Source organism: Clostridia bacterium (assembly GCA_035561135.1).
In the GTDB taxonomy this organism is placed as follows: domain Bacteria; phylum Acidobacteriota; class Terriglobia; order Terriglobales; family Acidobacteriaceae; genus DATMYA01.
The window spans coordinates 1-49,356 of the sequence record DATMYA010000046.1; the positions used below are offsets into that span (position 1 = coordinate 1).

Here is a 49,356-nt window from a genome sequence, read left to right on the forward strand (position 1 = left end):
AGGTGCTTGCGCATCATGGCGCGGGCACGGTGCAGGCGAATCTTAACGATGTCCGGTGTGAGGTCGAGCGCGGTCGCGGTGTCTTCCGTGCTGAGTTGTTCAACCATTCGGAGAACGAACACGGTGCGGTAGTGGGCTGGAAGCGCGTCGATGGATTCTTCCAATAGTTTGTGCAGTTCGGCGCTTGACGCTTGTTCTTCAGGGCCGGTTGCGGGATTGGTCGTCATCTGGATGTCGCCTCGGTCTTCGCCGGGGAGGGCAACGGAGCGGTTCTGCTTGTGCAGGCGAGAGAGCGCCTCATGCACGGCGATGCGCGTCAGCCATGTGCTGAACTTGGCGCGTCCTGCAAATTGCGCGAGATGAGTGTAGGCGCGGACGTAGCTGTCCTGCATGACGTCCTCTGCCTCGTGATCGTTGCGCAGGATGCTACGTGCAGTGCGATACAGGCGCTGGTTGTAGCGGCGCATCAGGATTTCGAAAAGTCCCGTTTCGCCTGCGAGAACGCGCACAACCACCTGCTCATCGTTCAGTTCCGTGCTGATGGACGAATTTACCGCCGTTGAGTTCATGGTTACCAATTCCCCTGCATACATAGAGTCGCGAGTTTGCGATCGGTTGCAAACGTGAGAGAAAAACTTTCAGCGATCTGATTGCGGAAGGCGACATGGATATGTCAACGCAAGAAAGTTGTTACCAATCTGTCCCTCCCCGCTCTATTTGACAGGAGGTCATTCATGCAGAGGGATAGCAGATTGAATGTCGTTTGGTGGACGTTGAGAGTGGGGTTGGGCCTGGGGCCATTCCTGGCCGGGGCGGACAAGTTTACGAACCTGCTGGTGAACTGGCCGATGTACCTGAACCCGCTGGCGACAAGGATCGTGCCAGTTTCGCCACAAACCTTTATGCACATGGTTGGTGTAGTGGAGATGGTTGTGGGACTGGCAATCCTTGCGGGATGGACGCGTTGGGGCGGATATATCGCGATGATCTGGCTGCTTGCGATTGCGGGGAACCTCGTAGTGATGGGCAGGTTCTTCGACGTTGCCGTGCGCGATGTGGAGATTGCACTGTCGGCGTTCGCGCTGGCGCGAATCAGCGAAGTGCTCGACGCGGCTGGCGCGAAAGAGCGCCGGGATCGCGCCCCGGTCGTCGCGTCGCCCCGAGTGGCATAGCCGAAAGCTGTCAACGAGAACACCCTCCAAGTGGAGGGTGTTCTCGTTTGCTGACGTGCAATCGTAGCCGAATGTAATATTCGCTTCGCCTACTCGATTTGGACAAGTTCGCCCACGTTGACCTCTTTAGGGTCAGGCTGGCGGGTTTGCGGCGCGCGCCAAAAATCCATGTAGCTAACCTGGTGCACGCAAGAGACGGTGCAATGGGGGGCGCAACCCTTTTCGGTAACGAACTCGCGGCGAATGTCATCGACCGTGTACTCGGCAAGGGGCTTGCCGGGGTATCCGCGCTGCTGTGAGCAGTAGTGAACCAATCCTTCTTCGCAAATGTAGAGATAGCGCGCGCCAGCACGGCATCGCCAGTTGTTGGACTTGCCGTCGGCTATGTTGTCCTGAAAGTAGTTGAGGCGCGAGTAGTTGCGGCGCTCAAGCTTCTTCATCTTCAGGAAGACTTCGCGCTCCTGTGGACGCAAGGGGCGGAGCTGGCCGTCGCCATCATGAATAATTCCGACAGTGGAAGTGAAGCCCAGTGCGCGGGCGCGGCGCCCTACTACGAGAGCGTCGTGCGGATTCTTCAGCCCGGCACCAACCACGCTGTTGATGTTGACGTGAAAGTCCGCATGATCGGCTAAGAGTTGCAGCTTCTTGTCGAGAACCTTCAGGCTCTTCTTGGAGACATCGTCGGGCATCACGTTATCGATGCTGATCTGCATATGGTCGAGGCCGGCGTCGTTGAGGCGCTTGATGCGGTCCGCCGTTAGCAGGTAGCCGTTGGTGATGAGGCCGGTGATGATGCCGCGGCGACGCATGTAACGGATGATGTCGTCGAGTTCGGGGTGCAGCAGAGGTTCGCCGCCACTGATGGTGACGATGGTTGTCCCCAGGCGCGCAAGGTGATCGACGCGTTCGCGCATGACATCCATTGCGACCGGCTTGGATACGTTGTCGTACTCATTACAATATGCGCAAGCGAGATTGCAGCGGCGCATGGGGACGATGTGCGCCATAACGGGGTGATCTGTAGAGAGCACTCCCTTGACGATCATCATCAACTCACGACTGCGCCTGTGGATAGCTCGAACTGTGCGGCGGAACCCTTGCTTCTTCCGTGACATACGAATCGTGTCACTATTACATCACAGATTTTCTCAGATCACAGAAGTGGTTCACTCTTCAGCAAGTTTTCGGGGCCGATTGGGGCATTTTGAGGAGCGGACTGAGTACGGACGAATCTGTCCGCGTGACGAATCCGCGGGGATGATCTTTGATAATCTGTTCTCAGCGGTTCGATCCCTTGTTCTCCTTCGAATAAATAATGCTTAATCAGCGTTCCTCCGGAATCTTATTGCACCCGAGTTCGTTGCCGTCTCATGGTGGCATCGGCGACCTTGGCCCGGCCGCGTACGAATTCATCGACTTCCTGGCGTCGGCGCGCCAGACGCTTTGGCAGGTATTGCCACTGGCGCCGTTGGGTTTGGGGAACTCTCCATATTCCTCTACGTCGGCCTTTGCCGGGAACGTGTTCCTCATCAGCCTGGAAAGGCTAGCGGAGCGTGGATGGATCGACAAAGCCGGTGTTGCGGCCTTGCCCGACTCGAATTCGCCGATCGATTACGAGCGCGTGATGGCGACGAAGCTGCCGCTATTGCACGCGGCGGCGGAGAACTTCTTGCGCAATGCACGGGGCAATGACCGCGTGCGCTTTGAGCAATTCGTTCAAGAAAATTCTTGGTGGCTGGAGGATTTCGTAGTCTTCGATGCACTGCGCCGGCGGTACAAAGGCGAGAGCTGGAACCGGTGGCCGCGCGAGTTTTCGCATCGGCAGCCGGAGGCAATGCAGCAACTTCGCCAGGAATTGAGTGCGGAACTGGACGTTGCGCGCTACCTCCAATTCGCGTTCTTTGAGCAGTGGCGCGCGCTACGGCAGTACTGCGAAATCCGCAACATAAGGATTATCGGAGATGTTGCAATCTTCGTGAGCTACGACTCTGCCGACGTGTGGATGGCTCCCGAGATATTTCGCCTCAACGGGGAATTGGAGCCCGAGGTGGTTGCGGGAGTACCTCCAGATGCTTTCTCCGTTACGGGGCAACGCTGGGGCAATCCGCTTTATAACTGGGATGTGCTGAAGCAGCGCGGATACGACTGGTGGGTGCAGCGCATTAAGTGGGCGCTGGCAACGTGCGACATCATCCGGTTGGATCACTTCCGGGGCTTCGAACAGTACTGGGAAATTCCTGCCAGCGAGCCCACGGCTGTGCACGGCCGGTGGGTAGATGGTCCGAAGGACGACCTGTTCGATGTACTGAGAAAGACCTTGGGCGACCTGCCGTTCATAGCCGAGGACCTGGGCATGATCACGCCCGAGGTACACGCGATGCGCGAGCGACTCGACATTCCCGGTATGCGGGTCATGCAGTTCGGATTCGGCGACCCCGGAGCGCACATCTATCTGCCGCACAAGTTTGAACGCAAAACCGTTGTGTATACGGGTACGCATGACAACGATACGACGGTGGGGTGGTGGGGGTCGCTTGGCGAACATGAACGCCGCCAAGTCACCGCGTACCTCGGGGAAGCCTGCGATGGCATGCAGTGGGCGATGATGCGTGCTGCCCAGGGCTCGATTGCGAATTTGTGCGTGACCCCCCTGCAGGATGTATTGGGTCTCGACAGCAGCGCACGCATGAATACTCCAAGCCGCAGCGATGGGAACTGGGGTTGGCGTTATGAGTGTGGAGCGATTACGCAAGAACTGGCGCAGAAGCTTGCGACCATGGCAGAGGTAAGCGATCGATTGCCGAGCGGCAGAGGCACAATCGTCGAGCAACACGACTTTGCGGCGTAGATGTCAACGTCGAATAAAGCAACGATACAGTCTTCGGTTGTTTGGGTCAGTTGCAGTGTGTTCACCTTCGTTGCGCTATTCGGAATCGCGCAGTGCAGGGCGCAACGATGGGAAGACTTCACGGCTCCGATACCGATACCACGCAACGACACACTCGTACTCGGCTTCCACGGCGGACGTGACCGTTGGGACGACGAACGCGTAGGCGTGGGCCGCATGGCTGCCCGCTTGCGCTCGCTTCATCTTCCAGGTGTGCACGTCCAGACTGTCGAGAACACGAAGCGGCACTGGGCCTTACGGTTCGTGCGAGCAGCTTTCGACCGAAACAGGAATGGCGTACTCGACCCGGATGAACGCGCTTCCGCTCGCATCATCCTCTACGGCCAGAGCTTTGGCGGAGCCGCAATCGTCAAGTTTGCACGACAACTCGAGCGCATTGGTCTACCAGTGTTGCTGACCGTGCAGGTCGATAGCATCGGCCTGAACGATGAGATGATCCCGTCCAACGTCCATTCGGCCGCAAACCTGTACCAGCGTAATGGCCGGTTCATTCGAGGTCCGCAGCGAATTCGTGCCGCCGACGCATCCCGCACAGAAATCCTCGGCAATTGGCGCTTCGACTACCGCGACTCACGGATCGATATCCGCGATCTTCCCTGGCACAAAACGATCCTTCGACGAGATCACGCGAAGATGGACCGCGATCCCCGTGTCTGGCAGAAGGTGGAAGAGTTGATCCTCAGGCAATTACACGCGTGACGAGTGCCCAATGCACGGGATCATTTTCCATTGCTAATCAATAGCGCGACAGGGAAGTGCCGGAAGATGTCTCGGCATAGCAGAGTGTGCTCGCGACTGGCGCGCAGGAGTTCGCCGGTGAAGAGGTTTGTGAATTGCGCGTTGTTTGCGTTGGGCGGCAGTTCGAGTTCGGCATCGCCCCACACATCTCCGAGCGGTACGCGCTGCTCCCCATGCAGGAGCGTATAGGCGAAGCGTGGAGTTGCCGCGATAACCATATCGCGCTCATGCACACGTGCGAAGGAGACGACATGGTTGCGGTTCTGCACCGCGCCGTGTAGCGGGACGTAATCGCCCTGCTGGAAAAGTTGGCCATGTTCGCGACGGAACTGCAATGTGCGATTCGTCACCCATAGCTTGATACGTCCATCCTGCCAGCTACGAATGAGTTCATCACAGATCGCGATCAGGTCGCCGCTCGCGGCACGTTGGGAGAGTTCGTCAAGATATTGGCGCCTCAGGTCGAAGTCTACGGGGCGGCGATTATCGGGATCGACGAGGCTGAAATCCCAGAGTTCCTGGCCCTGGTAAATGTCCGGCACGCCGGGCGCGGTGAGCTTGATGAGCACCTGGGAAAGCGAGTTGATAGCGCCAAACAGGGCGACGCGGGGAACAAAGTGTTCGATCTGTTCGAGGAACGTGTTGGGCTTCGCTTCGGTTCCAGTTCTGAGAATGCGCGCGATAAATTTCTGGAGGAGCTCGACGTACTCGGGGTTCTGATTCACCCAGCTCAAGTTGACCTTGGCTTCATGCACGGCCTTGGTCATGTAGCCCTGAATGCGTTTGACGAACTGCTCGCGTTGTTCCGGGCTGAGCGGCAACGACTCTGGTGCGGTGGAACTCTCGCCGGAAGCGCGCAAATCCCGGACTTCAACCGATTCACTCTGAAGCGAGTCACCCTGACCCGATTCACTTGAAGCCGCCTGAGATCTCAGCGGCCAAGCGCCGATGAGCGTTTGATAGAGCAGGTACTCTTCGTTGGCGTCGGGGACGATGCGCCCGTCGGAGAGAGCACGCTTCCGGCTGCGATTGCTGCGCCGCCATCGCAAGACTTGTGCCGACCAGAGGCGCGGCATCTCCGAGAGTACGTCAAGACGCATTCGCACATCTTCGCTGCGCTTCATGTCGTGCGTCGAAGTCGTCAGCATGGAATGGGGCCAGTTTTCGGCGCGAAGCTGGTTGCGCCTGTGAAAGTGATCCAGTTCGACTCCGAACTGTTTGGGCGAACCGCCGACCTCATTCACCGATACAAAGCGGTTGTAAACGTAGCAGGCAGTGTCTTCCAATCCCTTCGCCATGACCGGGCCAGTGAGTTGTTGGAATTTGAGCGAAAAGTAGAGTTGCTTGCGGTAGCCGTAAATAGGTGCGCCTGAGTCGCCGCCACGCAACAGTAGTATGTCGCGAAGGAAGTCAAAGACCTGGAAGGCCATCGTGCCGTTGCGCCGCTTGGCTCGCGCGATGGCTTCGTCGATATAGCCGCGATCTCGATCGGTAATGTTTCCGCGCTCGTCGATGTACGTGCGGTACACGGGGAAGCACGCGATGGTTTCGCTGATTGCATCGCGCAGCGTCTTACGGGTGAAGTCACGCGCTCGGCGATCGAGACTGGATATCTCGTCGAGCATGTGGCCGAGCACGTTCACTTCGCTGGACAGAGCGGAGTTCATGATGAGTTTCTTGCTTTCATAGATCAGCGTATCGACATCAACGGTATCGCCAACGAAGCGTTGGTAGAGATTGCTGAAAGCACGGCGATTTTGGGTGTCGATGAAGATGCCGTTGACGAGGTTGGCGAAGTCATAACCAACGGTACCGTCGACTGACCACTCGGGCGGCAGCTCCTCACCGGGTTCAAGAATTTTCTCAACGATGACGTAGAGCGGCGGCTGATTCTGCGCCCAGTTGTGTTTACCGAAAACGGTTTGAACATCAACCTCGATCCCATTTTCGGCGAGCGGAGGCTTGGGAATCGGCCCGCAACACTGGCTTGCGGCGTAGAGCATCTGCATGCGCGTGAAGTACTGCGGCGGATTGAACAAGCCATCAGGGTGATCGATGCGCAGGCCCATAACGCTTCCGTCGGCAAGCAGGCGACGTATGAGTTCCTGTGTGGCAGCGAACACCTGCGGGTCTTCCATGCGCAGGCCCACAAGATCATTAACGTCGAAAAAGCGTCGATAATTGATTTCTTCCGCGGATACGCGCCAGTGTGCCAGCCGATATGCTTGCTCCTCGAGTAGTCTGTGGAGTGCGTCAAAGCTGCGAGGATCACCCGGCGTTCCGTTGAGGCGCTGTAGCGCGCGATCGACGATGGCGCGTATCTCCGGTGAACGCTCTGCAAGCTCGCGAAGGCGTTGCAGCAAGTACGGCATTTCGCGCTGCCGCATGGCGCGATCGACCTCGCCTGTGCTGTGTGGCGGTAACTCGCTGAAAGCGACGAGCAGAGTTCGAAGCTCGTTAACCACTCCTTCGAACCCGGCATAGTCGCGTGGGTTGATGTCACCCATCGGAGCGAAGATAAGCGGAATGGTGCGCGGATCAATGGGGAGCGGCTTGTCATAATACTGCACGACGAAGCGGCCCTCGTCGAACGTGACCGGGAGACGTCCGGACTCCAGTTCTTCTCCGTACTGGTTTCCGAGGATGGGCAGGAGGATCTTATCTCGCAGCTCGGGTTTGAGCGGCGTCCAGTCGATGTCGAAGAAGTGGGCGAACTTGGAGGAGCGGCCATTTTGCAAAACATCCAGCCACCAGGGATTACTGTCGTACCCAACACCCATGTGATTGGGAACGACATCGAGCAGCAGATCGAGGCCATGCGCTTTCAGCGCGGAGACCAGGTCGCGGAACTCTTCTTCACTTCCGATCTCGGAATTGAGCTTATTGTGGTTCGTGATGTCGTAACCGTGCATGCTGCCGGAACGCGCCTCCAGCAGCGGCGACGAGTAGCAGGTGCTGACGCCAAGCTTGGCGAGGTACGGCACGAGAGCGCGGGCATCTTCAAATCGGAAGTTCCGGTTGAACTGAAGGCGATAGGTAGACAGCGGGCGGGTATCGTCCTTGCGAGAGGCAAGACGGTCGAGACACTCCGAGATGCCGCTGCTTTCGTCCAGGAGCGGTGCAGACTGATTACGCATTCGGTTCGCTTACTTCGCGTTCGGCAAAGGTGTTTTCTTCATGAACCTGTCCGTGAGCAACAGATGGGCTGCTCCCGAGGCTTAGATGCGCGGCGGTTGCATGCTGTCGGCCTGCGAGAAACGAGAGCGCTGACGTGCGTCATAGGAGCTGGCCTTTACTATTTTCGCGTCAACGCTGAAAATAGCTCATCGCCCGTACACGCGGGGCGCATCCGTGCGGATTGCGATTTGCACCCGAAACGCGGGATCCCGAGGGTGGCATCTGAGTCCGCGACTCTGTTCCAGTCCGCGTAGAAAAACTTTTGTGCCGCATAGGCATAAGGCATAGACCGTTACCGATTCAGACTTGGAGGCTTTCATGGCATCGAGTGGTGAACTCATTCGCATGATGAACTACGTTGACGACATTTCTGCAACGCTGCGACGAATCGTTGCGAGCTCTCCGTTTATTGTGCCGGAAGAGAAGAAGCGCCTCGCCGAATACATGCGCCAAGCAAATCCAAACTTCATCAAGATCCTGGAAGAACTGGAGCGCGGCTAATGGCAGAGATTTCTACGATTGCTGTGATCGGCGCCGGGATTATGGGACGCGGCATTGCGCATGTCGCGGCACTGGGCGGCTATCGCACGATCCTGGAAGACATCTTGCCAACATCGCTGCGCCGGGCGGAGAGCGAGATTCGAAGCAACCTCGATCGCGCGGTGGAGCTTGGCAAGGTTTCGAAAGAGGTTGCGGAGGGTGCGCTGTCGCGGCTGGAGTACGCGACGTCGCTGGACGAGGCTGCGCGGCAAGCCGATATGGTCATTGAGGCGGTTCCGGAGGAGTTCGACTCGAAAGAGGAGATATTCCGGCTTCTCGATCGCATCTGCCGTCCGAACACCATCCTGGCTTCGAACACTTCGTCGTTGTCCATCACCGACATTGCAGCAGTAACGGAGCGTCCGGAAAAGGTTGTTGGTATGCACTTCTTCAATCCCGTGCACAAGATGAAGCTCATCGAGATCATCCGGGCAGAGAAGACGGACGATGTGGCCGTAGCCGCCGCTGTCGAAGTCGGCAATCGGATGTGCAAGGAAACCGTTGTCATCAACGAAGCGCCTGGTTTCATCACCAGCCGCATCAATGCAATGATCGGGAACGAAGCGTTCTACATGCTGGAAGCGGGCATCGCGTCCGCCGAAGATATCGACCGAGCGCTCAAACTAGGGCTCAACCATCCGATGGGTCCCTTCGAAATGGTGGACCTGGTCGGGCTCGACACGCGTCTCAACATCCTTCGCTATCTACACCAAACGCTGGGCGAAAAGTTTCGACCGGCACCGCTGCTCGAGAAATATGTCGCGGAGGGCCGCCTGGGCCGCAAAACCGGCCGCGGTGTGTTTGAGTACCCCGACAAGAAAGCAGTCGCTAAGACCAAGGCGGGCGGCGAGTCGAAGTAGAGATTTTGTCGTGTACCCGAGAGGCATGGCAGCAGCCATGCCTCAAACTGTTTCAAAGCCATCATCAAAGACAGTGTGTCATCCTGACGCCGCCCGCTGCTGGCACTGTCGAAGATCTGCTCTGTTCTAAGCAGCGGCGAAAAGCAGATCCTTCGCTTCGCTCAAGATGACTCATCTCTCTTTGCCGCATCTTTAAAGTTTGACGGGCGACGACGACCAGCGACTCACTCGGCGACTCTCGACTGACGACTCGCGACCCTCGTCCCGCGACCCCGCGCCAACGCGCGAGATACAATCGAAGTCATGGTTGAAAACGGCGACTCCCGCCTGGCGCGCGTGCTGGAGCAATTGAGCCAGTATGAGCATCCATTGCTGACGTTCGACGCGAGAGCTAAGGCGGATACCGTCGAGGTAGTCATCAACTTCAAGGTTCCGCCCGTGCCGGTGCACACTTACGTTTTCGAACTGCATCCGCGTGACTTGGATAATCCTCAATTCACGTGGGCTTTCCAGCGACAGCTCTACGACTGCCTGCACGACTACTTCATCGAGATGTTCACCCGCACGCCGCAATCACGAGAATCCGAAGATCAGAAGCTCGGGGATGATAAAAGGGAAGTTCCGAATGGCTGCTGATAACGATTCCTTGCGAAGCAAGATTGCGGAGACGATCCGGCGCGAAGGGCCTATTCCGTTTTCACGCTACATGGCGATGTGTTTGTACGAGCCTGAGATCGGCTACTACACTCGGCCCCGCGAACAGTTTGGGAAGGCTGGGGATTTCTATACATCGTCTGACGTTCATGCAGTTTACGGTCGCCTGATGTGCCGGCAGTTCGAACAGATGTGGCGCGTGCTGGGATCGCCGCCGCGAGTGGACATCCTTGAACTAGGCCCGGGACGCGGCTTTTTCGCGGCAGATGTCCTGGACTGGGCCCAGAAGAAGTTTCCCGGGTTCGCTACGTCGCTGCGCTATCGGTTGGTGGAAACGTCGGAGTATCTGCGTAAGCGCCAGAAGGAGAGACTGGCGTCGCAGGTAGAGCGAAAAATTGTCGGGGTCTTCGCTACCATCGAAGAAGCAGCGAAGAAATTAGGCGACAACGTGATCGTTTTCGGCAACGAGTTCTTCGATGCCTTGCCGGTCGAGGTCGTGACGTCCGAGGGCCAGATTTATATCGACGTGAACCAGCGCGGGCAGTTCGTGGAAACGACAAGGCCGGTGGCGAATCATCTGCTGGAGTTCATCGACCGCTACAGTGTCCAACCAGAGGACGGTGCGCGTGTGGAAGCTGCGCCGGGCGTTGTGGAATGGATGAAGCGAATCAGCGGAGTGCTGGCGCAACGGCGCGGATTTTCCGTCTTCGTTGATTACGGGTACACGCGCGAGGAGCAGGTAGCCGGGCGGCATCTCGACACGATCATGACATACCGTCAGCACACGGCCAGTCCGAATGTTTTCGCTGCGCCTGGCGAGCAGGACATAACGGCGCACGTAAACTTCACGGCGCTTCGCGCGGTCGCCAGGAACTCTGGGCTGGAGGAGTTGGGGCTGCTGACGCAATCCTCATTCCTGATCGGAGTAGGCGAGGCGAACGAGTTCGCCGACGCCTTCGAAGATGCCCGTTTGCCCCAGGAGCGCGCGAAAGTGGCGTTGCAGCTGAAGCATCTGGTCACGCCCGACGGCATAGGGGAGACCTTCCAGGTGCTGGTGTTGGGGAAGGGCGTCGGGCGGAACGAAGCGAAAAAGTTGAGCGGCCTGAAGTTCGCGCACTAGTTCAGAACACGCGTCATGGTGAGCGCAGCGCAGTCTTTGGCGCGTAGTCGAACCACCTTGCGTTTGCGCCATGAAGCAAGTCTCCACTTCGCGCTAGTGTCATCCCGAGCGAAGTGAGGGATCTGCTTGTGGCGCTGCGGATCGCAAAGCAGATCCTTCGGCCGCGCCAACAGCGGGCGCAACCTCAGGATGACGCATTGATCTTGGATGGGTTCTTGTCAGAAATATGAGCCGCACGCTTAGCGTGCGGCTCATGTCTTGCGTCGCAGAAGCTAGCTGCCGCTGGCGTCTTTGTTTGTCTCGCGCTGGAAGGGAGCCTGCATATATTTGCGTGCTTCTTCCAATGCACCCTGCGTGTCGTCGTTCGTCTGCAAGGCTTGGCGATATTCGTTCACTGCGCGTTCACGCTGTCCGGTAACGTCGAAAATCTTGCCTAGTTGGATGTGGCTCCACACTTCTGTCCAGCGTGGTTCGCCATCGCCGTTGAGCGATTCGCGATAGGAGTTCGCCGCAGCCTGATAATTGCGCTGCATGTAGAAGACCTCCGCGATGCGATAGTGTGCGAGCGAACTGTTCTTGTTGACCTCGAGAGCCTTCTGGAATTCGCGAAGAGATTCCGCCAGGTTGCCCTGTTGTATGAGTTGCTGTCCGCGCATGATGGCCGTCCGCAAGCGCAGGTCGGGCGAGTTCTTGAGCACGCGGCTGTTGGGATCGATGGTGATGCGCCGCGGCTTGCCAAAGGTTTCGACCGCGTAGCTGGAATTCGTGCCGACGACTTCGATGCGCTTGGTCTCGGTCTGTCCGTCTGTGTCGATCTTCAGTTCCACGGGCATACGGAACAGGTCGAGGTCCTGCGATATCTCCCCAACCACGCGGAAGCCCTTCGGAACGCGATAGATCGTGTACTTGTTCTTGAACTCAGGCGCGCCCGTTGAGTCCAGCCACTGCGAGAAGAACCAAGTTAGTTGTTCGCCGGACGCCTGCTCGGCAATCTGCCGAAAATCCTCTACGCTTGCGGGCTTGCCCGCGAATTGCTGGGCGAAAGAACGCATGGTCTTGTCGTACGCGGTATCGCCCAGAACCCAGCGAAGCATGTGGAACACCATGCCGCCTTTGTCGGTGACGAGCGACTGGAAGACGGGGTCGAACGGATCGAGCGTGCCGACCTGCGACAGCGGCACGGTTTCATAAGCGAGTGCGCCGACGGCCATGTCCTTCACGGCTTCTTCAGCGCCAGCCTGTCCCGCCGCCTGATCTATGTAACGTGTCTCGGAATAACGGGCCGTGCCATCAGCCAGCCACCAGTCGTTGCGCGTGGCCGGACTAACGCTGACTCCCCACCACTGGTGCGCGACGGTGTTGGCGAGCAGGCGATAGTTGAGCCTGTTGCCCAAGGCGCGTGAGGCGATGGCGGCAATCTCGGGCGCCCAGGCGCTGGGAACTGTGTCGTCCGGCAGTTCCACGACTTTGAGCGTGGTGGACATCGGCACGCCGTAGAGAGTGGTGAAGTAGCCGAACTCTTTCGCTGCGGTCTCGCCGTACTCGGCGGCGATGTTCTTGTGTTCCGGCAGGAAATAGACGTGGACGTTTAATCCACCCTGGTTGATCGGAGTGTCCTCGAACTTGCCGGCGATGATGGTTCCAGGGAAGCTCGGACGATCCCACGTGAAAGTGAAGGTGCGCTCGTTCGCATTTGGACGACGAACTGGCTCAGCCGGTTTTGCCGAAGCCTTGCTGCGTGCGGCAGACTTTGGCGTGCGCGCCTTGGTCTTCGCTGGAGCCTTGGCGGCAGGCGCCTTCTGTCCGGCACGGCGTGCCAGGACAGGCGGGGCATTGCGGTCTTGCGAAGCTTCTTCAGCTACGGCCGCTGTGCTGGAGACGGGCAACGCCGCCGCGCCCGTACTTTCTTTTCCGCTACCCACGACGGTATATCCCACGGGCACCGTGATGTTGATTACGGAGGTAAAGCGATTGGTGCCGTAGCCGACCATGGGGAACCAACGACCGGCATAGAGCAGATAGCTGATGGGGTCGCCCACTGAGGCGAGCTTCAATCCCTGCACGGGGCTGTCTTCGGCGTGCAGCAGTACGCCTTCGTAGTCGAAGGTAAGCGTCGTCGTCTGGCCTTTGCTCATGCCGGCGGGCAAAGCAACGCGCACGGTCGAGTCCTGCGTAACGCGCTCAGCCGAGAGCGTATGGCCTTCGGCGTCAAGCACGCGCGTAGGACGCAGCGCGTTGTGCAGTTCGAACGTGGCTACGCTGATGTCGTCCAGGGCGGTGAACTTCACGCGGGCGCGCGCCGTGAGCCGGTGCGTTGCGGGCTGAAGCGTCGCGTCGATAACGTAGTCATCTACCTGTATGCGGGTTTTCTCCGCGGCGCGAATATGCAGCGCCAGGGTGAAGCCAGCCAGAACGACAAAGAGTGCTAGAAGAGCACGCCCCAAGGGTCGCCGTGCTTTTTGCATGAATCGATAACTCCCGTGAGTTCCTCAAAACATCTTGATGTGGAAAACCACGTAAAAGATGCGCTGCAGCAGCACTGCTGCATATTTTGCCTTGCGCCGCTTAGACGGGCAACGACAAAGAAAAAGGCCGGTTCATCTTCGGGCCAAAACGTTCAGCACAGCGTCAGCGGCCTGCTCGTTCGGTGAAACGAGAGCGTTACCGCGAAGCTTCTCGCGTACCTCGGCGAGCCCCGCGATCATATTCTGGCGCGCAGTACCCTCCTCAAGAATGTCACTTAAACAGTCAAACACATTCTGGGCCGTGAAGTCGTGCTGCACAAGCTCCGGAATTACTTCGCGTCCGGCAATTAGATTCGGCATGGAGTAGAACGGAACCTTAACGAGACGCTTGCCGAAAGCATACGTAAGCGGCGCGACGCGGTAAACCATGACGGAAGGCGTACCGAGCACGGCGGCCTCTACCGTAGCCGTTCCGCTGGCGACCACGGCGGCGCGCGAAAGCAGTAGAGCCGTCCGGGCGTCGGCCACGCACGTAAAACGCGGATACCCCGAGTGGTTGGCCGAGGCCGGCCGCTCGAACTGGCGGCAAGCCGACTGGGCCTGCTGCTCTACCCAGTTGCGTTCCAGCGTGGAAGCGACCGGTACCAGGTATTCGTAGCCGTCTCCCAGCAGAACGGCTGCACCGATCATCTCCTTGACATGGCGGCACACTTCGCCACGGCGGCTACCCGGCAGCAGGGCTACCCACGGCTTGCTTTCGTCGAGCCGGTATTCCTGCGCGAAGCATGCGCGAGAGACTTTAGGCGGTTCGAGGCGTCCGAGGGGATGACCGACAAATTCGGCTTCTACTCCGTGGCTGGCATAGAACTCGCGCTCGAAGGGAAAGATGACCAGCATCTTGCGCACGTAGTCTTTTACGAGCGAAATGCGTCCTCTACGCCATGCCCAAAGCTGCGGGCTTACGTAGTAAAGGACGGGAATGCCGCGCGCGTGCAGTTCGCGGGCCAGACGGAGATTCCAATCCGGGAAATCAATCAGGACAGCGACGTCGGGCCGGCGGCAGTCAACTTCTCGCAGAACACGATGGAACTCAGCGTAAATTCCGGGAAGATGCTTGACGACTTCGAACAGGCCGACAACGGCTATGCGGGACGCGTCCACAACGATGTCGCAGCCGGCAGCCCGCATAAGCTGTCCGCCAACGCCGAAACACTCAAGCGGCGCGAGATCTGGGCGCGCTGCTACCTTCGTGCGCAGCGCATCGAGCAAACCAGCGCCATACATCTCGCCTGAGGCTTCACCGGCGGAGATCAGCAGACGCATGCGGTGGCTCGCAAGTCAGTGGAATTAGGAGGCATAAGGTTGTGCAGAAGGATAACAGGTAAGCAGGCGGGAGATCATGGGTCGTGTTCTCCGTCGGGGGCTGGGACGGTCGGCGTTTCAGTCGTCGCCGATGCTGATGCCGGATGCTTGCGCGCCTGATTCGGCGATGATTGCCGGAGTGACAGCCAGTTCCTGATCTTTGTATTGCAGCTGGTAGAGCTTGTAATAGATGCCGCGATTGGCGAGGAGCTGCTGGTGCGATCCCATCTCGCGGACCTTGCCCTTGTGCATGACGACGATCTTGTCGGCGCGCTGCACGGTGGAGAGGCGGTGGGCGATGATGAGCGAGGTGCGTCCCTCGACCATGCGGGTGAGTGCTTCGCGAACCTTGAACTCGGTCTCGGTGTCCACGCTGGACGTGGCTTCGTCGAGAATGAGGATTTTGGGGTTATGCGCGAGAGCGCGGGCGAAGCTGATGAGCTGCTTCTGGCCAGTCGAAAGAGTGCTGCCACGCTCGCGGACCGTCTCTTTGAAACCGTCCGGCAGCGAATGAATGAAGTCGGTGAGGTTCACTTCGTCCGCCGCGCGCTCAATTGCGTCATCGTCGATCCACGTAGAGCCGAGACGAATGTTGTCCTCGACCGTTCCTGAAAAGAGGAACGGGTCCTGTAGAACGACTCCAAAGCGACGGCGAAGGGTTGGGAGATCAAGCTCTCGAATGTCCACGCCCTCCACGCGGATTGCGCCCTTTTGCACATCATAGAAACGGAGCAGAAGAGAGATGAGCGTCGTCTTACCGGCACCGGTGTGGCCGACGACTGCTACCGTCTCTCCCGGTTCCAGCGTGAAGGAAACGTCCCGCAAAACCCAATCGAAGTCGTCCTGCGATTCAGAGCCGGAGCCGTCGGTCGGGACAGGCGCGGCCACGCCCGGTTTCCCGGCGCTCTCCTTGTCGTCCTTCGGCATATGCCGATAGGCGAACCACACGTGGTCGAACTCGATGCGGCCGGGGCCATGAGGCTGTTTCGGCTTCTCCGGCGAGACCACTTCCGCCTTTGTATCGAGCAGCTTAAAGACGCGCTCGGCGGAGGCCATGGCGGATTGCAGAATGTTGTACTTCTCGCTCAGGTCCTGAATGGGGCGGAAGAAGCGCTGCGCGTACTGCATAAAGGCGACGAGCACGCCCAGTTTGACAGCGCCTTGCATAACGCCTCCTCCGCCATACCAAATGACGGAGGCGATAGCCACGGCAGAGAGCGTTTCGACCACCGGGTAGTACACGGCGTGCGCCATGATCGCGTCCTTGAAGGCGTCCATGTGCATGGCGTTCACATGCTCGAATTTGTCAAACGCCCGGCGCTCGCGGTTAAAGAGTTGCAACGGGACGATGCCGCTGACGTGCTCCTGAATATAGGAGTTGATTCGAGCGATAGCCGTGCGTATGCGCCGGTAGGAGTCGCGTACCTTCTTGCGGAAGATCATGGTAGCGACAAAGATGAACGGCAGCACGGCAAACGTGATCAGCGCCAGCCTCCAGTCCATGAGGAGCATGATCACGATGATTCCCGCCAGCACGAAAACGTCTTCGAAGATGGAGACGACGCCGGCGGTAAACATTTCGTTGAGCGCGTCAATGTCCGTGGTAACGCGCGTCACCAGGCGTCCGACAGGGTTCTTGTCGAAAAAACCGACGTGCATTTTCTGAAGATGGCGGAAGATGTGGCTGCGAAGGTCAAACATGACCTTCTGTCCCGTCCATTGCATCAGGTACGTCTGCGCGAACTCCAGGAGGAAGCCTATGCACAGAACGGACAGGAAGATAGCGCCGATTTGCCCGATGCCCACCAGGGGCTGCGAACTCAAAAATCGATCCAGAAACGAAGGTGCGGCGGCGGACTTGTGGGTCAGGTACTTATCGACAGCAACCTTGGTGAGATACGGGCCGAGTACATCCGCGCCAGCCTTGAGCACGATGGCCGTAAGCGCGAGGGTAACCTGCACGCTGTAAGGGCGCAGGTATTCGAGCAGGCGGCCCATGAGCTGCCTGTCATACGCTTTGCCGAGTACCTCTTCTTCGTGGATATTCGCCATTCGGTTAGGAAGCACCCGGCAGAAAAATGCCTGAAGCCTGACTCTATTCTAAAGGCTTAGATGGCGCAAACGGGCTGCTGAGCCACTGAGCTGCTAAGCCACTTAGCTACTGAGCTACTGAATTGCTAACTGGGTTTTCGATTCGGGCTTACGCCCTCACTCATGACTACAGGGTCTCTCGTTAGAACATCTACGATAGTTTCCTCAAAATGAGCGCTGAGTTTTTCGACCCGAACGCTATGCAATTGCAGATGGCGTGTTCGATATCAGCGCGACGGCCTGCGTCCGGAACATAGTCGAGATCGCAGTCGGGATCGGGGACTTCGAGATTGATGGTTGGCGGAAGCAGGCCGTGCTCAAAGGCAACGAGAGTAGCGGCAACGCCCGCGGCTCCGCACGCACCCTGCGGATGACCGATCTGCGACTTAAGGGCAGACATGGAAATCTGGCGGGCGCGTTCTTCGCCGAGCGCAAGCTTGAGGGCGCGGGTTTCTATCCGGTCGTTGAGTTGCGTGGACGTGCCGTGCAGATTGGCGTACTGAACGTCGGCGGGCACAATGCCTGCGTCGCGCATGGCGAGTTGGATGGCGCGCGCTGGTTCTTCACCACATTCTTGCAGGCGTACACGATGGAAGGCTTCGCAGGTGGAACCGTAACCGGCGACTTCCGCGAGGATGCTGGCGCCACGGGCTTTGGCGTGTTCGTACTCTTCGAGCACGAACATCCACGAACCTTCGGCCACGACGAAGCCATCACGGTCCGCCGAGAACGGGCGCGAGCCGCGCTCCGCCGCGTGGTTCCACGACGAGGTCATGATCTTCATCAACGTAAAGCCCTTCATGATGCCGGGCGCGATAGGCGCATCGACGCCACCGGCTAGGATGACGGAGATGCTGCCGGAGCGTATCTCTTTCATCGCGTAACCGAGGGCGTCGGTCGAGGACGTGCAGCCGGTAGTGATGACGTGCGAAAGTCCGCGAAGTCCGAAGCGCATGCTGACTTCACTGGAGAGCGTGCCCATGGTGCCGCTGGGGATGACAAAAAGGCTGACCTGTTTGATTTTGCCTTCGAGCCACAAGCGATGATTTTCTTCCGCGAACTCCTGCGCGCCACCGCCGGTGCCGAGGATGACGCCGATATCGCGTTGTTCGTCGAGCGAGAATTTCTGCGTGTCCAGTCCTGAGTGGCTGAGGGCCTCGCTTGCGGCGGCCAGCACGAGCGGCACAACGCGAGAGACGTGTTTGCGCTCCTTGGCGTCAACCCAGGCCAATTCATCGAAGTCGGGAATCTCGCCGGCGATTTGTACGGGCAGATCGCTGGCGTCGAAGCGGGAGATTCGTTTGACGCCGCTGGTGCCGGCGAGAACTGCGCGACAAAAAGCTTCGCGCCCGATGCCATTGGGGCTGACCATACCCATTCCGGTAACGACGACTCGCTTATAGCTGTTCTGCATGTGTTTGTTGAGATGCTGCCGCTTAGACTTCGGATACAGATTGCTGCGCGCGTCTTGCCTCGATTTGCCGATATGATTACACCAATGTCCCTAGGTTTGTACATCTCCGTGCCCTTCTGCCGGACGAAGTGTTCGTTCTGCAACTTCGCTTCAGGCGTCTTTTCGCGCGAGTTGTTCAACGGATACATCCGGCATGTGACGGCTGAAATAGAGCGCGCCGACCAGTTGGCGGCGCAGATGGGCGGCGAGTTCGAGCGTGCTGTGGACTCGGTCTATCTAGGGGGCGGTACGCCTTCCGTATTGGAACTGCAGCAGTTGAGCGCACTTTTCGTATCGATTCGAAGCAACTTCGAGGTTGCGGCGGATGCGGAAGTGACGGTCGAATGCGCGCCCGGCACTCTGAAGCCGGAACTCGTTGAGACGCTGGTTGGTTGCGGAGTGAACAGGGTTTCGCTGGGCGTGCAGAGCTTTGTTGACCAGGAATCGCGCGCTGTTGGACGTTTGCACACGCGGGTAGCGACGATAGAGGACATCGCGCAGCTCCGAGCGGCGGGGATCGCCGACATCAGCGTGGACCTGATCGCGGGCCTGCCGCACCAGACAGAGGAGTCGTGGCGTTATTCGCTACAAGAGTTGATCGCAACCGGCGTCCCGCACGCGAGCGTCTACATGCTGGAGGTCGATGAGGACTCCCGCCTGGGCCGCGAGTTGATGGCAGGCGGCACGCGGTACCACGCCCACTTCGTTCCAGACGAGGAGGCGACCGCCGACTTCTACGTGCAGGCTTGCGAAGCGTTGGACGCCGCGGGCGTGCGGCAGTATGAGATTTCCAACTTCGCGCGCGAAGGGAAGGAGTCCAGGCACAACTTGAAGTACTGGCTGCATCAGCCCTATATGGGTTTTGGTGTGGATGCGCACTCTATGCTATGCGCGCCAAAAGCGGGTGCGCCACATGCGGCGGTACGCTTCGCCACCAGCGATTCGCTGGATGCTGCGCTCGGCGGCGCGGCACGAACCCGCACGGACGTTAGCGAAAGGAACGCCATCGAGGAGGCGTACTTCCTAGGCCTTCGGCTTACTCGTGGCGTGGAATTGGCGCGAATCGCCGAGGAGTTTGGTGTGGACGCCATAGAGCGTTATCGCGACGCGATTCTGGAGTTGAATGAAGCGGGCTTGCTGGAGATCGTGGAGGGATTTCTTCGTCTGACTTCACGCGGCCGATTATTGAGCAACGAAGTCTTCGAGCGCTTCCTGTATGCAGAAACTGAGCCGGAGGTGCATAGCTTCGAAACTCAGAATGACAGCAAGAGCCACCGAAGCTAAACTCTTGTATTAACTTTACTTTCTTTTCTGAATTCGAGAACTCACATGTCTGGCATTCCTTGCGCAAATCCCTCCAAAAAATCCGATGAAGTGAAACCCATGATGATCGATCTGCGCAGTGACACGGTGACGCAGCCAACGCCGGAGATGCGGCGGGCGATGGCGGAAGCCATTGTGGGCGATGACGTGTACGGCGAGGATCCGACGATCAACCGGCTGGAACAGCGCGCGGCGGAAATCTTTGGGCGCGAGGCGTCGATCTTTGTCCCAACGGGATCGATGGGAAACCAGATCGCGATCAAGCTGCATACCCGGCCCGGGCAGGACATCATCTGCGAAGAGCGCGGCCATATCTTCAACTACGAGATGAGCACGCTGGCGACGTTTTCCGGATGCCTTGTGCGCCCGGTCGCTGCGCCTGACGGCATCGTGACCTGGGATCTCATACGCACGAAGCTCTCGCCTAAGATTTACTACATGGCGCAAACGGGGCTGATCTCGCTGGAGAACACGCACAACATGGCTGGTGGCGCGGTGATGCCGTCCGAGGTGATGGACGACATCTGCGACCGCGCGCACGAACTTGGATTGCCGGTGCACCTGGACGGAGCCCGGATATTCAACGCCGCCGCGTATCTCGGCAAGCCTGTCGCTGAACTCACGCGGAAATTCGACTCGGTTATGTTCTGCCTGTCGAAGGGCTTGGGCGCGCCGGTGGGATCCATGCTGGTGGGTACGGCCAAGTTCATCGAGCAGGCCCGCACGGTGCGCAAAGCGCTGGGTGGCGGCATGAGACAGGCGGGCATCCTGGCAGCGGCCGGATTGATTGCCTTAGAGAAGGGACCCGCCCGCCTGCACCTCGACCATGAGAACGCAAAGTTCCTGGCGGAAGGTCTGGCGCAGATCCCTGGCGTGAAGATCGACCCCACGAAGGTGCAGTCGAACATCGTCATCTTCGACGTGAGCGGCACAGGGATTACATCGGCGGAGATCTCCAAGAAGCTTGCCGAGCGCAATGTGCTGGCCAACGGCGTGAATTCGCAGCTTGTACGCTTTGTCACGCACTGTGACGTGGACCGCGCCGGTTGCGAGCAGGCACTGAACGCGATGCAGGCTATCTGCGAGGCGAAACAGTTGCCAGTTGCCGGTAGGCAGTAGGCAGTTGACGGTAGCCAGTAGTCAGTTGCCGGTTTCAGGTGATGCCGTGCAGGTTTGCCAGTTTGAGCGTGATAAATACTGCGTGTCTTCCTGAGCGAGGGCGCAAGCCCGAAGTCGAAGGATCTCTTTTGGCAGCTACGTGCTGATCGTAAGGGGCCTTCGACTCCGCGACTTCGTCGCTTCGTTCAGGAGACACTTCTTTTTCCACGAGTTTAGTCAGCATCCGAGCACCGCCGCTGTGCCCGCCTCGCCTTCCTGACAACTCGCAGCCGGCCTACGACGACTTGCCCTTGCTGGCAACTGGTAACTGACAACTGGCCCTGCCGTCTCGCCTTCCTGGCAATCGGCTACTGGCAACTGGCAACCGCCTTTCTGGCAACTGGCAACCGACAACTGGCAACTGACCCTCCATGTCCCTGAAGTTTGAGTACGCTGCCGTTGCGCACTGCCAGCCTGATCACATCTGGAAAGTCTTTCAAGACATAGAGCGCTGGCCGCGCTGGGATCCGCAGGCGATACAGTCGGTCAAGTGGGTAAGCGGTGAGCCGTGGAAGCCGGGGTCGCGATTCGAGATTAAGATCACAAAGCCGGTGGGATACACGATCACACCAGAACTTCTTGAGGTGGAGCCGCCCATTTACCTGCACTGGCGCGGCAAAGGAAGCGGCATTACGGGCGAACAGTTCTTCATTTTCAAGCCGCTGCCGGACGGCGCCACAGAGATGCGCACATTGCAGGAGTTTTCCGGTGCGCCGCTGGTGCTGATCGGAAACCGGGTTCGCCAGCCAATTCTGGACGGAATCAAACTAATGTTCGAGCGCATCAGGTCGGAGGCGGAAGACCAGGCACGTCGGGAGAACTGGGTTCCGAGCGTGTAGTGCTTCTTTGCCGCGCATCACCGTTTGCGATTGCCAAATCGCGAATGTCCGAGATACAAATCTCCTATGTCCATCAAGCTCCAACACTCGGTAGTTGCGCAGTGCAAGCCTGAACACGTATGGCGGCATTTCCAGGACATTACTCGCTGGCCTGAATCTGTGCCGAAGGTGATTGGGAATGCTTCGTGGACGGAAGGCGAACCGTGGGCGACGGGCAGCAAGTTCCAGATGAAGCTGCTGCAACCGATGCCGATGTACGTGAAGCCCGAGGTGAAGGAGTGCGACGCGCCGACGGCAGTGCATTGGCTGGCTCCGGGGTCCGCCGTGCAATCGGAGCAGTGGTTCACGTTTGACATGCAACCGGACGAAACAACGACTATCACGGCGCGACAGGAGTTCTCCGGCCCCATGACCTTTATGTTCGGTGAAACCATCCAGAAACAGATTGTCGAAATGTACGCGCAATGGATGGATTCGCTGAAGCAGCAGGCCGAACAGACGGCCCGCGAAGAGGCCGCGAGGGCCTGAGCCTACGGGTCACTCGATAAACCCGTATCCGTGCTGCGCTCGAATTCTGTAATCTGAACGGCCGCGTTCTGCATCTCTATTCGATTGTGTTATAACCACCTGTTTCTGCTAGCACCGGTTCAGGGGTGGACCGGCGTGGGTGACCCGCCTTTCGAAACGTACCGTTCGAGGAGACAATCTTGAATTTCGAGCTGAACGAAGAGCAGCTTCAATTGCGCAAAAGTGTCCGCGAGTTCGCGGAGCGTGAAATCGCGCCGCACGTGATGGAGTGGGACGAAGCGGCACGTTTTCCCATGGAGACCGTGAAGGAGTTGGGCAAACTCGGACTGCTGGGCATCATCTTTCCGGCGGAGTACGGCGGTGCTGAGATGGGGTACGTGGAGTACGTCATCGCAATTGAGGAACTCTCGCGCATAGACGGGTCGGTGGGCATCATCGTTGCGGCGCACACCTCGCTCGGCTCCAACCACATCTGGCTGGCCGGAAACGAGGCTCAGAAGCGCAAGTACATTCCGAAGCTCGCGACAGGGGAATTCATTGGCGCGTGGGGCTTGACCGAGCCGGGCTCAGGGTCGGACGCAGGTGGCGCGCGCTGCTCGGCCGTGCGCAAGAGCGATCGCTGGGTGCTGAACGGCAACAAGACCTTCATCACCAACGGCACGTACGCGGACGTCTACACGGTCATCGCCGTAACGGACAAGACTGCGGGGACACATGGGTTGTCGGCTTTCATCGTTGAGAAGGGGACGAAAGGGTTCCGTCCGGGCAAGAAGGAAAACAAGCTTGGGCTGCGCGCGAGCGACACGTCGGAGCTGATCTTTGAAGACTGCGAAATACCGGTAGAGAACCTGCTCGGGCACGAGGGCGAAGGCTTCGTGGACGCCATGCGGGTGCTCGATGGCGGTCGTATTTCGATTGCTGCGCTCGGCCTCGGCATGGCGCAAGGCGCTTACGAGTCGGCGCTGAGGTACAGCAAGCAACGCAAGCAGTTCGGCAAAGCAATTTCGGAGTTCCAGGCGATCCAGTGGAAGCTGGCGGACATGTCCACCGAGATCGATGCAGCGCGTTTGTTGACCATGCGCTCAGCCTGGCTGAAGGACAACGGCAAAAAGACGACGCTTGAGTCTTCCATGGCGAAGCTCTACTCGAGTGAAGTGGCCGTGCGTGCCGCGAATGAGAGCGTACAGATCCACGGCGGGTACGGGTTCATCAAGGACTATCCGGCAGAGAAGTTCTACCGCGACGTCAAGCTGTGCACCATCGGTGAAGGGACGAGCGAAATCCAGAGACTGGTCATCGCGCGGCAACTGCTAAAGGACTAGATAAAAGACTAAATAGGTCGAGCAGGTCATGGGTAGGAGCAGCAGATGGGTAGAGCAGGCCTTCATGCCTGCCAGAGGTTGCTGCCAAGGCAGATTCAAAATACACCGTCATGGTGAGCGTAGCGCCCATGTTTTGGGCGCGTAGTCGAACCACCTTGTGGTTGCGCCGTGGGAAGACCACAAGGTGTCTCCACTCCGCGCCTGCGGCGCTCCGGTCGACATGAGGGTCTAGTTTGTCAGCAGCTGAGGCCCGCTCCACCGCGCGCCGTCGCACCGAATAAGATCGACCACTGAGCTGCCTACGAAATGCATGTTTTGTGCAATCGACACTGTTGTACGCTGCCCTGTAAACTGACTGTCCTATCGTGAACGCACACATACAATCCTGGGTCGAAGAAATTCGTGGCGGCAACCTGCGCTTGCTGGCTCGCGCCATCTCAACCGTGGAAGACCACACGCCGGAATCGACCGAACTGCTGAAGGCGCTGTTCCCGTTCAGTGGCAAAGCGCGCATTGTCGGCCTGACGGGTTCTCCCGGCGCGGGCAAGAGTACGCTCGTGGATGCCCTTGCGCGCGAGTATCGCAAGCAGCAGAAGACGGTCGGCATTGTCGCCGTCGATCCGACAAGCCCTTTCACGGGTGGTGCGATTCTGGGCGACAGGATACGGATGCAGGCTCACCATGCCGATGCCGGCATCTACATCCGCAGCATGGCTACTCGCGGATCTCTGGGCGGACTGGCGCGGACAACCGCAGACGTCGCGACGGTGCTGGATGCGAGTGGACGCGATCTGGTCATCATCGAAACCGTTGGCGTGGGCCAAGATGAAATTGACATCGTGCGGCTCGCGGATGTGACCCTGGTGACTCTGGTGCCGGGCATGGGTGACGATGTGCAGTCCATCAAAGCGGGCATCATGGAGATCGCCGACATCTTTGTGATTAATAAGGCTGACCGCGATGGTGCCGACCGCGTGGAGCGCGAGATCAAGGCAATGCAGTCGCTTGCGCCACGCACGGACAATTGGACGCCGCCGGTTGTAAAGACCATTGCCAACGACGGTACAGGCGTTCCCGAACTCGCAGCGGCCATCGTCAGCTACGAAGAGTATTTGAAAAGGTCGGAGTTCGGGCTGAGGCGGCGCATTGAGAACTGGCGTGCACGACTTGTAACCATGCTTCGGGATGAACTGCTGGAGCGCGTGCTGCGCGAGCACATGAGCGAGGAGGCCGTTTCGCGCTACGCCGAACAAGTGGCGGAACACCAACGCGATCCGTACACGCTCGTGGATGAGATCGTCGGCACCATCGAAAAGAGATAGACGGCGCACGGCAGGCGGCGGACTTCAGGCGGCAGGCTTCGGACCGCGGACGGCAAGCGGTACATCGGCAGATGATTGCATCCAAGCTCTCGAAACAAAAACTACTTTGAGCGAAGCACTCAGAGCTAAGGACTTATCGAAATGTTCACGATTGACCATCTCGGAATTGCCGTCAAATCGCTCGCTCAGGCCAAAGCTTTCTACGAGAAGATGGGGATGCAGATGTTGCCGGAAGAGGTCATAGAGGCCGAGAAGGTTCGGCTCGTGATGATCCCGACAGGCGAGAGCCGGATTGAGTTGCTGGAGCCCACGGGCGACGATTCGCCCATCGCCCGATTCCTGCTCAACCGCGGCGAAGGCCTTCACCACGTGGCGCTCCAAGTTACGGATCTCTCGGCCGTGGTGGAGCGGCTCAAGCAGTCAGGCACGCGGTTCGTATCCAACGAGATCAAGATAGGGGCTGGAAACCACTCCTACATCTTTGTCCATCCCTCCAGCGCAGGTGGAGTTCTGCTGGAATTGTGCGAAGATATGCCTCAAGGCGTCTAGCACATGATTATTCTGGGCATCGATACTTCGGGTCGGGAAGGCAGCATCGCGCTTGCACAGGGCGACGCTTCGTCGTTCGAGGTGCTGGAATTCCGTCCTATCGCGGGTGGCACTTACTCCGCACAACTTATTCCGCAAATCTCAGAAGCACTCGACAAGCGAGGCATCGACAAGCACGAAATCGACCTGTTTGCGGTTGCGAGCGGCCCAGGCTCCTTTACTGGACTGCGGGTCGGGCTGTCTGCCGTCAAGGCACTCGCGGACGTTTTGCAGAAGCCAATCGCAACCGTCACGGTGCTTGAGGCGATCGCGATCAATGCGCGTCGTTACCTGCTAAGAGAAGGCGCACGATTGGCGGACGCATCGAACCCGCGAATCATCGCCGCGCTCGATGCGCAACGCAATGAAGTTTTTGCCGGCGAGTATGATTTCAGCGTGGCAGCTTCCGCGAAGCTGGGACCGCAGCGCGTAAGTGAATCGCTGCTGAATATGGGCGACTTCTTGACCTGGTTGGGCACCCGTGTTCCAGTGCCAGCCACGTTCACCTCGGATGCGAAGATCGAGCAAGCTGTTCGGGCCTCAGGCTCTCCGGCGGAACTCGTCTCTCGCCCGTCGGCGGATTCCGTCTCGCGCATTGGGTTGCAGAAGTATCTGGAAGGGAAGACCGTCGCGCCGGAAGTTCTGGACGCAGACTACATTCGCCGCTCGGACGCGGAAATCTTTTCGGCCCCAGGTCTGGGTATCGCGCCGAAGTAGTGCGAACGCGCAGCCATTGGATGCTGATTCGTCCCGCCACTCTCGCTGATGTTCTGAACATGATGGCCATCGAGCGCCAGTCGGCAACGGCTGCGCACTGGACCGAGCGCGACTACACCCGCATCTTCACGGAAGCTTCACCGCGCCGCCTCGCGCTGGTACTGGAGTGTGGCGGCGACGACCTAATACCTTTCAGAGAGGCGCATGAAAGTTCGCGAGAGGGCGTCTTCCATGATGTCTGCGCCTTTATCGTGGCGCGTTGCTTCGATCGCGAGTGGGAGATCGAAAACATCGTCGTTGCCGACGCTGTGCGTGGGCGAGGGCTTGGAACGAAACTGCTAGGTGCGTTCCTGGACCGGGTGCGAGACGAAGGTGCAAGCGAGGTTTCGCTCGAAGTTCGAGAGTCGAATGTGAGCGCGCGCAAGCTTTACGCCAAGTGGAACTTTGTTGAGGTCGGACATCGTAAGTCGTACTACAGCAAGCCTTTGGAGGATGCTGTGCTGCTTCGGTGCAAGTTTAGAAAAGCAGCTTGCGAAAACGGTTGAATGCCCTTGAGTACGGTGGTAGCTTGACCTTAGTTTCTCAGGAGGTTTAGCTGGATGGCTACTCCAGTACGCGACCAGCTCCTGGCCAGCAGCGATGAATTTCGCCAGCTGGCTCAGGAACACGCACAATACTCCGAACGCCTTGATTCCCTCATCCACAAGAAGTACCTCTCCGAAGATGAAAAGTTGGAAGAGATTCGTTTAAAGAAACTCAAGCTGCGGCTCAAAGATCAAATGGAGTCCATTGAGCAGCAGTTTCGAACCGGCAACGTCGCCTAACGTCGAACTTCTACTTCCCGCCACTCGATAGGCATTAGTGTGCGCTTATGAACTGGCAAAGTGCGTCACGTGTCATGGAGAATAAGATCGTGCCCCGGCTATGCGCCGGGGCATTTTTTTCAGAGGCGAAACCACGGCGATTCTCACGCGCGCTCCTGACGCACGTTCCTCAAACATTTAGCAGTTGCACGTCGCAGCCACTCGCGTAAGCTGGAGCGGTTCGATCGGTGTCGAATCCATTGGCAGCCCGTGTCATTCAAGAAGGCAAATGACCCGCAAAGCTTTATTCGTTCCTTCCGCTCTGATCTGTTTCCTGCTGTCTCTGAGTTTATCGGCTAACGCGCAGATCGCGGCATCGCAGCCCGCACCCGCGGTCTCGATTGAAAAACTGGCCGGTACCTGGGATGCCCGGATCATCCCCATGACCAAGCACGGTGTGGGTGCGCTCGAAGTACCATTTGGACTGTCGATCGAAGTTCCGGCCGGCGGGAACGCACGTGCGGGTATCTTGAACGGCCCTGAGCGTATGGAGTTCAGCAGCGTCGCCTGGGACGGCACGATTCTCACTTTGCGGCTGGAACAGTACGACGGCCAGATTACCGCGAGGTGCGACGCCACAGCACGCGAACTTACGGGCGAATACGCGCGACAGACGCGTGCCGGCATCGGTAAGTACGGTTTCCGCGCTAAACGCGCCAATTCGGAGACCGGCTCGACGCAGCCGTGGGCGGCTGCCACCGTTAGCGGCGAATGGGCCGTGACCTTCCCTTACGAGGAGGGAAACCCGGACCGGGTTGCGCCTGCGACTTTCCGGCAAGAAACACCGCACACCAGTTCCGACGGCAAAACATTGCAAGCAGTGGTCACGGGCACCATCGCTCCCGTGAGTGGCGATTACGGATTGATGAGCGGAACCGTCTCGGTTCCGCTGGCGAACGGCAAGCCGGTAGCGAATGTTGCGCCAAAGGTTGTGATGAGCAGGTTTGACGGAATCCACACCATTCTGCTCACGGGCGAGCTGGCGTCCGATGGGTCATTCAAAGGCCAGCTTGCTTTCAGTGCGTCGAGCTGGTTGCCGTTCACCGGCGTAAGGAAACCAGAATCGGCGAAGTCCGGTGCTGCTTCGGCAGGCAATCCGCCGGACGCGGAAACAATGACGAAGGTGAAGAACCGCGCAGAGCCGTTTGTGTTCAGCGGAGTGGATACGAGGACGGGGAAGAGCGTCACGCAGGATGACTTCCGCGGAAAAGCCGTGATCGTCGACATCTTCGGCACCTGGTGTCCCAATTGCCACGACGAGGCTCCGCTGCTGGTGGAACTCTATCGGCGCTATCACGAGCAGGGACTCGAAATTGTTGCCTTGAGCTATGAATACACGGCGGATGCATCGCGCAACGCGCGAGTGATTGAGGTTTACCGCAAGAAGTTCGACATACCGTTCACCCTGTTGTTGGCGGGAACAACCGATGCCGGGCAGATTGAAAAGACGTTGCCGCAACTGGTGGGCTTCGGTGCCTACCCAACGACGATTTTCATCGGGCGCGACGGACGGGTGCAGCGCATTCACGCAGGCTTTGCCGGCCCCTCAACCGGGCAGTTCGAAGAACTGGAGCGGCGCTTCGATCGGAATGTCCAAGAGTTGCTGCAGACCGGAGAAGCACGGAAGTGAAAGCTGCGAAGAGCGGGCAGCCTAACCGCGCTTGCAGTCCGTGTGTGCTCTCTTCCCGCGCATCCGATTGGGGTTATTAAGATTAGAGGGTAGTACGGGAGGTGGCGGGATGTCGGGGGATATCGCGGGTTGACGCCCAATGTTTATGCGGGTCACAGCGCGGCGGACGGCACGTTGTTACGCGCAAGTGGTGCAACATTGCAGGGTAGTGGCGGTCGCGCGGTGTCGCGTAAGTTGTTGATTCTTGATAGCGGCTGGCGATGATTTCCGCAAACAGATGTGACATCGTACAAAAAATCCGTTGTGATTACGGATAATGTTGAGCTGTAACAACTTACAAATGTGACATAGCTTCTTTTGCGCCCCTGACTAAGAAAGTTGAATGTGACATCCTCCGGCGCGGCTGATCTGTGCCTTTTCCAGAGATTATTCACAGGGTGCCATCGCCTTGTTCGAAGGCCTGCAGGAGCTTCACCACCGAGTCGTAGGAGACATGGTGCCAGCCACGATCATTCAGCCGACGAGACACCAGTTTACCCTCCTCAATCAGGCGGTACACAGTCTGTACAGACACGCCGATCGCGCGCGCCGCCCAGGAGACAGAGACGTACTTATTGCCGAAGTTTAGGGGTAGCTGTTTAGTCGCAGTCATCGGCTTGACCTCGCCATCGTTTTCTTCCTCTTGGGCCCCTTAGCGCGGCTGTGTAGGCGCGCGCGCATATATTCCTGAACGCTCGCAGCCGCAACCTTCCGCCAGCCGCGATCGGTGAATCGAAACTCTTCCAACTCGCCGGCATCAATGAGCCGATATACGGTCTGCACTGAGCACCCGATGATGCTGGCGGCCTCGGCCGCTGGGATGAACTTGCTCCTCGCTTTTACTCCCCGCATCTTCACGATCTTCGCCCGCCTCTGGGGTTAATTTCGGGGCCGCGCACAGGCGGCCCCGAGATGCCTACTGCTTCGTGAAGACCACGTTGAGCCCCACAAACTTATCTGTCTGCGGCAGCGTGAACGTCGCGACTGCGTAGTCGCCATCCATCGCCTGGAACTGCACAGCGGAAGAGCATTTGGTGTATCCCGTGCCTGCCGGCAGCGTGCATGAGATATGCGTGTCGATTGCGGAGCCCGAACGCAGCACCCAGAGATGCACGGATGTTCCGCTGACGATTTGTGTTCCTGGCGAAGTCCAGACGACGAGGTTGCTCATGGTGCCGTTTCCAACGACGAGCTGTCCGGTCTGCGCGTTCGCGGCGGCGCTGGAACCATCCGTGTCGTTGAACCACTGGTTGGTGCAGTTCTGGGATCCGTCCTGACCAAGCCGATAGACAAGGCCGGAGATGGTCGCGCTTACACCGGTGGGCGAGAGATTGCACGCGCCGTTCCAACTCTGTGAGAGCGAGATCGTTGAAGTCTGCGCGAACGCCGGCTGTATCAATGACCAGTTGAAAGCGACTGTGGTACGCGCGGCATGTATGTGTCCGCCGGGGAGGACGGAAGTTGAGAGCATCGCCTTATTTGGAGATGTCGGCGGACCACTGGGATCGCCCGAAGGCTGCGAGTTTCCACCTCCACAGGCGAGCATGATGAACAACAGGACGTTAGCTACGAGGCTAACTGCAATCAGTCTCTTCATTACTAGCTCCTTTAATTTGTGTGTGTGAGCCCTGGACTTCTTTGGTAGTACTCAGCCAGGCCATGCGCCTGTCTGTGCGCAGCTTGTAATTGGAAATGATCACTTCAGTCGCCGACTTCGGATGAGCGCCGTTGAGAGAGTAACGCACGTTCACGCGGCGCACTCGAAATCCATGTTGCCGCGCCAGGCGAAGCACAGTCTCCGACCCGTCATAGCTCATCAGAAAGCGGCCTTTGATGCGCGCGAGGAGTGCAAACAGTTCCTGCTGCCGCTGGCTTCCAAGCTCCTTGTACCGCGCTATACGCGAGAACGCGGTGTAAGGCGGATCGCAATAGAAGAACGTGTCGGCCGAGTCATAGCGTTGAATGCACTCCGCAAAATCGCGGTTCTCAATCAGCACGTTTTGCAGCCGCCGTGAGCAGCGCGCGAATGTGTCGCGAACGACCTCCAGACTGCGACGCACCGGCCGGCGAACGCTGCGCATCGACTCAATACGGGGTGAAGCGAAGTCCTCACCCTTGCCACTGAACGAATACCACGCCGTGTAGAGGAACCGCAGCGCACGCTGGAGTTCGTCGGGAACATTGCCTAAGTCCCGGAACTCACGGAATCGCGATGCTGCGACCCACTCTTGCTCGACTAACTCTGCAAGTTCAGCGGGTCGGTGACGGACAACGCGGAAGAAGTTGATGAGATCGCCGTTGAAGTCGTTGATGATCTCCCAATGCGAAGGCTTCTTCGCAAACAGCAGCTTCGCCGATCCGCAGAAGACTTCCACGTATGCTTTGTGCGGCGGGATGACCGCCATGAGTTGCCGCTTCAGTTGCTGCTTGCCACCAGGCCACGCGAATAGAGCATTCATTTCGCGTTTGTAGCTCGGAACGATCACCGCGCCCGATGGGATTTTCCACACTTCGATGGCAACCGATTCGGATTCAAGTGGTTGCTGCCCGAAGAAAAAACTTGCCAGGACACGCTCACAGGCTACGAAGGCGACGAGCATCCGCGCAGCAGCGCGTGAACGCTCGCCTCCGTCGATCCGAACACGACCAATGATCTTGTGCTGGCTCACTTTAAGTACCTTTCGCGTCTACTAACCTTCTTTGCCCGTTGGCGGGAAGCACCTATCGCAGTACTCATCATCACGACAGTCGCACTGACTCTCGTCACCCTCATCTGGCGTGGCGGGCAATGCTCGCCGATCTTCCTTAAAATCGATAACGATGAGTTGTCGCCGGACCGAGCGTTCATACGCCTTGCGTGCAGCCTCTTCTGTGCAGGGTGTGATGGCATACAGCGCACCTGGAGAGACCAGTCGCGAGTGAGCAGGAATGCCTTCCAGTTTTACTTTCGTTCCCTTGCCTGCGAGGCGAGTAGCGTCTTCCATGCTGACCCACTGTGGACGTTCCAGTTCGTATTCGCGTGCAGGGATATCTGGCGAGTCCACGCGGAACATTGCAGCGCCTCCGAAGTACTCCGTGGTGACGTAGCCGACTTCCGTTTGGTGGCCCATCATTTCCACCACTGCCCAACCTTCAAACTTACTTTGCTGCTGTTCTGTCATCTTCTCCTCCTAAAGGTCATCAGTTACTCGGAGCGGAGGGCAGTGGGCCGATCTCGCGCCACGCTCTGATCCCGTGTCCGTTGATCACGCCTTTCCAATACCGGTGCGAAGGTTCGTATCTCCACATCGCCGCGTAGACATAGCACTCTCCGCCATCAGCGCGATTGTCGTCGACCAGGCATACCTCAACCTCTTGACGCTCCTTCGGAAGCCGTTCAGCGACGTAGATCCACCGCCGCTCTTCTTCCAAGTTGGTGATGCGCTGCTCGGCGTTGTCGCGCTTGTCCTTGCATGTGTGACACTGGTGAAATGCAATCGGCGTGCGCTGTCCGCAGGCGTTACAGATAAGCGGCCATCCCGCCTTTTCCTTCCACCAGTCCCGCTCTTGCTGTAGCGCGGCGGAGTGGGCGGCGATATGGCGTGCGACGATGTTCCGATATTCAACTGGCGCGATCTTGAACCCGATGGCCGCAAGCTCGGTAACACACTCGGTCGCTGACTGCACAATGTTTGGGGTCGGCGGTATCGACGCTCCCTGCTCCGCGCTCGGCTGCTCTGCGATGGCCTGCTCGCCCAAGTGAGGCCTGCACACATGCTCATTTACCTCTTTCTCGCTGTCGCCGCAATACTCGCAAATTGGGCAAATCCAAACGCCAAGCTCCGGTATGTGAAATGCTAACGGCCGTTCCTGTTCGCTCATGATTTCCTCCACAATCCTTCCCTCTTCAAGAGCTTCTTCAACGCCCACCACACTTTGTTGGCGTCGCGCGTTGTGCGTATCTGCTGGCTCGACTGACGGCCGAGCGGCGACGCCTTAGAGCGCAGAAAGGCTTCTAAGCGCGACTGGTCCCATCCGAGCCTTGTCACAGCGTCCTGGATGCGAGCGAGATCTTCGGCCGACGCGAGCGTCAGGGTGTTGGTCGTGTTTCCGCGACGACCTTCGGTGCCGGCCGCCTGCGCTCGATCGCGCGTGCGAATGCGACGGCGGCGGCGTGTGGGCTTTACGCCGAGCGACGATTGCAGCAGGTCGATCAGTTTCGCGGCCTCGTCCGTCGCGAGGTCGCTGAACGAACTCACGGCGCGACGGAGAGCGCTGCTGGCCCACTCCAAACGGCGCGAGCGCTCGTCGCCGACGTCGCCAATGGTGCGGCGATCGTACTGCGCGTACAACGTCTGCAAGCGGCGAAGCTGCGCTGGCGTGATGGCGAGGGCGTGGTTCACAGCGCCAGCTCCTTCTTCGCCATTTCACGGGCTTCCACCAGCTGCTTGAATTGTTCTGAGTTGCCGGTGTCGGAGTTGTCGGGATGCAGTTGCATCGCGAGTTCGCGGAATCGCGCATGCAGCAGCGCTTCCGTCACCATCGTTGCAGAGGAGAATTTCATCACTACGCGCCACGGTGTCGCCGCGTGTTCGGGCAAAGCGGTGAAGCCGCGGAATGCCCGTTCCAGCATGTCGCTCGCTCCCCAACGCTCGATGCCTCGCAAGGCTTCAATCGTCTTTGCGATTGCGTAGATGTTGTCGCGAACATTGACGTACTTGTCGCACGCGAAGACCATGCTCTTCTTCTGGTAGGTGAAGTAAACGGCGACTCCGCGATCGCGCGGTTCCGGCATGTTGGCGCGGGGCATGCCATCGTTGCGTAGCGGCACGTTTGTCGAAAGGATTTGATTGTTTCCATCCATGCGCCGGATCTCGCCGAACAGGAACTCACGCGCGGCGCCGAATCCTGTTTTGAACTTCGAGTAGTTCTGCTTTCCGCCCTGGGTGCGCTTCCAGCCTTCGGGCCAGTACAGCGGATACGCTTCGATCATCACGCCTTCTTCCTGCACGCCGTCGTGCGCTTCGCCTGCTTATCGTTGAGCCACGTAGTCTTTGCCGCGTCCCACTCAAGTTGCAGCCGCCTCGCGTCATCGCGCAGCTGCTGCGGCAGGTCTTTTAGCTGAGCGATGTTGTACAGCAGATTGCTCATGCGCGCGCCCTTGTGCAGAAGCTCGGCCAGCGGTTTCATGCTCATCGTGTTTTCCTTTCTGCGTTCCGCTCAGGATGCCGAGCGGCAGCTCTCCCAACCTGGTTGCGATGTCCGGATAGAGTTTTGCCAGCGCCTCGATGGTGCTTGCCTGCGTGATGCCGATCGGGACGCCGTCGAGCGTTGCCCAGCACGCCTTCTTGTTGGAGCGCGCGGCCCGCAACCTGGCGGCGGCCTCGGAGCGTTCCCTCGCTTCGGCGCGCCGCTTCGCCAGGTAACGATCGACACGCATCTTGCGCACCTTGTCGCGATCCCTGCACGCCTTCGCGAAGAAGCGCCGCGATGTGAAGTCGGGAAGCCCAGTGCTCGTCAGTAAATGTTGTCCGCATCCGCATTGGCAAACTCTCGCCTCCAAATCCATGCCTTGCAGTCCCTCTCCCGGATCTTCGCCCGGTGTGTGTGCGTGTTATGGAACGCGACGTTCGGGCACTGACGGCGTCGCCGGGTACATCTCAGTCATTTCCTGCTGCCGCGCTGTGCTGCAGACCTGGCATCCGGCGGGGCCGCACAGCGCGCCGCACCACGGGCAGTAACCTATGTCGTCATGCCAGTGTTCCGCCGTGGACTTGCAGATCGTGCACGCTGGCCGCTTCATCGGTTGCCTCTGCTGGGTCCTTGCGCGAACTGCCGCTCGAAGCGCATCAGCAGCCGCGCGCGCGAGGAGCCGTCGAGATTCAAGACGTAGTCGCACGCGTCGCAGAGCTTGATACGCGCTCCCGGCTGCGGCTCCTGGCAGTAGGGGCACAGATGCCATACGCTTGCAGTGACGGCCGTACGACGCCTTCTCTTGGAAAGGAAGACCGCAGCCGCGTACAGCACGAACGCTGCGAGGATAAAGGCGAGTTGCAGGACCTTCGTGTTCATGACCCCTTCTCTGCCTTGCTTCCGACTGAGCGGATGTAGATGTAGCCGTCCTTCCGCGCCGTCCGAATTGGCAGAGCGCGCCGGCGGGCATACTCGAGGACGATCTTCAGTTTTGCTTTGTAGTCGGCGTCGGCAACCGGGATCTTGACAGTCGCTCCCGGAGCGCGATCGAGCAGATGTTCGAGAGCTTCCACAACGTCAGCGTGACGGCGCTGTGACGCGCGTTTCCACTCCGCCTCGGAGACGGTTTCGAAGCGTGTGTTGTGATCGCCCTCGCCGCACTGGCGGTCCATCGTTCGGCGCGCAAGCTCTTTCAGGTTGTCGCTCACAGGCCAGCCTCGCGAAGACGTTTGACCAGGTCAGTGCGACGGCGCTCGCGCGAGTGCTGCATAAGCGCCGCGCAGGATACGAAGAAGAGAGCGAAGCGAATGAGTTTCATGCGATCACCTCACCATCGGGCACGGGGATGGGCGCGGGCGTTGGAGCGACTTCAACCACTCCGAATCCTTGTTCCCGTAAATGCGCTGCGCAAGGCGGCACGCTTCCTCGCGTTCGAGGTAACTCCTCAGAGACGCCTGATGCAGCGCGAGGACAACGGTCACAACCTCGTCCGTGTTGAGGCTCACGCGATTCGTGCGTGCGCCCCGCAATGCGGCCGACGCCTTCTTCAACGTGTTCATCCGCCTGGACCACTCGCGTTCTTCGCGGGACTTCCGAGTACGCCGGCTGCGGCTCATTGGAGCCTCGCTCTCTGCTCGGCGATCCGGGCGGCGTCGTAGCCGGCCTTAAGAATCCGCTGGGCTGCGCGGACGCGAACCTCGTGTGCGCAGCGCTCCGTGCTGTGGCTGAGCGTTTGGCACTTCTCCCCGATACTGGCGTTGCAGGACGGGCATGAAACCAGATTGACGACCTGAATCTCGGGAACCTTTATCTCGGAGAGCTTCACGCGATCTCCTCGACTTCCGCGGCTACATGTATCAGGTTCGGTTGGGACTCCAGCAGTCGAACGCCCGGAGTCTCCACAAACGCGACAAGCGCATCATCAACATCGTCTTTCGTCGCTCCACTCAGGGTATGCATGCGCCGAACGCGGCTGACGTACGTTTTTCCTCCCTTCAATTGCCTTTCCTCGCAGTCAGTCACGAATAGGTAGTACTCCCACTGGTCTGACTCGTGGCGCTCCTTGGCGTTGTTGAAGAACGTCTGGTCAAGTTCCATCCATTTAGCGACTACGATCTTCTTTGCCATTTATCCAGCCTTCTTTTCGAGTTCGAGTTTTAGTTGGCCCATGACTTCGTTGAGACGGTGTTCGCCGCCGAGGGCGCGCAGGCGCGTTGCGATCGAGAGCATTTCGTTGATCAGCGGTCGTTCGGCAGCGTCGTAGTCTTCCGGCGTCACGCAGAGGAAATATCCGTAAGGCTCCTGGCGGCTCGCGCCGATTGGGATCCCAAAGTCCTCAATCAGCGACTTCACCGTTGACTTCACTTCGCGGGCCTGCATCCCGAGCTTCTCGGCGATGGCGGCCAGCGGCTTGGCGTAGCGCACGCCGCGATGATGTCGGAGCAGGCGCAGCAACTCGCGCGCGGGGTCCGGCAGCGGCCATCCTGGGGTCACGCGTCCGCAGAGGACGTCATCAACCAGCTTGTCGATCGCCGCCGAGGGATCCGTAGCGAATTGGAAACTGTTCTGCTCCATGGTGAGTTAGCCGTTGAACCTCGCAGGCTGCGCAGGAATGTCGTCCTTGTCACGCGAGCGCGGCGGCTCCGGGTTGCGCAGCATGCCGGCTGCCTCGGGCATCTCGGCAAGAGGAATCACATTGAAGTGCTTCATCGCGCCCTCGGCTTTCTCTACGGCGGTGTTGCCCCATGCGACGGTGGGGTGCATTACCTGGACGCTTGTCGGCGGGTATGCCTCGAGCCCACAGTAGATCGTCAGGAAGACATCGCAACCGTCAGCTATCCACTTTCGCTCTTCGGGTGTCGGCTGCCACCGGCTGACTACACCGCCATCCTTCGTGAGAAGACAGGGCAGTTCCAGGTATTGAGGCTGACCAGCGCGCGGGCCGCCCTTGAATGATTCGTGTCGTTCTAATCCGATGACAACTGGTGAAACTGCTTTCATCGTGTTGCCCCTTTCACTTTTTCACTTTGAAAACGTTGGCAATGTGCCAGCCGTGGTGCCGATTGCAGTGGTAGTACTCGATCGTCTCCTCGGTATCGCGTCGCATCTTCTGCGCGATCTTGCGAGCTTTGTGCAGCGGGTAGACCTGCTTGCGGTCACAGCCGTAATCCACGCTCTCCTGCATGCCTACCTCGCAAGCTCTCGCATCGCGGTCGCCGCAACGGACGAACATCCCAGGCAGCGAGTGACGCCGAGCGTATTGACAAAGACGTTGTGTGCAGTGCCGCACGCAGCGCAGCGTCCAGCCTGCTCAGTGACGAGCATCACGCCGTGCGCGGCAAAGTAGAGGGCGGGGTTGGAGGCGATCACGCTTGCCCTCCTTCGCCGCTCATGTGGTACCAGCGCCGTGCTGATTGCGGCACGGCCTGTGGCGCAGCTTTCTCCTTCGCCTGCTGCGCTTCTGCGGTTTTCAATTCACGCAACGTGCGTTCGGCATTCACGCGCAACCGGCGTGCGAGCAGACGCATTTCGAGGTGCTTGCTGACGGTGATCATCAGCGCGCATCCGAGCGTCCAGGCGATCGCCGCGACAAATGCCAGTACAAAGATCGGGAGGACGAGGTTGAGAGTCGTCATGCTCTGCGTCCTTTCCGTGCGGACCTGCGCGTGCTGAGTGGATCGCGCATTGCGAGACCAGGCGCGAGACACGCGCGGTGATCGTCAGTAAAGGCATCGCTCCGCTCAATCACTTTGCAAGCCCAGGCGCCGTCCGCGACTTGTGGAATACGAAGCGTTGTTTCGGAGCCGCAATGTGTGCAGGCCAACACCCCGCATTCCATACAGACCACGACGTGGCGCGGAGTGTTCCGACGCGCAGTGTGGAGCTGGCAATCGCGCATGTGGTCCAGGAGCAGGTTCTGTAAGGTTTCCGAGCCGTGACGCTCATCGCTGCTATGAGGACAGTTGGTGATGCTCATTGCTTTGTCTCTCCAGGTGCCAGATGCCTTACGCACGCGCCGACTCCGATCGCACGCTTGGCGGCTTCAACGTTCTTGTTTGCGCCCACCATCCGACCAGGACGAGCAGGCAGTTCTCACCGCAGATATGAGCAACGTCACCACGCGCAACTTCGAGCGGATCCCAGGTCGAAACGATCAGGCGGGATCCGTTGGTCTCTGCCACAGGCAAGGCGGATACGCTAAGCCAGTCGTTGGTCTCGCGCTTTTGCACGCCGCACACGTCGCAGGTGTAGACCTCTGGCGCTCTCACCGTGCCACCGCCGAAAAGCGGCCGAGCGCAAAGGCGATCGCGATGTGTGTGCCGAACACCGCAGCGGCAAGGATGAGGATCCACATGCACGCGAAATCGTCCGCTGCCATGCCGTGCAATTGCGAGTGCGAACGGAGCCACCTGCGAAGCGCGTTCATGCGGCGCCTGCCCGCAGCCCGCGCAATCTTTCGATTGGCTGGTCGCAGAGGTACGTTTTCGCAGCCTCGTAGGCTTCGGCGTATCCGCTCTTTATGGAGTTACCGAGTTCGGCCCGAAGTTCCAACGGAAGCAGGGAAGTGCAATCTCTGCAAAACGATTGCTGGTCGCGTTTGCGCCGGCCGCAGAAGCAATGTGCCGAGCTGAGATCCTTCAGTGCGATCGCGACAAGCGTGGGATCGTGCTGCACGGCCTGCTCATTTTTCGCGTTCATTCGGCCTCCTCGCTACCGAGTTTCTTCATTTGGAAACGACGGATGGAGTTCATCAGAATGCGGGTGGAGATGTACTTCACCGGGCGGCGATCGCTACCGAGCTGGCGGTAATCCTCGACGTAAGAGCCCGCGATGAGAGCCTGAACTGCTTTCTCAGGGATGGCGCCTAGTTCACCGGAGATCATGCTGCGCGCGTCTGGTTCGGTGATGCCGCTAAGCACAATCGTTTTCTGCAGGCGGGATCTCAGCTGTTCCAGGCGAAGATCGTTGAAGCGCTGCTGCACCTCGTGAGATCCGGCAAAGACGAGGCCGATGTACGGCGGCTCATCGAGCAAATCGCGCAATGCTTCTAGGCAAGCGTTGGTCAGTCGTTGCGCTTCGTCGAGCACAAGTACTGCGCGACGCTTGCGCAGGCTGAAGGAGATCTTGCGGACGATCTGGCTAGTAAATCCCTTTGTGGGTATGCCGACGACGTTGGCAATCGTGATCATCAGCTGCCACGGCGTCGGCGAGGCAGGCACGCGCACAAAGAAGGCGCGCTTGCCTGCGCCGTTTTTGCTGGCTTCCTCGGCCATCGACTCGGCCACCAGGCGGCGCAGCATGAAGGTCTTACCGATACCAGGAGCGGCGTCGACGCAATACGCCCAGCCTTGTGCCTGCGCGTTGCGGAAGGCTCTACGCACGGCCTGGAACTGCCCGACTGGATACAGCGTTCCAGTTTCGCGCTCAAGCGGATCAACCCAATTCTTTTCGCAAAACTCGTGCAGTACGGCCCTGATCCGCAACGTATTGCCCTGCGACGGATGGTTCTCGTCGTACTTGCCATTCATGAACAGAGCCAGTGATGACAGCGCGTACCCGATCTCCTGAGCGACCTCCTGGTATCCAAGTCCCGCAATCCCCATTAGGAGCCGAACGCGGTCGCGGACCTGGTCGTCTCCTGGAACTGCGGCGGCGTTCAGTTTCGCTTTCTCGATTGCTGATAAGGCCATGTTGCTAACCCTCCTGGCATAGCTTGTAAACTTCGTCAGCGAGATCTTCTGGTTGCGCCGGTTCGAAAGTGCTGGCGACCGCCGCGCGTGATTGCGCGTACGCCTTGATCTTTTCGGGAATCGGCGGGCGCGGTGGCTGTTGCGGCTTTTCAAGTCCCGCTCGCTCTCGCATTTGTTCGAGGGCCGTGGGTACGCCGGCGGTCAGCACGCGCATGGTTTGCTTCACGCCGGCGCGCAGCTTCGAGCGCAGGCGGATCATGTCCGCGATGGCGGGGCCGGCTGCCGGTCCGCGTTCTACCAATTGCTGCGCCTGGATGCGAGCGATCGGGCGGCGGTCCTTGATCACGAGCGCCTCACCTTTGTTCAATGGGTCGCACGCGATCTCCACTTCGGTTCCGTTCGCGAGATAGAGCTGAGCACTGTCGGCGGCGGTCACACCAACCCAGCTCGCATTGAAGAGCTGCACGGCTGCGTTCGCGACGATGCGCTTCTGGCGATCCCAGAACAGTTCCTCTATCTCTTGCACGTTCACTTCGCGGCGCTGCTCGCGCGGCAGTAGCTCGTTGAACACTTCGAGCGGCGCACGATTGTTCATCCCGCGCCCGCGGTGGTGGACGTACGTGGCGTTGAACTCGTCGGTCCAGTAGTTCGACATCGCAATCACGTACGAGGCCAGCGGCAGCGGCGACGATTCGCGCTTGCCCTGGAGGAATTCTTTGTGCTGTTTCAGGGCGAGGTTGCACGCGTCGGGACGCCTATCAGGACGGTTGCCGGCGTAAGCAACGCCGAACATGAGGTCCAGGCGTTTCGACTGATAGGCGTTGTAGGCCTCGATCTGTTTGCTTTGTGGATGTCTCGGAATGCAGTACTTGACGGCAATCCCGAGGCGCGACAGTAATCCCTGTGTTTCGACCGAGGCCAACACACGGCCCTCGTCATCCAGGTCCTCGGGAATAGGGAACGGGATGCGGTCCGCGCCGGCGCCCACCTTGCGATAGTCCTTGCCGTTATCGCAGTAAAACAATTCGGGGAGTCCGAACTCTTCGATCATCACCCGTAGGCATGAAGCGATCGAGCGCCAACTGGGCGTCTTGCAGAACACGCTTCTAATCACCCGTGAGCGCATGTCCTCGATCGTGGTTTCCCAGATACGCATCGGCTGCAGGTCGCAGGCAAACACGTCGTCCTGCATCCAGATGTCGCGAATGCGGTGATCGCTAACCCACATCTGATTCGGGCGAAGCTTGGCAATATCGGTGATGATGAACGGCGCATATTTCGCATCGTGCTTCTCTTGCTTTAGGCGGCCGATGTCGCGCGCAACCGGAGGAATCGACTTGTACAGCGCGAGCACCGTTGAGTAGCTAGGCGGCACAGAGCCGTGGTTGTAGAGCCCGGACCACTCACGGCTCAGCTCGTCGTACGCGTGCGCGACGGAAAGCCCTTCGTTGAATTTGCCGAACAGGAACTTCTTTGCCTTTGGGTACTTAGTCCAGACACGAGACTTGCCATAGTCGCTGCGCGTGTGCGCAAGGCCCTTCAACCCTTCATTTTTGTATTTGAGATAGCGCTTCCAGATTCCGCTCGCGCTGAGTCCGTGCTGCTGGCCGAGCCAGTCGGCCAGTTCGTTCGAGTTGGTTACGCGGCGGCCGCCGGGGAAATAAACAGCTGTTCGTTTGCCGCTGCGCCAATCCACGAGCAGCGCGATTGCCGCGTAGCGCTCCATTGCCTCGGCTCGCTGTTCTTCTGTGAGAGGGTCCCGATCGACACTCTCAGCTGCAAACAGTACTGGCTGCAGATCTGTAGCTGGGCGCAATGCCAGGGCCGTCTCGTTGCTCGGTGCCTGGAGGCTCCTCTGTGCCCAGCGGAACTGCGCCTCAGCGGGAAGCGACGAAGCTGCGTACTTGCGCGGCCGGCGACCTGGCCCCGAGTACGTCTCGACTTCGCGCGACCTGAGAAGGCCCTCGGCATCAAGTCGAAGAACGTGCCGGCGCGTCCATCGTGTAGCTTCGATTACTTCGTCGAGTGTGAGCCAAACCTCGCCGGTCATAGACTTTGCCTCTCGGTGACAACTTGATCCAACAGCGCGGTGGTCTTGCGCTGCTGGATCTCCTGCTCCACAACACGACGGCCGAGTTCCAGCAGCTTCGCTCCTGCCGAGTCGACCATGCGGAATCCCGCGCGCTCGACCAGGCACTGAAGGAGCCGCCAATCCCCAGTGACCACACAAAAGGCGTGAAGCCACGCTGCTGGGAACCTGTGGTTTCTCTTGGAGTCGGCTGTAAACGCATCGACCATCGGCACCGTGATCTCTCGTCCGATCAGGCGCGACATCTCTTCGCAGATCTGGTCGCGTGACTTTGCGGATTGCTTGATGGTGTCCGTCAGCACGGATCGAACGAGCGCGTCGTTATCCAATGCGCCTGGGAAATCAGAGGAGGCTCCAAACAGTGGAGGCTGGATGTCCGAATTTTCGTGCAACTTAGACATTGGTTTCACTTGCCCGGCTACTGCACACTTCGCACACCATGTCGGCACTACGCAGCGTTCTCGTTCTCGACTCTTTCGATCTCGCGCAACAGTGCGCTTTCGACTCTCTTGCTACGGCGAGTCCCGGTTGCAACCTGGTAAACGTGCGATCGGGAGACACCCAGCCGTCCTGCGACGCGCGCGAAGATCCGCTGATACTTCAACGCGCGAGAAAACTTGCTATGCAGCGTGCTATCGTTTCGGGATACGGCGTTACGTGTCATAACGATAGCGTTATAACTCTGGCGTTACGTAATGTCAATACCAAAATGCAGACTGGTGCGAGAAGAGTGTCGATGCCCGAGTGGGCCTGCAAAATCAACGCACTGCGAACACGCCTCGGATTGAGCGGAACGCTGTTCGCCGCTCAGCTCGGCGTCTCCTCTATGGCGGTATCTCGCTGGGAGCGTGGACAGAACGAGCCGGCCGCAGATATCTATCTGGCGATAGGCAAAATGGCGGGAGACCCCGACTGCTGGTACTTCTGGCAGCGTGCAGGCTTAACGATCGGAGACATACTCAAGGTTTTGCCCGACGCCCAAGGCAGGATGGTGAGCACCTCTAGCACCGTGAAGCTAGAGGTCATTCCGGCGCGAGGCGCAACCAGGGAATCGACCGGGACTAAGCTGAAGACTCAACCTGATCTGGTTGCTGTTGCACTGCTAAAGGATGCGGCAGCGGCCGGATCGCCTCGCCTGATCGACTCCGCGGCAGTGGAGGACGTGCTCGTATTCCGACGTCGCTCGATCCCCCATCCAGAGAGCACCATTTGTTTGCGTATTGCCGGCGAGTCGATGACTCCTATCCTTGAAGACGGATTCGTCGTCTGTGTCGATACGCATGAGCAGGACCACTCGCATCTCTATAACGAGATGGTAGCTGCGCGCGACCCTGACGGCGGAGTCACCGTCAAGTGGCTGCGAAAGGTTGGGGCTGACGACATGCTGATTGCGCAACACACGAGTCCTCGCTTCCCGCCGGTACTGCTGAGCCGCGAGCCGGGGTGGCGAATCATAGGCCGCGTTTTGTTCTGGATTGGAAGGCCGAAGTAAGGAGCGCTTGATGAGAGACATAAAGAAGATCAACGCGATCTTCTACATCGTGCTGATCTCTGCCGCCGCGCTGACTTTGTTGCTAGTTGTTGAGCCGAATCAACTGCCAAGCCTGCCAGGATCAGCGGAGAAGCGAGCGCGTAAGGCGATTGCCGCCGCCGCGGACGCCTGCTCGACGGGCGACCGCCACGAGCTGAGCCGCAGAGTGGTGGATGCACAGGCTGCAATCAGGGACGCAGGATACGAGCACAGCGACTTAGAGGCTGCGCTGAGCAATGAGCTCATTTTGCGCGGGTGTCGTTTGTGAATCGGAGGGAGCTGCGGAGCGCGAAGCAAGTAATTGAATCGGCAGCGCTCGGTCCGAATTGACAATAACGCCGAACCAACAAAAAGCCTGCGACGAATCGCAGGCGTCGGTCGCAGAAGACCACCGATCAGTCCTGCCTGACGATTTCCTCGAATATCAAGATTACTCGCACGAACCCCAGAACACTTACCCACAATGCGCAACACCACACAGCCAATAGGACTGCTTGTCCGAGGGATTGAAGCCGCGAAAAAAGAACGATACTGCAGGTACTGATCACTGCAAGTGCAAAGGACCACCGGACGGCAAAGAGAAGATAGTCAAAAACGTTCTGATGAATACCGAGCTCTCGCAAATCCATCAGTACGGGCTTGTCTTTGAAAGCTAGCAGAATAGAAATTGCAGTTCCGAGAAATCCGGCCACGATTGCGCTGACGTTCAGCATGGAAGCAAAAATGTCCTTCGCCTCCGCTGTCGTTAGACCCAAAAATCGACAACCAAGATATCCCGTCGCTAACCCAAGCGGAAGCCCTGCTCCAATAGGGTAGTGCTCTTCAACGATCCGCTTCATTAGTCCTCCGGCAAATGCTTCGCCAGTTTAAACACTTTATCTTTTTGACGCGCCCATATTCGCCTCAGTGCTCCCCTTCTTTCTTCGGAGCTAATCGTCCGGTCCACACCAGCGTTGACCTTTTCCTCATCGCGAAGTCTGTTCTCGATGAGATTAAGATAAAAGCTTGTCTTCTCTTCGTCATCAAATCCGGTGACAGCAATTTTGTCCACCGGAACACTCCCATTTCGACGTAACCGCCACCATTCGCGAATAAAGCCAAGTGCGGCGTCTCGCGGAAGCATCTCTTTTCTGCCTTCTGTTCCAAAAACGAAGGTTGCCACAGGCGCGACCAAGTGTTTGCGGCTTTTAAGTGCGCTGATTACTGCTGCATCATTGGATACGTTGATACTGCCGGTTATTGGCCCGGCAAGTTTCACCTCAACTCTTTTTACGCGCTTTGCAGAAAATACACGACTCACAACATCCGGTTCAGGAAGCGGGTCGAGATTGAAAGCTGATAAATCGAACATTTGCGCAAAGAACTTCGCAAACGCGGTGGCACCGATAGAGAGACGATTTTCTTCCAGCACCAGCGTTTTGGTCGGAAGGTGGTACAGAAACGCTCCGCGCTCTCCAGTGCCTTCGTCCACTCTGAGCTCCAACACTTCGAGGGGCCGATCGATTGCACCTTTTTCAGGCACTATCTCCATCCTTAGCCGCGCCATCTCCCCTTCGATGCAGTCGGATTCAGCCCAGGTCCCATAACGCTCAAGACGCGCGTACTGTCCTTCCTCTAGAGCGACAGTGGTGGATGCCCTGAAGCCGCGGCGATGCAGTTCTGCAGCTAGATCCGGAAAATTCTTTTTATCAGGAAGACTGAGCTTATAAAAACCTGCTTTTAGTTTCTTACTGTAGACAGCCATTCACACCTCTTGTGGATTGGAGTCACTACATCTAGCAGGGGGAGAGGAGTAGAACCGTAGCACTCGGAATATGCGCAAACAAGCACATTCGCAATGGAGTCTCCGAACTGGCAAAACTAACTAAATTAACCAAATTGAGCACGAATTCACCGGCCGTCGCGGTATTACTGCGGGCCATGAACACTCGTGATGCTGCCCCGTGGTCGCTGCGCAAGAAACTGCTATTCGCAGTAGGCATACTGATCCTCTTACTGTGGCCGATCGCCCTGGTAATCCCAGCGCGCGCCGATGTCGTGGTGACCGGCAACATCAAGTCGCTGCTCACGAAGCCGGTTGCGTCGCGAGCCTACGTCCGGGCAAAGCTCGAAAACTGTACAGCCGGGCCGAAGGCGCTTGGCGTACTGCTCGACACCACGCACGACAATCAGGTTGAGCCGGACGCGGCCGGCAACTTCACAATTACGCTCTATCGCAACGATACCGAGATCGACTGCGACGGCGCGTACGTGAGCACGTACGAGATCTCCATCGTCAGCAACGGCCGCACCGCCTGGAAGAAGAGCTACATCTTCAACACGGCGACCGCAGATCTCGCAACCTATCCGTCACTGGCAACGACTCCACCCTCGCCGGCCGCGAACTACGCGCGCCGCAACGGCGACAACGTCTTCAGCGGCGTGCAGGACTTCCGGGGAGCAACGCTGCTGGGCGTAACCGCCCTGTCCAGTTCTGTCGAGTGGGAAAATGTGCTGAACAAACCGGCAACGTTCGTTCCGGCCATGCACGTACACCTCAAGGCGGACATCATTGATCTTCCCGCGCTGGCCACAGTAGCGACTTCGGGCAGCTACAACGATCTAAGCAACAAGCCGACGATCCCAGCGCCATACACGTTGCCGCCGGCCTCGGCCGACGCGCTCGGCGGAGTGCGCGCGACGGATTGCTCGCTGCTGGGCGCTTCGTACTTTATCCAGACAATTAATTTCGATGGCACCGAGACCTGCGTTCAGGCGGCGACAGGGAGTGTGGCCGATTGGAACACTCTGCTCAACAAGCCGCCGCTCGGAACAATCGCATCGCACGCGGCGAGCGAGTATCAGGCGGCCGGCAGCTACGAGCCAGCGAACGCCAACATTCAGGCGCACGTTGCATCGTTCAGCAATCCGCACTCGGTGACGAAGGCGCAAGTCGGCCTGGGCAACGTCGATAACACTTCCGACGCGGCGAAGCCCATCTCGACAGCCACACAAACGGCGCTCGCCACTAAGGCCGACAAAGCGTCAATCATTGGAGCGGCAAAAACAAAGATCACGTACAACGCGCAAGGCATCGTCACGGCAGGCGCGGACGCTACCACGGCGGACATCGCTGACTGGCTCGACAAACGCTACGTCTCGGATGCTCAGCGCACCGTGCTCACCAATACCAGCGGCTCGAACACGGGCGACGAAACAATTGCGACCATCAAGACGAAGCTCGGCATCACGACGTTGAGCGGTTCCAACACTGGCGACCAGGACCTCTCCGGGCTGGTGACGAAAACGACGACGGTAGCCGGCAAGCCTCTAAGCGGAAACATCGCCCTAGTAGCGTCTGATGTGGGATCGCTGGCAGACCCAGCGGCGAACGGGATCGTAAAGCGCACCGCAGCAAACACTACGGCGGCTGCTGTAGCGGCGGATGTTGTTGCCATCTTTGGCAGCGGGGCGTGCGCCGGATATCTCAAGAGCGATGGCGCGTGTGACACTCCATCCGGCGGAGGCACGACGCCGCTTACCGCGTATGAGTGGGGAGATCGCGTAGGCACCCTTGGATTCACCTCAAATCAGACGCGCTGGTACGGCATAAACCTGCCCGTAAGTATCGCAGTGAGCAAAGTCGCGGTGTACGTGACAACGATCGATGCGACCGGGACCTATCGATTTGCGATCTACAACAGTGCAGGAGTGCGGGTACTGACGACTGCGGCACAAACTCTCCCGGCGACAGGAAACGTAGAGATCAGTTTTTCGGAAGGCCTGACCACGCTACCCGCTGGCAAATATCGGTTTGCGCTCTCGTCCGCTTCGTCTACCGCCGCAATTGCGGCGACTAACTCAACAAAGTGGAGTTTCGGCAGCGGGTTGGTCAACGCCTCCGCCACTCCAGCTGCGTCGTTCAGTCCGCCGGCTGATGCCTGGACAGGTACTGGCGTGCTTCCGTACGTGGTGCTCTATCAGTGAGACGCGTCGAAACAGGCACCATCATGGTCGGCCGCACTCGCTGGTACTACGCCATGATCGATGTGCCAGAGATTCCTCCGTTGGACCACGCTTGTGGGCCTGATTGCGCGTGCTGGAATGAGCCTCGCAAGGCCAAGACTGCGCGGCCTAAGAAGACCACCAATCGCAATCGTTCTGGGCCGACAGCGCGGCCGTTGGATCGGGAGGGTGTGTGATTCCAATGTTCGCAACTTTCAGAAATTATTTTTGGTCCTAAGACGTGATCGCAGATCGAACCCCCGGCGTCCATAGAGGCGCCGTTTTTATTACCTCAAAGAAAACTCACCAAACTAACCAAACTCGCCACGACATTGCCGCCCGTCGCCGTACTCTGCACCCGTTGGACAAAGAGCGCAGATGACCCGAAAAGAAAAACTCGACTTAGTTACAAAGTTCGGTGCTGCGGCACGCGCGACCCAGAAGGAATACGGCGTTCCGGCCTCGATCACCGTCGCCCAGGCAATTCTGGAATCTTCGTGGGGGCAGTCCGAACTCGCACGCGAAGGCAACAACTATTTCGGGATTAAGGCTCGCGCGGGCGAGGAGTACTGCGAGTTCGACACCACGGAATATGTCGCTGGCGTTGCCGGTCGCGAGCGCGCAAAATTTCGCAAGTTTCGCTCCATGCAAGAGTCTTTCGACGGACACGCACGGCTGCTGTCGTGCGCGGATCGCTATCAACCGGCGATGGCCGTCAAGAACGATCCCCTGGCGTTCGCGCTGCAGCTCAAGCTGTGCGGTTACGCAACCGACCCGAAGTATCCGCAAAAACTCACGGCCCTTATCCACCAGTACAACCTCACGAGTTTCGACGCCGCCGGGGAGGCGGCCACGGCATGACGAAACATCTATACCGCCGCGCAGTAGCTCCGCTGTTGATCGTGTTGTGTATGGCAGCTGCGCTTTCAACGGTCGCGTGCGATGACGCGGACAAACACAGGGCAGCGCAGGCAGCCGCAGGGGTTGCATCCGGACTGTCCGCCCTGGAGGCGGAAGCGGAAGCGCTTTACCACGCGGGAGCGATCGACAAGCAAGAGGCGATTGTGCTCGTTCTCGGCATCTCCGACCTGACGCGCGTTAACGACCAGTACGTTGAGCAGCTGCGATCGTTTTCGACGCTCGACACTAGCAACCGGCAGGTGGTCGTCAATTGGCTCGCCGAGATGACGCGCTCTGTGGATGCGCTGAACAACGAGGGCGTACTCAGAGTTAAGAATCCCGCGTCCAGGGCAAAACTTGCCGCATACATCGCGGCGGTGCGCAGTTCACTGGGGATTGTGTCCACGCTGACAGGAGCGAAATGAACCCACAACTGGTTGCAGTCACACTCGAATCGCTGGTCGCGCTGACAAAGCTGTTGGCCGAACTGAAACAGGCATCCGGCATGACGGATGAGCAGCTCCTGGATTTTGCCGGAACCAAGGGCGCAGAGACCAGGGCGGCGGCAGAGAACTTCATCGCCACCTTGCGAACTTAACTGGCTTGCCCAAAGTAGCGGGCACTCTGTGAAAGGAACGCGGAGATTGCCAGGGCCATCCCGCCGATCGGTCAACCAGCCTTTCGGCGGGAATGAAAAGCGGCAGGCGATAGCACGGTAAGTGAAGCAGGGCAAGTAGTTAGTTGGTTACGTGGCGTAGAAACGCGCCACGTTGCCCCAGGAGCCAAAGCAGGGCTCAGGAGTACGGCTATATCGGCTGTGGAGGTTTCACAGGGGCTGTAAACGCGAAATTCGGCTACTCGGGACGGGTTGGCTTAGGCGAATTGGGGTTTGGAGGCGGCGTGAAGGTTCTGGAAGGAAAAAAGACTTATCTGGCGGCGGTCCTCCTGGCGGTTCTGGCGATCGCCGGGTTCTGGTTCGGAGTCCTCGATGCGGTCCAGTCCGGCGCGATGCTCGCAAGCGCGTTGGCGGTTTTTGGAATGCGTGATGCGCTCGGCCGGCTGGTCGCCCAGGGAATCATCGACGCCGTCGCGAAAGCGAAAGAAGAGCGCTCCGCGGGATT

61 protein-coding genes are annotated in these 49,356 nt (G+C 58.8%); 26 read left to right on the forward strand and 35 right to left on the reverse strand.

Going from position 1 to position 49,356, the window contains the following annotated elements; genetic code table 11:
- Positions 1-569, reverse strand: a 569-nt coding sequence (locus tag VN622_08795; protein HWR35949.1) for an RNA polymerase sigma factor, incomplete at its 3' end; no start/stop codon positions are given.
- A 165-nt stretch (positions 570-734) separates the two neighbouring features.
- Between VN622_08795 and VN622_08800 the strand changes: the two genes are divergently transcribed.
- Positions 735-1,172: a hypothetical protein gene (locus tag VN622_08800; GenBank protein ID HWR35950.1), complete on the forward strand. Its 438-nt coding sequence runs from the start codon at positions 735-737 to the stop codon at positions 1,170-1,172.
- An 89-nt stretch (positions 1,173-1,261) separates the two neighbouring features.
- On the opposite strand, the gene VN622_08805 is transcribed toward VN622_08800, so the two are convergent.
- The gene (locus VN622_08805) at positions 1,262-2,221 is read right to left on the reverse strand and encodes a radical SAM protein (protein ID HWR35951.1); all 960 of its coding nucleotides are present in this window, start codon (positions 2,219-2,221) and stop codon (positions 1,262-1,264) included.
- A gap of 266 nt (positions 2,222-2,487) precedes the next feature.
- Between VN622_08805 and malQ the strand changes: the two genes are divergently transcribed.
- Together malQ and VN622_08815 are read left to right on the forward strand one after the other, a co-directional pair.
- Positions 2,488-4,020: a 4-alpha-glucanotransferase gene (malQ, locus tag VN622_08810; protein HWR35952.1), complete on the forward strand. Its 1,533-nt coding sequence runs from the start codon at positions 2,488-2,490 to the stop codon at positions 4,018-4,020.
- Positions 4,021-4,077: 57 nt separating this feature from the next.
- Positions 4,078-4,779 (forward strand): hypothetical protein, encoded by a 702-nt coding sequence (locus tag VN622_08815; protein HWR35953.1) that lies wholly within the window; start codon positions 4,078-4,080, stop codon positions 4,777-4,779.
- 20 nt (positions 4,780-4,799) lie between these two features.
- Here VN622_08815 and treY read toward each other — a convergent pair whose 3' ends face one another.
- The gene (gene treY, locus VN622_08820; protein ID HWR35954.1) at positions 4,800-7,955 is read right to left on the reverse strand and encodes a malto-oligosyltrehalose synthase; all 3,156 of its coding nucleotides are present in this window, start codon (positions 7,953-7,955) and stop codon (positions 4,800-4,802) included.
- 358 nt (positions 7,956-8,313) lie between these two features.
- On the opposite strand from treY, the gene VN622_08825 reads away from it, so the two are divergent.
- From VN622_08825 to VN622_08840, 4 genes are all read left to right on the forward strand, one after another.
- Positions 8,314-8,496, forward strand: a complete 183-nt coding sequence (locus VN622_08825) for a hypothetical protein (protein HWR35955.1) — start codon at positions 8,314-8,316, stop codon at positions 8,494-8,496.
- Positions 8,496-9,395, forward strand: a complete 900-nt coding sequence (locus tag VN622_08830; protein ID HWR35956.1) for a 3-hydroxyacyl-CoA dehydrogenase NAD-binding domain-containing protein — start codon at positions 8,496-8,498, stop codon at positions 9,393-9,395. The genes VN622_08825 and VN622_08830 overlap by 1 nt, the downstream gene beginning before the upstream one ends.
- A gap of 303 nt (positions 9,396-9,698) precedes the next feature.
- Positions 9,699-10,031, forward strand: coding sequence for a hypothetical protein (locus VN622_08835; protein HWR35957.1), 333 nt, complete (start codon positions 9,699-9,701; stop codon positions 10,029-10,031).
- The gene (locus VN622_08840; GenBank protein HWR35958.1) at positions 10,021-11,169 is read left to right on the forward strand and encodes an SAM-dependent methyltransferase; all 1,149 of its coding nucleotides are present in this window, start codon (positions 10,021-10,023) and stop codon (positions 11,167-11,169) included. Before VN622_08835 ends, VN622_08840 begins: the two co-directional genes overlap by 11 nt.
- Before the next feature lie 272 nt (positions 11,170-11,441).
- On the opposite strand, the gene VN622_08845 is transcribed toward VN622_08840, so the two are convergent.
- The 4 genes from VN622_08845 to VN622_08860 all read right to left on the reverse strand — a co-directional run bounded on the left by VN622_08845 (position 11,442) and on the right by VN622_08860 (position 18,501).
- On the reverse strand, positions 11,442-13,634 hold the full coding sequence (locus VN622_08845) for a M1 family aminopeptidase (GenBank protein ID HWR35959.1): 2,193 nt from the start codon (positions 13,632-13,634) through the stop codon (positions 11,442-11,444).
- A gap of 132 nt (positions 13,635-13,766) precedes the next feature.
- On the reverse strand, positions 13,767-14,957 hold the full coding sequence (gene lpxB / locus VN622_08850; GenBank protein HWR35960.1) for a lipid-A-disaccharide synthase: 1,191 nt from the start codon (positions 14,955-14,957) through the stop codon (positions 13,767-13,769).
- Positions 14,958-15,074: 117 nt separating this feature from the next.
- Entirely contained in the window at positions 15,075-17,048 is a 1,974-nt protein-coding gene (locus VN622_08855; GenBank protein ID HWR35961.1) for an ABC transporter ATP-binding protein, read from the reverse strand.
- Positions 17,049-17,238: 190 nt separating this feature from the next.
- Complete coding sequence (locus VN622_08860) at positions 17,239-18,501, reverse strand: beta-ketoacyl-[acyl-carrier-protein] synthase family protein (protein HWR35962.1); 1,263 nt, start codon at positions 18,499-18,501, stop codon at positions 17,239-17,241.
- A gap of 84 nt (positions 18,502-18,585) precedes the next feature.
- On the opposite strand from VN622_08860, the gene hemW reads away from it, so the two are divergent.
- Positions 18,586-19,824 carry a radical SAM family heme chaperone HemW gene (gene hemW, locus VN622_08865; GenBank protein HWR35963.1) on the forward strand — a complete coding sequence of 413 codons (1,239 nt, stop codon included), beginning with the start codon at positions 18,586-18,588 and terminating at the stop codon, positions 19,822-19,824.
- Between the two features lie 45 nt (positions 19,825-19,869).
- Positions 19,870-20,982, forward strand: a complete 1,113-nt coding sequence (locus VN622_08870; protein ID HWR35964.1) for a low specificity L-threonine aldolase — start codon at positions 19,870-19,872, stop codon at positions 20,980-20,982.
- Positions 20,983-21,016: 34 nt separating this feature from the next.
- Here VN622_08870 and VN622_08875 read toward each other — a convergent pair whose 3' ends face one another.
- Entirely contained in the window at positions 21,017-21,205 is a 189-nt protein-coding gene (locus VN622_08875; GenBank protein HWR35965.1) for a hypothetical protein, read from the reverse strand.
- 187 nt (positions 21,206-21,392) lie between these two features.
- On the opposite strand from VN622_08875, the gene VN622_08880 reads away from it, so the two are divergent.
- The 9 genes from VN622_08880 (at position 21,393) to VN622_08920 (ending at position 28,830) form a co-directional block, all read left to right on the forward strand.
- On the forward strand, positions 21,393-21,860 hold the full coding sequence (locus VN622_08880; protein ID HWR35966.1) for an SRPBCC family protein: 468 nt from the start codon (positions 21,393-21,395) through the stop codon (positions 21,858-21,860).
- A 66-nt stretch (positions 21,861-21,926) separates the two neighbouring features.
- Positions 21,927-22,388, forward strand: a complete 462-nt coding sequence (locus tag VN622_08885) for an SRPBCC family protein (protein HWR35967.1) — start codon at positions 21,927-21,929, stop codon at positions 22,386-22,388.
- Between the two features lie 179 nt (positions 22,389-22,567).
- Positions 22,568-23,710: an acyl-CoA dehydrogenase gene (locus tag VN622_08890; protein ID HWR35968.1), complete on the forward strand. Its 1,143-nt coding sequence runs from the start codon at positions 22,568-22,570 to the stop codon at positions 23,708-23,710.
- 365 nt (positions 23,711-24,075) lie between these two features.
- Positions 24,076-25,032 carry a methylmalonyl Co-A mutase-associated GTPase MeaB gene (gene meaB, locus VN622_08895; GenBank protein HWR35969.1) on the forward strand — a complete coding sequence of 319 codons (957 nt, stop codon included), beginning with the start codon at positions 24,076-24,078 and terminating at the stop codon, positions 25,030-25,032.
- 141 nt (positions 25,033-25,173) lie between these two features.
- Positions 25,174-25,581: a methylmalonyl-CoA epimerase gene (mce, locus tag VN622_08900; GenBank protein ID HWR35970.1), complete on the forward strand. Its 408-nt coding sequence runs from the start codon at positions 25,174-25,176 to the stop codon at positions 25,579-25,581.
- A gap of 3 nt (positions 25,582-25,584) precedes the next feature.
- A complete protein-coding gene (gene tsaB, locus VN622_08905) occupies positions 25,585-26,337 on the forward strand; it encodes a tRNA (adenosine(37)-N6)-threonylcarbamoyltransferase complex dimerization subunit type 1 TsaB (GenBank protein HWR35971.1) in 753 nt (250 codons plus the stop codon).
- Between the two features lie 20 nt (positions 26,338-26,357).
- Positions 26,358-26,882 carry a GNAT family N-acetyltransferase gene (locus VN622_08910; GenBank protein HWR35972.1) on the forward strand — a complete coding sequence of 175 codons (525 nt, stop codon included), beginning with the start codon at positions 26,358-26,360 and terminating at the stop codon, positions 26,880-26,882.
- A gap of 54 nt (positions 26,883-26,936) precedes the next feature.
- Complete coding sequence (locus VN622_08915) at positions 26,937-27,161, forward strand: DUF465 domain-containing protein (GenBank protein ID HWR35973.1); 225 nt, start codon at positions 26,937-26,939, stop codon at positions 27,159-27,161.
- A 268-nt stretch (positions 27,162-27,429) separates the two neighbouring features.
- Positions 27,430-28,830 carry a TlpA disulfide reductase family protein gene (locus VN622_08920; GenBank protein ID HWR35974.1) on the forward strand — a complete coding sequence of 467 codons (1,401 nt, stop codon included), beginning with the start codon at positions 27,430-27,432 and terminating at the stop codon, positions 28,828-28,830.
- Positions 28,831-29,260: 430 nt separating this feature from the next.
- Here VN622_08920 and VN622_08925 read toward each other — a convergent pair whose 3' ends face one another.
- The 25 genes from VN622_08925 to VN622_09045 all read right to left on the reverse strand — a co-directional run bounded on the left by VN622_08925 (position 29,261) and on the right by VN622_09045 (position 42,484).
- Positions 29,261-29,482 (reverse strand): hypothetical protein, encoded by a 222-nt coding sequence (locus VN622_08925; GenBank protein HWR35975.1) that lies wholly within the window; start codon positions 29,480-29,482, stop codon positions 29,261-29,263.
- Between the two features lie 303 nt (positions 29,483-29,785).
- On the reverse strand, positions 29,786-30,466 hold the full coding sequence (locus tag VN622_08930) for a hypothetical protein (protein ID HWR35976.1): 681 nt from the start codon (positions 30,464-30,466) through the stop codon (positions 29,786-29,788).
- Positions 30,444-31,538, reverse strand: coding sequence for a DNA adenine methylase (locus VN622_08935; protein ID HWR35977.1), 1,095 nt, complete (start codon positions 31,536-31,538; stop codon positions 30,444-30,446). The genes VN622_08930 and VN622_08935 overlap by 23 nt, the downstream gene beginning before the upstream one ends.
- Before the next feature lie 21 nt (positions 31,539-31,559).
- The gene (locus tag VN622_08940; protein HWR35978.1) at positions 31,560-32,030 is read right to left on the reverse strand and encodes a hypothetical protein; all 471 of its coding nucleotides are present in this window, start codon (positions 32,028-32,030) and stop codon (positions 31,560-31,562) included.
- Between the two features lie 19 nt (positions 32,031-32,049).
- A complete protein-coding gene (locus VN622_08945) occupies positions 32,050-32,730 on the reverse strand; it encodes a hypothetical protein (protein ID HWR35979.1) in 681 nt (226 codons plus the stop codon).
- Positions 32,727-33,251, reverse strand: a complete 525-nt coding sequence (locus VN622_08950) for a hypothetical protein (protein ID HWR35980.1) — start codon at positions 33,249-33,251, stop codon at positions 32,727-32,729. Before VN622_08950 ends, VN622_08945 begins: the two co-directional genes overlap by 4 nt.
- Positions 33,248-33,841 carry a J domain-containing protein gene (locus VN622_08955; GenBank protein HWR35981.1) on the reverse strand — a complete coding sequence of 198 codons (594 nt, stop codon included), beginning with the start codon at positions 33,839-33,841 and terminating at the stop codon, positions 33,248-33,250. Before VN622_08955 ends, VN622_08950 begins: the two co-directional genes overlap by 4 nt.
- Complete coding sequence (locus VN622_08960) at positions 33,841-34,044, reverse strand: hypothetical protein (GenBank protein ID HWR35982.1); 204 nt, start codon at positions 34,042-34,044, stop codon at positions 33,841-33,843. Before VN622_08960 ends, VN622_08955 begins: the two co-directional genes overlap by 1 nt.
- A gap of 603 nt (positions 34,045-34,647) precedes the next feature.
- Positions 34,648-34,920, reverse strand: coding sequence for a hypothetical protein (locus tag VN622_08965; GenBank protein ID HWR35983.1), 273 nt, complete (start codon positions 34,918-34,920; stop codon positions 34,648-34,650).
- Positions 34,917-35,249: a hypothetical protein gene (locus tag VN622_08970; GenBank protein HWR35984.1), complete on the reverse strand. Its 333-nt coding sequence runs from the start codon at positions 35,247-35,249 to the stop codon at positions 34,917-34,919. Before VN622_08970 ends, VN622_08965 begins: the two co-directional genes overlap by 4 nt.
- Before the next feature lie 114 nt (positions 35,250-35,363).
- Positions 35,364-35,657 (reverse strand): hypothetical protein, encoded by a 294-nt coding sequence (locus VN622_08975; GenBank protein HWR35985.1) that lies wholly within the window; start codon positions 35,655-35,657, stop codon positions 35,364-35,366.
- Positions 35,654-35,866: a hypothetical protein gene (locus VN622_08980; GenBank protein ID HWR35986.1), complete on the reverse strand. Its 213-nt coding sequence runs from the start codon at positions 35,864-35,866 to the stop codon at positions 35,654-35,656. Before VN622_08980 ends, VN622_08975 begins: the two co-directional genes overlap by 4 nt.
- Positions 35,863-36,168, reverse strand: coding sequence for a hypothetical protein (locus tag VN622_08985; GenBank protein ID HWR35987.1), 306 nt, complete (start codon positions 36,166-36,168; stop codon positions 35,863-35,865). Before VN622_08985 ends, VN622_08980 begins: the two co-directional genes overlap by 4 nt.
- Positions 36,169-36,615 carry a hypothetical protein gene (locus VN622_08990; GenBank protein ID HWR35988.1) on the reverse strand — a complete coding sequence of 149 codons (447 nt, stop codon included), beginning with the start codon at positions 36,613-36,615 and terminating at the stop codon, positions 36,169-36,171. It lies immediately after the preceding gene.
- Positions 36,616-36,621: 6 nt separating this feature from the next.
- Positions 36,622-37,041: a hypothetical protein gene (locus tag VN622_08995; GenBank protein ID HWR35989.1), complete on the reverse strand. Its 420-nt coding sequence runs from the start codon at positions 37,039-37,041 to the stop codon at positions 36,622-36,624.
- 13 nt (positions 37,042-37,054) lie between these two features.
- Positions 37,055-37,225, reverse strand: coding sequence for a hypothetical protein (locus VN622_09000; GenBank protein ID HWR35990.1), 171 nt, complete (start codon positions 37,223-37,225; stop codon positions 37,055-37,057).
- A gap of 2 nt (positions 37,226-37,227) precedes the next feature.
- The gene (locus tag VN622_09005; protein HWR35991.1) at positions 37,228-37,410 is read right to left on the reverse strand and encodes a hypothetical protein; all 183 of its coding nucleotides are present in this window, start codon (positions 37,408-37,410) and stop codon (positions 37,228-37,230) included.
- On the reverse strand, positions 37,407-37,676 hold the full coding sequence (locus VN622_09010) for a hypothetical protein (GenBank protein HWR35992.1): 270 nt from the start codon (positions 37,674-37,676) through the stop codon (positions 37,407-37,409). The genes VN622_09005 and VN622_09010 overlap by 4 nt, the downstream gene beginning before the upstream one ends.
- A gap of 369 nt (positions 37,677-38,045) precedes the next feature.
- A complete protein-coding gene (locus tag VN622_09015; GenBank protein HWR35993.1) occupies positions 38,046-38,309 on the reverse strand; it encodes a hypothetical protein in 264 nt (87 codons plus the stop codon).
- Complete coding sequence (locus tag VN622_09020) at positions 38,306-38,467, reverse strand: hypothetical protein (GenBank protein HWR35994.1); 162 nt, start codon at positions 38,465-38,467, stop codon at positions 38,306-38,308. Before VN622_09020 ends, VN622_09015 begins: the two co-directional genes overlap by 4 nt.
- Positions 38,464-38,739 (reverse strand): hypothetical protein, encoded by a 276-nt coding sequence (locus VN622_09025; GenBank protein ID HWR35995.1) that lies wholly within the window; start codon positions 38,737-38,739, stop codon positions 38,464-38,466. Before VN622_09025 ends, VN622_09020 begins: the two co-directional genes overlap by 4 nt.
- Positions 38,736-39,731, reverse strand: a complete 996-nt coding sequence (locus VN622_09030; GenBank protein HWR35996.1) for an ATP-binding protein — start codon at positions 39,729-39,731, stop codon at positions 38,736-38,738. Before VN622_09030 ends, VN622_09025 begins: the two co-directional genes overlap by 4 nt.
- Positions 39,732-39,735: 4 nt before the next feature.
- Complete coding sequence (locus tag VN622_09035; protein ID HWR35997.1) at positions 39,736-41,781, reverse strand: transposase family protein; 2,046 nt, start codon at positions 41,779-41,781, stop codon at positions 39,736-39,738.
- Complete coding sequence (locus tag VN622_09040; protein ID HWR35998.1) at positions 41,778-42,221, reverse strand: hypothetical protein; 444 nt, start codon at positions 42,219-42,221, stop codon at positions 41,778-41,780. Before VN622_09040 ends, VN622_09035 begins: the two co-directional genes overlap by 4 nt.
- A 47-nt stretch (positions 42,222-42,268) precedes the next feature.
- Positions 42,269-42,484, reverse strand: a complete 216-nt coding sequence (locus VN622_09045; GenBank protein HWR35999.1) for a hypothetical protein — start codon at positions 42,482-42,484, stop codon at positions 42,269-42,271.
- 72 nt (positions 42,485-42,556) lie between these two features.
- Between VN622_09045 and VN622_09050 the strand changes: the two genes are divergently transcribed.
- Complete coding sequence (locus VN622_09050) at positions 42,557-43,312, forward strand: S24 family peptidase (GenBank protein HWR36000.1); 756 nt, start codon at positions 42,557-42,559, stop codon at positions 43,310-43,312.
- Positions 43,313-43,322: 10 nt separating this feature from the next.
- Positions 43,323-43,619: a hypothetical protein gene (locus VN622_09055; protein HWR36001.1), complete on the forward strand. Its 297-nt coding sequence runs from the start codon at positions 43,323-43,325 to the stop codon at positions 43,617-43,619.
- 127 nt (positions 43,620-43,746) lie between these two features.
- Here VN622_09055 and VN622_09060 read toward each other — a convergent pair whose 3' ends face one another.
- Both VN622_09060 and VN622_09065 read right to left on the reverse strand, forming a co-directional pair.
- Positions 43,747-44,190 carry a hypothetical protein gene (locus tag VN622_09060; GenBank protein HWR36002.1) on the reverse strand — a complete coding sequence of 148 codons (444 nt, stop codon included), beginning with the start codon at positions 44,188-44,190 and terminating at the stop codon, positions 43,747-43,749.
- The gene (locus VN622_09065) at positions 44,190-45,095 is read right to left on the reverse strand and encodes a DUF6731 family protein (protein HWR36003.1); all 906 of its coding nucleotides are present in this window, start codon (positions 45,093-45,095) and stop codon (positions 44,190-44,192) included. Before VN622_09065 ends, VN622_09060 begins: the two co-directional genes overlap by 1 nt.
- A gap of 176 nt (positions 45,096-45,271) precedes the next feature.
- Here VN622_09065 and VN622_09070 point away from each other — a divergent pair, with 176 nt between their 5' ends.
- From VN622_09070 to VN622_09095, 6 genes are all read left to right on the forward strand, one after another.
- Positions 45,272-47,317 carry a hypothetical protein gene (locus VN622_09070; protein HWR36004.1) on the forward strand — a complete coding sequence of 682 codons (2,046 nt, stop codon included), beginning with the start codon at positions 45,272-45,274 and terminating at the stop codon, positions 47,315-47,317.
- Positions 47,314-47,532, forward strand: a complete 219-nt coding sequence (locus VN622_09075; GenBank protein ID HWR36005.1) for a hypothetical protein — start codon at positions 47,314-47,316, stop codon at positions 47,530-47,532. The genes VN622_09070 and VN622_09075 overlap by 4 nt, the downstream gene beginning before the upstream one ends.
- 181 nt (positions 47,533-47,713) lie before the next feature.
- Positions 47,714-48,196, forward strand: a complete 483-nt coding sequence (locus VN622_09080; GenBank protein HWR36006.1) for a glucosaminidase domain-containing protein — start codon at positions 47,714-47,716, stop codon at positions 48,194-48,196.
- Positions 48,193-48,660 (forward strand): hypothetical protein, encoded by a 468-nt coding sequence (locus VN622_09085; GenBank protein ID HWR36007.1) that lies wholly within the window; start codon positions 48,193-48,195, stop codon positions 48,658-48,660. The genes VN622_09080 and VN622_09085 overlap by 4 nt, the downstream gene beginning before the upstream one ends.
- The gene (locus VN622_09090) at positions 48,657-48,833 is read left to right on the forward strand and encodes a hypothetical protein (protein ID HWR36008.1); all 177 of its coding nucleotides are present in this window, start codon (positions 48,657-48,659) and stop codon (positions 48,831-48,833) included. Before VN622_09085 ends, VN622_09090 begins: the two co-directional genes overlap by 4 nt.
- Before the next feature lie 302 nt (positions 48,834-49,135).
- Positions 49,136-49,356, forward strand: a 221-nt coding sequence (locus VN622_09095; GenBank protein ID HWR36009.1) for a hypothetical protein, incomplete at its 3' end; no start/stop codon positions are given.

Excerpts from the sequence above, each read along its gene's own strand:
- VN622_08855 (HWR35961.1), bottom strand. The coding sequence starts at position 17,048 with ATGGCGAATATCCACGAAGAAGAGGTACTCGGCAAAGCGTATGACAGG.
- VN622_08910 (HWR35972.1), top strand. The coding sequence starts at position 26,358 with ATGCTGATTCGTCCCGCCACTCTCGCTGATGTTCTGAACATGATGGCC.
- VN622_08845 (HWR35959.1), bottom strand. The coding sequence starts at position 13,634 with ATGCAAAAAGCACGGCGACCCTTGGGGCGTGCTCTTCTAGCACTCTTT.
- VN622_09035 (HWR35997.1), bottom strand. The coding sequence starts at position 41,781 with ATGACCGGCGAGGTTTGGCTCACACTCGACGAAGTAATCGAAGCTACA.
- VN622_08945 (HWR35979.1), bottom strand. The coding sequence starts at position 32,730 with ATGAGCGAACAGGAACGGCCGTTAGCATTTCACATACCGGAGCTTGGC.
- VN622_09025 (HWR35995.1), bottom strand. The coding sequence starts at position 38,739 with ATGAACGCGAAAAATGAGCAGGCCGTGCAGCACGATCCCACGCTTGTC.
- VN622_08930 (HWR35976.1), bottom strand. The coding sequence starts at position 30,466 with ATGAAGAGACTGATTGCAGTTAGCCTCGTAGCTAACGTCCTGTTGTTC.
- VN622_09040 (HWR35998.1), bottom strand. The coding sequence starts at position 42,221 with ATGTCTAAGTTGCACGAAAATTCGGACATCCAGCCTCCACTGTTTGGA.
- VN622_08915 (HWR35973.1), top strand. The coding sequence starts at position 26,937 with ATGGCTACTCCAGTACGCGACCAGCTCCTGGCCAGCAGCGATGAATTT.
- VN622_08965 (HWR35983.1), bottom strand. The coding sequence starts at position 34,920 with ATGAACACGAAGGTCCTGCAACTCGCCTTTATCCTCGCAGCGTTCGTG.
- VN622_08800 (HWR35950.1), top strand. The coding sequence starts at position 735 with ATGCAGAGGGATAGCAGATTGAATGTCGTTTGGTGGACGTTGAGAGTG.
- VN622_08860 (HWR35962.1), bottom strand. The coding sequence starts at position 18,501 with ATGCAGAACAGCTATAAGCGAGTCGTCGTTACCGGAATGGGTATGGTC.
- VN622_08925 (HWR35975.1), bottom strand. The coding sequence starts at position 29,482 with ATGACTGCGACTAAACAGCTACCCCTAAACTTCGGCAATAAGTACGTC.
- VN622_08985 (HWR35987.1), bottom strand. The coding sequence starts at position 36,168 with ATGGCAAAGAAGATCGTAGTCGCTAAATGGATGGAACTTGACCAGACG.
- VN622_09045 (HWR35999.1), bottom strand. The coding sequence starts at position 42,484 with ATGACACGTAACGCCGTATCCCGAAACGATAGCACGCTGCATAGCAAG.
- VN622_08875 (HWR35965.1), bottom strand. The coding sequence starts at position 21,205 with ATGCTGACTAAACTCGTGGAAAAAGAAGTGTCTCCTGAACGAAGCGAC.
- VN622_08920 (HWR35974.1), top strand. The coding sequence starts at position 27,430 with ATGACCCGCAAAGCTTTATTCGTTCCTTCCGCTCTGATCTGTTTCCTG.
- malQ (HWR35952.1), top strand. The coding sequence starts at position 2,488 with ATGCTTAATCAGCGTTCCTCCGGAATCTTATTGCACCCGAGTTCGTTG.
- VN622_09030 (HWR35996.1), bottom strand. The coding sequence starts at position 39,731 with ATGGCCTTATCAGCAATCGAGAAAGCGAAACTGAACGCCGCCGCAGTT.
- lpxB (HWR35960.1), bottom strand. The coding sequence starts at position 14,957 with ATGCGTCTGCTGATCTCCGCCGGTGAAGCCTCAGGCGAGATGTATGGC.
- VN622_09060 (HWR36002.1), bottom strand. The coding sequence starts at position 44,190 with ATGAAGCGGATCGTTGAAGAGCACTACCCTATTGGAGCAGGGCTTCCG.
- VN622_08885 (HWR35967.1), top strand. The coding sequence starts at position 21,927 with ATGTCCATCAAGCTCCAACACTCGGTAGTTGCGCAGTGCAAGCCTGAA.
- VN622_08955 (HWR35981.1), bottom strand. The coding sequence starts at position 33,841 with ATGATCGAAGCGTATCCGCTGTACTGGCCCGAAGGCTGGAAGCGCACC.
- VN622_08830 (HWR35956.1), top strand. The coding sequence starts at position 8,496 with ATGGCAGAGATTTCTACGATTGCTGTGATCGGCGCCGGGATTATGGGA.
- VN622_09090 (HWR36008.1), top strand. The coding sequence starts at position 48,657 with ATGAACCCACAACTGGTTGCAGTCACACTCGAATCGCTGGTCGCGCTG.
- VN622_08805 (HWR35951.1), bottom strand. The coding sequence starts at position 2,221 with ATGATGATCGTCAAGGGAGTGCTCTCTACAGATCACCCCGTTATGGCG.
- VN622_09070 (HWR36004.1), top strand. The coding sequence starts at position 45,272 with ATGAACACTCGTGATGCTGCCCCGTGGTCGCTGCGCAAGAAACTGCTA.
- VN622_08825 (HWR35955.1), top strand. The coding sequence starts at position 8,314 with ATGGCATCGAGTGGTGAACTCATTCGCATGATGAACTACGTTGACGAC.
- tsaB (HWR35971.1), top strand. The coding sequence starts at position 25,585 with ATGATTATTCTGGGCATCGATACTTCGGGTCGGGAAGGCAGCATCGCG.
- VN622_09055 (HWR36001.1), top strand. The coding sequence starts at position 43,323 with ATGAGAGACATAAAGAAGATCAACGCGATCTTCTACATCGTGCTGATC.
- VN622_08990 (HWR35988.1), bottom strand. The coding sequence starts at position 36,615 with ATGGAGCAGAACAGTTTCCAATTCGCTACGGATCCCTCGGCGGCGATC.
- VN622_09000 (HWR35990.1), bottom strand. The coding sequence starts at position 37,225 with ATGCAGGAGAGCGTGGATTACGGCTGTGACCGCAAGCAGGTCTACCCG.
- mce (HWR35970.1), top strand. The coding sequence starts at position 25,174 with ATGTTCACGATTGACCATCTCGGAATTGCCGTCAAATCGCTCGCTCAG.
- VN622_09085 (HWR36007.1), top strand. The coding sequence starts at position 48,193 with ATGACGAAACATCTATACCGCCGCGCAGTAGCTCCGCTGTTGATCGTG.
- VN622_08840 (HWR35958.1), top strand. The coding sequence starts at position 10,021 with ATGGCTGCTGATAACGATTCCTTGCGAAGCAAGATTGCGGAGACGATC.
- hemW (HWR35963.1), top strand. The coding sequence starts at position 18,586 with ATGTCCCTAGGTTTGTACATCTCCGTGCCCTTCTGCCGGACGAAGTGT.
- treY (HWR35954.1), bottom strand. The coding sequence starts at position 7,955 with ATGCGTAATCAGTCTGCACCGCTCCTGGACGAAAGCAGCGGCATCTCG.
- VN622_08870 (HWR35964.1), top strand. The coding sequence starts at position 19,870 with ATGTCTGGCATTCCTTGCGCAAATCCCTCCAAAAAATCCGATGAAGTG.
- VN622_09010 (HWR35992.1), bottom strand. The coding sequence starts at position 37,676 with ATGACGACTCTCAACCTCGTCCTCCCGATCTTTGTACTGGCATTTGTC.
- VN622_08835 (HWR35957.1), top strand. The coding sequence starts at position 9,699 with ATGGTTGAAAACGGCGACTCCCGCCTGGCGCGCGTGCTGGAGCAATTG.
- VN622_08975 (HWR35985.1), bottom strand. The coding sequence starts at position 35,657 with ATGAGCCGCAGCCGGCGTACTCGGAAGTCCCGCGAAGAACGCGAGTGG.
- VN622_09080 (HWR36006.1), top strand. The coding sequence starts at position 47,714 with ATGACCCGAAAAGAAAAACTCGACTTAGTTACAAAGTTCGGTGCTGCG.
- VN622_08995 (HWR35989.1), bottom strand. The coding sequence starts at position 37,041 with ATGAAAGCAGTTTCACCAGTTGTCATCGGATTAGAACGACACGAATCA.
- VN622_08940 (HWR35978.1), bottom strand. The coding sequence starts at position 32,030 with ATGACAGAACAGCAGCAAAGTAAGTTTGAAGGTTGGGCAGTGGTGGAA.
- VN622_09020 (HWR35994.1), bottom strand. The coding sequence starts at position 38,467 with ATGAACGCGCTTCGCAGGTGGCTCCGTTCGCACTCGCAATTGCACGGC.
- VN622_09050 (HWR36000.1), top strand. The coding sequence starts at position 42,557 with ATGCCCGAGTGGGCCTGCAAAATCAACGCACTGCGAACACGCCTCGGA.
- VN622_08880 (HWR35966.1), top strand. The coding sequence starts at position 21,393 with ATGTCCCTGAAGTTTGAGTACGCTGCCGTTGCGCACTGCCAGCCTGAT.
- VN622_09065 (HWR36003.1), bottom strand. The coding sequence starts at position 45,095 with ATGGCTGTCTACAGTAAGAAACTAAAAGCAGGTTTTTATAAGCTCAGT.
- VN622_08960 (HWR35982.1), bottom strand. The coding sequence starts at position 34,044 with ATGAGCATGAAACCGCTGGCCGAGCTTCTGCACAAGGGCGCGCGCATG.